The sequence below is a fragment of the Candidatus Endowatersipora endosymbiont of Watersipora subatra genome (genome assembly GCF_964026585.1).
In the GTDB taxonomy this organism is placed as follows: domain Bacteria; phylum Pseudomonadota; class Alphaproteobacteria; order Rhizobiales; family Rhizobiaceae; genus Pseudahrensia.
In genome coordinates this window covers 863411-905990 of sequence record NZ_OZ032160.1, presented here as the reverse complement: position 1 = coordinate 905990, position 42580 = coordinate 863411, and the positions used below count along the sequence as shown (strand labels likewise).

Sequence of the window (42580 nt, the reverse complement as noted above, 5' to 3'; positions counted from 1 at the left end):
AATTCTTAGATCATTTCTCTTTATCAAGAAACTTGAATCTTAAGATTAAAATAAACCAACTTATTATAACTGATAAACTATTTAAGGTCTTTAGATAAGGTGTATAACTACCCTTTTTTATAAAGGAACAATCATGATTTTACTTTATATTCAGAAAAAGTAAAGGGGGGTTAAGAATAGAAATTCGACTTTAAAGGGAGCTCCGAATAAAAAGAGAGAATGGTTAAAAGCCCTTTTTACATCTACAAGAATTGACATATTAACTCAATGCCTTAACTGAATTCAAAGGAAAAAGAATTGAAGGTTCCGCTTGACACTCATGAATAGAATCATTCTTGCATCCCTTAGCCCGTTTCGAGCCCAAATATTGCATGACGCGGGGCTTATATTTACTCAGAACCCAGCACGTTTACATGAAAGAGAGATTGATCTTCCTCTAAAAAAGGCCGGTCTCTTGCCGAAAGATCGTGCTATCATCTTAGCTCAGGCTAAAGCTGTTGAAGTGAGTGAACGTCACGATGATGATTGGGTAATAGGATGCGACCAAATTCTTTCTATCGATAATATTGTTCTTCACAAAGTGAAGTCGTTAGAAGACGCCCGAACCCGTCTTTTTTATTTATCAGGGAAAACTCATATATTGTATTCGGCAGTAGTCATTGCTCGATCGGGTGAAAAGAGATGGCAGTATGTCTCAACTTCTTTTATGACAATGCGTCATCTTTCTCCTCAATTCATAGGGAACTATCTTTCTCTGGTTGGTCCTGAAGTTCTGTCTAGCGTTGGTGTTTATCAAATAGAAGGGCTGGGTCTCCAGTTATTCTCAGATATCAGAGGTGATATGTTTTCGATTATTGGCCTTCCATTGCTTCCATTGTTAGAGAAGCTGAAAAGCTTGAACCTTATTGATGATGAAGTTCATTAACGATTCTATTGACACGAAAAGCATTCGTTATCAGTTAGTGATCAGGTATCGATCAGAGCAATACTCGTTGGAAGCTCATGTCTAGCAATCTCTTTTCTTCTTTTCTTCATAAGGTGATAACAGTATCAGTGGTTGAAAAATGGTAACAAAACAATATGACACTTTTCATCGGTCTCACTGGTTCCATTGGAATGGGAAAATCGACAACTGCATCATTCTTTCGGGATGCTGGGATCTTAGTTTATGATGCCGATGCTGAAGTGCATGATATTTACCGAGAGGAAGCAGGAAATCTTCTTGAGAGTACTTTTCCTGATATAAGTAATGATCAAGGTATAGATCGATCCAAATTATCAAGACACGTCATTGGCAATAAAGAAGCAATGAAGAAACTTGAAGCGATTGTTCACCCTCTTGTTCAAAAAAGAAAACAAGAGTTTTATAACATCGCGAAAGAACAAAATGTTTTTCTTGCGGTATTGGATATTCCCTTACTTTTTGAGACCGCTAGTGATCAGGATGTTGATGGTATTGTAGTTGTTACTGCTCCTGCAGACATCCAGCGCAATCGTGTTCTTGCCCGTCAGGAGATGAGTGAAAAGAAATTTGAAAAGCTACTCAGTCTCCAAGAACCAGACTCTCTCAAACAACAAAAAGCTGACTTCATTATCGACACATCGAAAGGGATTGAATGTGCGCGTCAGCAAGTTTTAATGATTATAACAGACATTACATCAGGATGTTGGCAGCCCCAATCTAAGAGGTTCAAAAATTAATATGTCGGATAATTGGCAAGATAATAGAGAAGTGATCTTCGATACCGAAACCACTGGATTGAGTGCAAAGAATGGTGACCGTATTATTGAAATCGGTGCAGTTGAGATGATTAACAGAGTTCCGACAGGAAGAACTTTTCATGAATATTTTCATCCTGGAGAGAAAGAAGTTAGTCCTGAGGCTGAAGCTATTCATGGTATTTCAACGGCTCAACTTCTTGATAAGCCCACCTTTACTGATCTCCTACCGAAATTTGAAGACTTCTTTGGTAGGGGAACATTGATTGCTCATAATGCAACATTTGACATCGGTTTTCTTAATGCTGAACTCAAACGTGCAGGCCAACCAGCCATCGAAGCCGCTAGGGTTATCGATTCTCTCAAAATTGCGAGAAGGAAGTTTCCTACTCTCTCTAATTCCCTTGATGCTTTGTGTAAGCGTTTTGGAATTAAAAACACTGACCGCACCCTTCACGGGGCTTTTCTTGACTCTCAACTTCTGACTTATGTCTATATCGAATTGACAGGTGGTCTACAACTTCGTTTTGATCTTGATCATGATTCTCATGATCTTGATCATTTGAGTACTCTTGATATAGGAACCCGTTTACAACAAAAACAGCGTCCTAATCCTCTTGATTCCCGTTTGACACCGAAAGAAGCAGAAGCTCACGCTGACATGGTGATGATGATGGGACATAAAGCAATTTGGAATAAATGGAAATAGCTCTCTAGAGGGGGATGTTGATCTCATTACTTATCGGTGGCAACGACTTTCCAATTCGGATTATTCGATTTTACTGAGCGTGTAAATGTCCATATATCCGTTACTTCTATAATCTCCTCTAAACTACCTTCTATAATCTCCTCTCTTTCATTGAGAGTAGCCGAAATTATTTGACTAACAAATTCAAGACTGATCTGAGCTTCATCTTTCAGTAATTCAGCCGCTGTAATACGGGCACTCTCAATACGAACAAAGCTCGATTGAACCCTTTCTCCCCGGGAAGCTCGATCATTGATAACCGTTTCAAAATTTTCAAAAACTTCACTTGATAATAAGCCTTCAAGTTTTTTTTTGTTACCATTTGCAAAGCTCATTACGATCAACTCATATGCTTTTTTTGCCCCCTCAACAAACTGATCAATATCAAAATTTCTATCATGAAGAGTGATTGCCTTGAGACCTTGTTCCAGATTTCTATCTTGACCAGAAACCTCCTGAATGCGCACTTCTGTTAATGATTGAATCTGTTCATGCGTCAACCGATGACGACGAATCCCAATAAATTTTCTTGAATTATCATTGATTCTAGACCGTTCCAAATCAGAATCATTTTTGACTGAAGAGTGGGGATCATAAGGAAGGTGCTCATTCCTATTACGGGAACCAAGAACGCTACGTAGTTTCCAGAAAACAAAAATGGCAACGGCCAAAGGGAAAATAGTAAAAGGGTCAAGTTCCATGACATTTCCGATAATTTTTCATATGATCCACAAAAAAGCTAAAATTTACAAGGGCTCATTTCAACGTTCAACACTGTCTTTCTATAAGATTTTTTAAAAATAAACACTCAAATAATTGCTAGAACTTCTGATTATCCAAGATAATTAGATGAGAATAATGAATGTCTTTACTTATTTTCTTTCTTTCCTGTCGTTGTAAAGGACTGTTTTTAGCCTTATGAGCTTGGCATCACATAGTTATTTTGTGATTAAATTGCTCTTTTTCCTAAGCTAAGACTCAGATGGCAAGATTTGAAAAGTGATCCAGCTAATCTTAAATATACAAGATATTTGGGGTTTTGGTAAGAGCGCAATAATCTCATGGGCTTGACCTTCTGTTTCTATCACTTCACCTGGTTCATGGTTAGCAGCCTTCCTCGGAGGAGAATTGGTTGGTTCAGAACGAGTCTGAGTTTTGCTTTCTTGTGACTAAACCATTAGCGTCATTAATGAACTGATCTGAGTTTTTTCTCAGTCTATATAGATCGGAAATTGATATGAACCCAAACTCAAGCATAAAAGAACTAAATCAAGAATACAGACAACCCCAAACTCAAGCGACAGTTAAAAAGCCTTGGCTCAATATCTTATCGCAATATACTAAGCGCTTGTCTTTCGACAATTCTTATTCACCATATGTTCCACATACCCGCCAAAATCAGCCTGAAATCAACATTAATATTAATGTAACCGCTAATCCTTTTTCAAAAACTGACTTCGAAGTGGAATTAAAGATCCATGCTACTGCCAGTAAGGAGAGCAATATTCTGTTTACCGTTGAACTGAGATATGCTGGTTGTTTTCGACTATTCAACATCCCTCACCATGAGGTCGAGCGGACTATATTGATCGAATGTCCACGCTTTCTTTTCCCCTTTGCTCGTCAAATTGTGGCAGAAGTAACTCGTAATGGTGGTATTCCTCCCTTGATGATGGCTCCAGTTGATTTTGATGCCTTGTTCGAACTTCGTCAAGTGAAGACGAAATAACTTAGAAATAAGAACAGAGGCTTCTTTTCGTTCCGGGCCTCATTTAAGAAAATGGGGCAGAAATAAGATAATCATTAGAGATTTTAGAGATATTATGTACCGCAAAAAGTATACTTGACTTTATCTTCTTCCAAAGGAGGTGAGCTAAATATATCGTTTTCATTTAACCGGCTATAAGGATTTTGAAGGGCCTTATTCATAAGGTAAAATTCTTTAAATGAACCAGACTCTAAAACCTGATGAATAACACGGTCAATATGATGATTTCTCGGAATAATAGCAGGATTTCTCATCCTCATTATCTCTTTGGCAAAGCAAAGAGATTCATCAGTTTCTCCAATTTGAGTTCTCCATTTTTTAAACCATCTCCGGGCTTCTGTGCTATGATTGAACAAAACGAGAAAGGCATTATCTTCTCCTTCGGCATCATGGACTTCAGATAAGGTGTAAAACGTATGCGTAAAGTCACAATGATGCGATTCCATAAGCACCAATAAATCGAAAATCAGCTTATTGTTGTCCTCTGTTGGACAGGGTAGTCCTATTTTTTCACCAAAAATCTTATTATAAGATTTTTGGTATTGATTTGAAAAATGGTCAACAGTTTGTTGAGCAAGCGAAAGGGCCTTTCTCTCGTTCTCATCAAGTAGTGGTAAAAGACACTTAGCCAAGCATACTAGATTCCAATGCGCTGCGCGATTTTGTTTTCTGTAAGCATAGTATCCCCTTTTATCGATAGAACTAAAAACCTTATCAGGATGGTAATCATCCATGAAAGCACAAGGGCCATAATCAATAGTTTCACCCGATATCGCCATATTATCAGTGTTCATGACGCCGTGGATAAAACCAACTGACATCCAGTGAGCGATCAGTTTCGCCTGAATAGATACCACTACCTCCAGAAAGGAAAGATAAGGCCTTCGTTTTTTCATAATCTCAGGGTAGAGTCTTTGGATGGTATAATCTGCAAGGATACGCAGTCCTTCAATATCACCACGAGCAGCAAAATACTGAAAAGTCCCAACTCGAATATGTGAACTAGCGACACGGGTTATAATCCCCCCAGGGAAAGCTTTTTCACGAAGAACCATTTCACCTGTAGTCACTACAGCCAATGCTCTGGTTGTTAAAATACCTAAAGCATTCATGGCCTCGGATACTATATACTCCCGCATAATAGGCCCGATCCATGCCCTCCCATCACCGGTTCTGGAGAACAAAGTTTGACCAGATCCTTTTAGTTGGATATCATAGCGCTTATTATCGGTTGCGATCATTTCACCTAACAAAACAGCGCGGCCATCACCTAAACAGGATATCCAATGACCAAATTGATGACCCGCATAAGCCATGGATAAAGGCTCTGTACCGTCAGGGAGGCTATTGCCAGAAAACATGTTAACACAAGAAGAAGATTTTAACCAACTGCTTTCAAATCCTAAATAATTTGCTAAAGGCTCATTGAGGATAATCAATTCTGGGCTATCAACAGGAACTGGCAAGTTTTTCGCATAAAATCGATTAGGTAAAGTCGAATAGGAATTATCAAATTTTGGTAAAAGTACATTTTTTTCTTCTACATCAGGCATAAGGTCAACCTGCTTTTATTTAATTTCTGAATTAAGGTGATTCGAACCTTGCTAATAATCAAGTAGTTTGACAGAAAAAGTGGAAGAAAACAGTACTTCGTAATTCGAAATTCATAATTCGAACGATTGTCATGTACGAATATTCGAGTAAACTAAGGTTTCATTTATTGACAATGCTGGTTCCTAGTCTCGTGAACTTTGACACGTTTTTTAACCAACAACTCAACCGTTTACGTAAAAACGGGAATTATCGTATTTTTGCCGATCTCGAAAGGTGTAATGGATCCTTCCCTAAGGCGGCTCGCCACACAGAAGGTAATACACAGGAAGTCACGGTCTGGTGCTCTAATGATTATCTGGGCATGGGCCAACACCCTAAAACGCAGGCAGCCATGCATGATGCAATTGAAAAATGCGGTGCTGGTGCGGGGGGAACTCGTAATATTTCTGGCACTAACCACTTTCATGTTTTACTAGAAAAAGAACTGGCCGGGTTGCATGGAAAAGAGGCAGCTACGCTATTTACATCTGGTTATGTCTCCAATTGGTCCGCTCTTGGCACATTGGGTGCTCGCCTTCCTGGTTGCCATATCTTTTCAGACAGCCAAAATCACGCCTCAATCATTGAAGGTATTCGTCATTCTCGCGCTGTCAACCATATTTGGAAACATAATGATGTTAAGGGTCTTGAATACCAGCTTCGTGAAACAGACCCTGACGTACCTAAAATTATTGCCTTTGAATCAGTCTATTCAATGGATGGAGATATTGCACCTATTGCTGATATCTGTGATATGGCAGATCAATACGGAGCGATGACATATCTAGACGAAGTTCATGCTGTTGGTCTTTATGGTCCTCATGGTGGCGGCATCTCAGAACGAGATAATCTTGCTCACAGATTAACGGTTATCCAAGGAACACTCGGCAAAGCCTTTGGTGTTATGGGAGGGTATATTACTGCTTCTGCTACTCTCTGCGATTTCATTCGTAGCTTCTCTTCTGGATTCATCTTTACGACCGCTATACCCCCTGCTTTAGCAGCTGGTGCTATGGCATCCATTCAACATCTTAAAAAAAGTGATCTTGAGCGCCAACGCCAACGTAATAATGTAAAAACATTGCGAGATCGGCTCGATTCTATCGGAATTCCATATATCAAAAACGATAGTCATATTGTTCCTGTAATGGTGGGAGATGCTAAAAAATGTAAATACATTTCGGACTTGCTTCTAGAAAATTATGGTATCTATGTTCAACCAATTAATTATCCAACCGTTCCGGAAGGAACTGAGCGTCTGAGATTTACACCAACTCCACTGCACACTCCAGAGGATATCGATCGTTTGATTACTGCATTGTCTGAGCTCTGGTCACAATGTGCTCTATCACGAGCTTGTCGACTAGATGCCTATGGCAGAGGCGTCTATAAGACGTTTTGCACCTAGATGAATCAATTCCAGACCAGCCTCACGACCAAGTTCTCTTGGAGATTGAGCCGCACCCTCTGCTTTATATTGCAGGAATTGTCTACCATCCAGTGACATCACGGCGCAACGTAATGTCATTGTATCACCTTCAATGGTAGCGTGGGCAGCTATCGGTGAATTGCAATGGCCGTTTAACACCCATAATACTTCACGTTCTGCATCTGCCAACGTGCGAGATTCGGCGTTGTCAATCACAGATAACATTTCACGAATCCTCCAATTTTTATCAACACATTCAACAACTACAATCCCCTGTCCAACAGCAGGAATTATATCATGGGTAGAAAATTTATGGGAAATACGATCTTCCAAACCAAGACGAATAAGGCCGGCTGTTGAAAGAAGAAGAGCATCAACGGGAGAGGTTTCACTCCCATCGGGTAACTTTTGAGGTATACCCTCATCCATTTTTCGAATTCTAGTATCAACTGCACCGCGAAAATGGATTGTTTCTACTTTTCGATAAAGATGACGGATAAAAGCAGCTCTTCGGACAGAATTTGTTCCAATGCGAATGCCATCCCCTTCATTTCTCTCTAGATCGATTTTTGTTAGACCAGACCTTAAGACCAAGGCGTCTGTCGGATCATCACGCATCAGAAAAGCTGCAAATATCAAGCCAGGCATTTCTTGATTACCAGGTACATCCTTAAGAGAGTGCATAGCGCATTCAGTATTCCCAAGTAATAATTCTTCTCTGATCTCAGAAACAAAGGCTCCCCCTTTGCCACCATGACGATCCAAGCGGTTGATCTCATCTTTATCGCCGTGCGCGTTCAGCTCAGATAGATGTATCTCCAGAACAGGATTATGAGAACGTAATTGCATGCAAACAGACTCAGTCTGAGCTAGAGCCATTTTGCTTCGACGTGTCGCTATACGGATCATATACTGAGTAGACTTCGAAAACTATCCGTTCTATGATAATAAATGATTTTTTCAATACGCATTATGAATTTAGACTCTCTATTTTGATCATGTTTAACAATACTAATCTAATATGCCAGATCCGATTCATTCTAAAATAAATAGAATTTTCCTTTTTTGAAGAAGAATTCACGGATTGAAAGAAAGTAACCTTTTTAAAAGCAGGAATTGCTCTTTTTGAATTTCTCGTTATGTTTTATCATTGGACTGAATCATTCCTTTACGGCACTGATTACCGATAAAAATAAAAATTTTAGAGAATCCAAAGAGGACCACAGCAGCAACGACAATGGATGGTCCTGAAGGGGTATCCCACTTCAGGGATCCCATGAGTCCTATAGTCACTGAAGTAATGCCTATCATGATCGTGGCAATAATCATGGATTCTGGACCTCGAGCTAACCCACGGACTGCAGCTACAGGTATAATCAAAAGTGCGGTGATTAGCAGTGCCCCGACTAATTTGATAGCTAAAGCTATAACAGCTGAAAGAAGTAACGTGAATATAGAGCTAATGAGACGAATGTTTATACCTTCAGCTTCAGCCAATTCGATATCTACTGTTATCGCAAATAGTTTACGCCATATCAAGCCAAGACCCAGAAGAGCAACACTACCTACACAATATATTGCAGCAACATCAAATCTGGACGCCGATAAAATATCTCCAAACAACAAACTCATCAGGTCAATCCGAACGGTTTCTAGCAATGAAATAATCAACAAACCAAAAGCTAGGGAACCGTGGGATAAAAAAACCAGTATAGCATCTTCAGGCAATTCCTGACGTTCTTGAAACCCAATCAAACTGAGTGCAACTAATCCACAAACCAAAAAGACGGAAGCTGTAATGCTAATATGGAATAGATAGGCAAGAGCAAGACCTAACAAACTAGAATGTGAGAGTGCATCACCAAAATAAGACAACCGTCGCCATACAATGAAACAGCCAAATGGACCAGCAATGATTGCAAGACCAATACCAACCAATAGTGCGCGTGTGAAAAAATCATCGAGCGCGGTGATCAACAAAACTCAGAAGCCTCTTTGTTGATTTTCCTATCTGATAAGGAGAAATCACGAAAATGAGGTGTTATCGAGCCATCTTTGTGCTTAACTCGACCATCTGATAAATGCACGTGATCATGTTCGTGTTCGTAAACTGAAAGCAGATCCGGCCTGTATGTCCCAAATAATTTTTGATATTCTTCATTCTCCACAACAGCCGTAGGGGGACCCTGACAGCACACATGCCCGTTGAGACAAATAACCTGATCGGTCGCTGACATCACTAAGTGAAGATCATGAGAGATAATAAGCACTGCGCAGTTCAGCTCGTTTCGAATTTTAGTGACTAATTGATAGAGTGATAGCGCACCGGTGAGATCTAAACCTCTTGCAGGTTCATCTAACATCAGAAAATCAGGTTTTAGCGCAATCGCCCTGGCGATCAATACTCTTTGCAATTCACCACCTGAAAGGGATTTCACATCTGAATTCAAGAGTGTAAACATCCCTGTCAATCGAAGTGCAGTTATCATCGAAGATTTATCGAGTTGAGATGTCAAAGTCATTAATCGGTGAACCGGTAGCGGTAATGTACTATCTATAGATAATTTTTGTGGAACATAACCTATCTTAAGATTTTTTTTTCGGTGAACAGTTCCACTATTAGGCTTAACTATACCAAGAGCCATCTTGGCTGTTGTTGACTTACCCGAACCATTAGGACCAATGATCGTAACAATTTCACCACGACGTACATCAAAAGATACATCACGCACAAGCCAACGTAGACCAGAAACAACACCAGCATCACAAAGAGAAACCAGTACATCATGGTTCTCGTTTTTTACCAAAGAATTCAAGACGAAATCCTTTTGTTGCTCTAAGTCTGTTTTTTTTAATGCAAGCAAATTAGGAAGTAAATATTATAATTATATGAGTATCTGAAACCTTGTTGCCTTTTCTTTCAAACGTTGCCAGCTTGATATGGTTTATATTATTTTGGGGGACGATTTCTGGCTTAGCAAACTTTGCATCTGCAGGAGCTGAAGCTGAACCTCGTGTGGTCGTTTCTCTTAAACCTCTCCACTCTCTTGTTGCCAACATCATGGACGATATCGCTGTTCCTGATCTTCTGATCACTCGATCAAGATCACCCCATGAGAGCGCATTAAAGCCATCCCAGGCTCAAAAATTACAGAAAGCGGATATGGTTATTTGGATAGGCCCTGAGCTAGAATCGTTTTTAGCATCTCCTGTTCAGTCTATATCCAGAACAGCAGTAAATTTCCAAATTGGACGGCTGTTCACATCCAATCTACATCATGATGTCCCCAAAATTGACACTATCTCTAGCTATGCGAAAAATCGTGATTCTCACGTATGGTTATCTCCCCAAAAAGCAAAGATCATTGCTTCTAAAATAGCCGAAAAACTATCCAAAATTGATCCCCAAAATGGGGATTTATATCGAAAAAATGCAAAAAAGATTATTGTGAAAATAACTCTCTTGGAAAGAGATCTCACAAAAAAAATGTCAAAGTTTAAAGATCATAATTTTCTTGTTTTCCACGATGCTTACTCCCATTTTACACGATACTTTGGCTTGACAGATCCAATTGTAGCAACCATCCATCCAATGGTAAGACCAGGAGCTTCAAAGATACGATCTCTTCAAAAAGCAATACAGGAAAAAAAAATTCGTTGTGCCTTCACGGAACCTCAGGTTGAGTATCACCTTCTTGATACGATCATAGACAGTTTGCCTGTTCATATAACAGAATTGGATCCTATCGGAACCAAGGTTCCTCCTGGCCCTGAAGCCTATTTTCAAATTCTAAATAATTTGGCCGTTTCATTCTCTCACTGTTTAGACAGGAATAGTCTAAATTAAAATCGATAAACTAGCCATAAGTCTTTTTAAGAAAGCGTCTCTGCGTGACAGGGAGTTTAAATCTTATATTTTACTGATTCCAGTTCTATGCTGAATGAAATATAATGATAACTAAGAGAGCATTTTTGGTTTTATTCTTCATTACAAGAATGCTATCTAGGCGTTTAGTCGTTCAATAGAATGGTAAAACTGTGGGGAATTTCTTCAGAGAAGAATCTTCATACTGGCTTTCTGGCTTTATTCTACATATTATTAAGATATATCTATTTCCTGGATTTCCCGCTCAATTATGCCCATTCAGCAATTAAGCAAAAACATAATCAATCAGATTGCAGCAGGAGAGGTCATTGAGAGACCGAGCAGTGTGGTGCGAGAATTGCTTGATAATGCGATCGACGCATATGCCAATAAGATTGCTATCATCATAGCATCAGGTGGTAAAACCCTGATACAAATCCGTGACAATGGTAAGGGGATGAACAAAAGAGACTTATCTCTTGCTATTCAGCGTCACTGTACATCAAAGCTGATGAATGATCTAACAAATATCCAAACTCTCGGATTTCGAGGAGAAGCGCTCCCCTCCATTGCCTCCGTTAGCAAACTAATGATCAAAAGTAAAAGGGCTTTCGATGAAAATGGCTGGGAAATATCGGTTGATCAAGGAGAAATTTCTCATATACGGCCTGTCGCAATGAATCAGGGTACACTCGTAGAAGTTCGTGATCTTTTCTACTCAACGCCTGCACGCTTAAAGTTTTTGAAGACTGACCGTGCTGAAACAATTTCGATGACTGAGATAGTGAAAAGGTCTGTGCTAGGATATCGTAACATCGGATTTACCCTATCAGTCAATGATCGTAATCACACAGAATACGAAGCTGAAAAGGGAGAGAAGAGCTTAAGACGTCGATTAAACATGGTGTTAGGAGATGAGTTTTCTCATAATATGATGGTGATTCAGGAAGAAAGAGAAGGTGTTTTACTAACAGGATACGCTGCATTGCCTACATATAACCGAGGTACCTCGCTTCATCAGTTTATCTATGTAAATGGAAGATCCATACGCGACAAAGAGCTAAAAGGTGCCATCAAGAGCGCCTATTTGGATTGTTTGCCTCGATATAGACACTCAGTTGTCTTACTTTATATCAAGATTGCACCATCCGAAATTGATGTCAACGTTCACCCAGCAAAGTTGGAAGTTCGTTTTAGAGATCCTTGTCTGATTCGTCGCTTGATTACCGGAGCGCTTAAAAAGGCAATATCCAAATCAAAACACCTCGCTTCCACAGAAGGAGGGAATCGTTTATTTTCTATTCTTTCTAAATCAGGATTAGAAACACCTCATTCTTCTCAAATAAGGAGGCCCTCAACAGCTTCACTGAACCAACCATCTTCTTTTCAAAGATCCAAGAACGATGTCAATGAATCTCTATTGTCTCAAAAGGGAGAGTTACATTCGTCTAATATGACAACAATTGATCAAGTAGGACTAACTGAAAAGGATTTACCGCTTGGTAGAGCCTGTGCTCAACTCCACAAGAGATATATTATTTCACAGACGGAAGATGGCATGGTGATTATTGATCAACATGCTGCTCATGAACGCTTAGTTTATGAAAAATTAAAACAGCAAATTGCCATTAATGGGGTTGCGGTGCAGATGCTGCTTATTCCTGAGATTGTGGAAATTCCAGAAGAAGATATGAGTCGGTTATTGGCTCACACCGACTCCCTCTCTCCCTTTGGACTTTCTATCAAACCAGTTGGTCCTCGAGCCATTGCTATTCATGAAACCCCTGCCATTCTAGGAACCATTGATTCAACAGCACTGATAAAAGATCTTGTTGATGAAATTTATGAATGGAATATCAGTACACTGATGTCCAATAAGATCCATCAAGTTGCATCAACCATGGCCTGCCATGCTTCGATTCGCTCTGGAAGACGACTTTTTCTCGAAGAAATGAATCAATTATTACGTGATATGGAGTCTACACCCCGTTCAGGCCAATGTAGTCATGGCCGTCCTACCTATGTTGAATTGAAACTGACCGATTTTGAGAAATTATTCGGCATATGCTAACTTAATTCACAGTATTGGAGTTTAATTGATGTTAAAACGAATGCAGAGGGACAGTGGAACCGAGGCTCAAATTCAATATCTTGAATCTGACTTTCGTGTGTTAGTGCCTGGAAGTTACGTTATCTGTGCGATCTCAGGAGAACTCATCCCACTCAATGAATTAAGATATTGGAGCTTTGAACGACAGGAAGCTTATATAGATGCACATGCATCTATGAAAGCAGATCTTAAAGCGAGGTTCGAATGAGCTTGGTAGAGTTTCGCTCTTTCTCTATTCTTTCTATTTCAAGAGACCTGTTAACATTCATCGGACTGAAATATTATACTCGTAATTCTCCACCAGTTGATATTGATACATTACTTATAACACTTTTTATGATACTTTCTATTTCTTCATCTGTAAAACTTTTATTGATCGGTTGTAGTGTTACTTCAATGGCGATAGACTTTTTATTGGTTTGAAGAGGTGCCCCTTCAAAAACATCAAAGACATTCACATAGCTAACGAATTGTTTATTGGCTTCTCTGGCTGCATGTACAATAATCGAACTTTTGACTCGCTTATCTACTATGAAAGCAAGATCACGTTTCACAACTTGTAAATTGGATAGATTCAAAGCCTCTTTTCTACGAATTTCTTGGCATTTGGTTTGAGGGATAGCATCAAGATTGATCTCAAATCCACAAAGACGATCAGATAGATTCAATAACTCTACCACTATAGGATGGAATTCCCCGAAAGCACCTATACTTGTATTCGGATAGAGCTTTATTATTCCGCTCCGACCTGGATGAAACCAATCAGGACCACATGACTGAATATGTATTTCTCTTGAATCTATGCCACAAGCCATCAATACAGAAAATAAATCTTCTTTTGCGTCAAATACACTGACTTGAGTACTGACAGAAGACCAATGGCGTCCACTTGATTCCAGTCTCGCTGTTCCCCGACGGACACCAGCAGCAGATAGAGTTTGATTTTCTGAGATTACATCATGATAAACATGGCTTACCTCAAAAATAGCAATATCAGAAATCCCCCGTTCAACATTGCGACGAGTGGCGGATAGAAGGCCAGGTAAAAGACTAGGACGCATATCAGACATGTTAGCAGAAAACGGATTCGATAAAGCTAGCTTTGGGTTACCACCACCGAATGCCTGTGCATGCGATTGGGGTATAAACGAGTAACAAATGGTCTCATTCATTCCGCGTGAAGCTAGGATTTGTCGCGTGTTACGCATTTTTCTCTGACTGGCTGTCAAAACACGTTTTCCTAACCGAAATGAACGGGTAAGTGGAAGTGGGGCAGGCTTTATCTTGTCAACACCATATATACGCATAATTTCTTCAACAAGATCGGCCTTATTCTTGATATCAGGACGATGACATGGAACCGTAACTGTCAGCATTTCTCCTTTTTCATGGACACCAAACCCTAGTTTACGTAAGATAGTAGCAGAAGTATTTTTAGAAATTTCAAGAGCTGTCAGACGTTGAGTTTCGCTCAACGGGAACTCTATAATCTTTTGGGAATCAGGTATAGAACCAGCATAGAAGGCATTTGAAGCTTCTCCACCACACAGTTCCATAACAAATTTTGTACAAAGGTTAAGACCATCTCTCATGAATTGAGGATCAACACCTCGTTCAAATCGGTAGCGAGCCTCCGTGATAATATTAAGATCACGTCCAGTGCGGGCTACCATATTGGGATTCCATAATGCTGATTCAATAAGCACATTGGTTGTCTGATCTGTACAACTAGATTTTTTTCCACCGATGATACCTGCCAAAGACTGAGGTCTTTTATCATCGGTAATGAAAAAATGATCTGATGAAGGTTTGTAAATTTTACCATCTATTGCGCAAAAGTCTTCATGACCAGTGGCTCGGCGTATGACAAGGTTTCCATTTATCTTGTCTGCATCAAAAAGATGCAATGGTCTCCCTCGATCCAATGTGATATAATTGGTAATATCTACCAATGCAGAAATCGGAGAGAAGCCTATCGCTTTCAACCGTTGTTGCATCCATTTTGGAGATGGCTTATTTTGCACATTGCGTACAAAAATCAAGCCAAAGGCCAAGCAAAATTCAGAAGCTCCTGATTCACTGAGATCCACTTCAAAAGGACAATCATATGTCCCTTGAACGGGAATCATTGTTGATGAATTCAAGGTCCCTAACCCTGCTGCTGCAAGATCTCTTGCAATGCCTAAAACACTGAGGGCATCGGGTCGGTTAGGTGTGATATCAATTTCGATGACAGGATCATTTAGACCTTCATAATCAGAAAATGCCATGCCAACCGGGGCATCTTTAGGAAGATCAATCAGAAGATCATCCTCGTGGGAGAGTCCTAAATCTTTCTTGGAACACATCATACCGTGCGAAATTACTCCGCTAATATTGCTGACCTTTGATGTTAAATTCATACTGGGAACATGGGTACCTGGTGATGCGAAAACGCCTATTAGTCCAGAGTGGACATTGGGAGCACTAGAAACAACCTCTAGTGGCTCACCTTTTCCTAGATCAATTGATAGAATTTTCAAATTGTTAGCACAAGGATGCGGCGTAACAGTAAGTACGCGAGAGATAGTGAAAGGTAAAAGAGCTGCACGATCATCAACATTGCTGACTTGAAGACCAATCATTGTCAGCATCTCAGCTATTTCATCAAGTGTTGCCTTTGTTGCTAAATGATCTTTAAGCCAGAAGAGAGTGAACTTCATATTTTATTCCATTTCAAATCGTTCTAAGGATCTTGAGCAAAAAGAAGATTATCCATGATGGCTACTCATTGTCTTGTTTCTAGGATTTCATTCTTTAGAGAATAGGAATATGAAGTGGCTTAAATCCATAATGGTTGATCCAACGCTGATCACCTTCAAAAAAAGAACGAAGATCGGGCATACCGTATTTTAACATTGTAATACGATCGATGCCGAGACCCCAGGCAAATCCTTGATAAATATCAGGATCAAGCCCGCCAGAACATAAAACGTTCGGATGAACCATACCACAGCCGATAATTTCCATCCAGTCACCTCCTTCTCCAACCTTTACTTCCGAATCAGAATGATCACACTGAATATCCACCTCAAGGCTGGGTTCAGTAAAGGGAAAGAAAGAGGGACGAAAGCGCATGTTCAACTCGGAACCATCAAAAAACGATCTACAAAACTCCTGTAAAACCCATTTCAGGTGAGCGATATTAGTGTTTTTTTCAATGACCAAGCCTTCTAGTTGATGAAACATTGGAGAATGAGTTGTATCTAAATCTTGACGATAAGTTTTCCCAGGTATAACAACACGGATCGGAATCTTTTTTGTTTCCATTGCCCTTATCAACATTGGTGATGTATGTGTACGGAGCAATTTTCGTTCACCATTCTCATCCTCACTGAAGAAAAACGTATCATGCATTTCACGTGCTGGATGGTCGTGAGGAAAATTGAGAGCCGTGAAATTATAATAATCCGTTTCGATTTCTGGACCTTCGAGAACAGCAAAATCCATATCAGAAAAGATCGAAATAATCTCATCTGTGACCTGAGTCACAGGATGGAGATGGCCCCTATCAAAGGGATCAGGGCGAACAGGCAAAGTAACGTCAACAACTTCTCTTGGCAATCGAACTTTGATGGATGACCGTTTCAACGTTTCTTTTCGGTCCAAGATAGCATGAGATATACAAGATTTCAATCGGTTTAAGGCTGGCCCTATAACCTGGCGTTCTTTCATCGTGATCTGCCCCAGAATTTTCATCAGATGAGAGACAGATCCTTTTCTTCCTAAAGTAGCGACCCTGATAGATTCAAGTGTATGCTCATCCTCAGCAGCAGTAATACTGGCTATTGTTTCTAATTCCAGCTTCTTCAACTCATCAATCGAAAATTTTAAAGACAAACGAATCGTCCTTATTACTCTCGGCTAATGACAGTCCCGATCCTGGCAAGGGACTGCAATGATTTTTTGGCATGAGTCACGATGACAGCAAAGGATTCAGGTTGATTGATTGCCATATCAGAAAGATTCTTACGGTCAATCCTTATCCCTGACTTTATCAAACCATCAACAAATCGAGAATAGGTCAGACTGTGTTGACGTACTGCAGCATTAATACGCTGCGTCCAAAGGGTACGGAAACTCCGCTTACGTGCTTTACGGTCACGATAGGAGTACTGTTGTGCCTTTTCAACAGCCTGTTTGGCCGAGCGAATCTGAGTTCGACGGGCGCCATAGTATCCTTTAGCTTTTTTCAGAACTTTTTTGTGTCTTGCATGGGCATTAACCCCACGTTTTACACGTGCCATAACTTCATTCCTGAAATTGAGTGATTAAATTTAAGATTTTGGAGGATCCTAATGGATGAATTTCTTAACTATGCGAGAATCTGAATCACTAAGTATCATCATACCCCTAGCATTGCGTAAAAACCTTTTTGAACGTTTGATCATCATATGACGCTTCCCAGCAGCTGCTACTTTTACTTTTCCAGTGGCGGTGAGCTTGAAGCGCTTTTTCACACTTGCCTTAGTCTTCATTTTAGGCATGTTTGACTCCTTGAACCCATCAACTCACTCAACCAATTCTATAAGATAATGAGATTGAATGGATTTCGATCGTAGCGAATGAAAGGAACAAAAACAACCCCTACTTTCCGTACATTGAAGTATAGAATGACATCATCGATGGATGATGTCATCACTAATTTTATCGATATTTTTATTGTTTTATGATAAAATATTGTTCAATAATTTTTGGTTGTTGATATCTAACTCATTTAAGATTCAATAGGATAAATAGTGGATAGAAAGTGTAATTCATTCGTTGATTGGGCTCCTTTGAGCGCTCCTCTTGACCGTAGAAAAACAGTTTGCGTTGATGTAGGTGGGATTAAAGTTGGGGGTCAATCCCCCATTATTGTTCAGTCGATGACCAATACAGATACTGCAGATGTCGATTCTACCGTTGCGCAAATTGCGGAACTTCATCGTGCAGGATCCGAAATTGTTAGAATTACGGTTGACCGAAACGAGTCGGCTGCTGCCGTTCCACGAATTAAGGAAAAACTCGATCGTCTCGGTATAGATGTACCAATCGTTGGTGATTTCCATTATATAGGCCATCAGCTATTAGCAAAGCATCCTGCCTGTGCTGAGGTTTTAGCCAAATATAGGATCAATCCTGGTAATGTGGGGTTTAAAGAAAAGAAAGATAAGCAGTTCGAGGCGATTATCAAAACAGCTCTTCGATACAATAAACCAGTACGCATTGGTGTAAACTGGGGGTCTCTAGATCAGGTTTTGCTGACACGCTTGATGGATAAAAATGCGTTAGAGAAGAAACCGAAACCAGCACATTCTGTAATGCGTGAGGCCATTATACAGTCAGCAATTTTATCTGCACAAGATGCTGAACGGATTGGTTTGAGACACGAAAAAATAATATTATCAGCAAAGGTGAGCGAAGTTCAAGAATTAATCGCTGTTTATACAGAGCTATCACGAAGGGTGGACTATGCCTTACATCTCGGGTTAACAGAAGCAGGCATGGGTTCTAAGGGTATCGTAGCCTCTGCAGCCGCTTTAAGCATCCTCTTACAACAAGGAATCGGCGATACCATTCGTATTTCATTGACTCCTCAGCTGGGCGACGATCGCACCTGTGAAGTAAAAGTGGCACAAGAACTTCTTCAGGTTATGGGGTTTCAGACATTTTTTCCTATTGTTGCCGCCTGTCCTGGGTGTGGGAGAACAACCTCAACATTTTTTCAAACATTGGCAACAAGCATTCAAAATAGACTGCGAGAGTCAATGCCTGTTTGGAAAAAACAATATCCTGGTGTTGCTAACCTAAAGGTTGCTGTTATGGGATGCATTGTAAACGGGCCAGGTGAAAGTCAACACGCAGATATAGGCATTTCATTGCCAGGGAGAGGTGAAAATCCCAAAGCTCCTGTTTTTATTGATGGGAAAAAAAAGCTGATTCTGCATGGTAATTTCATTGCAGAAGAATTCCAAATACTAGTCCATCAGTATATAGAAACACGGTTTGGAAGCGCTTCAAAGATTCTAGAAGACCCTTTTAAAGGCTAATAATGATAATCAAAAAGAGAATTTTTCTATTTTTGATTGGATTGAAATTTTATTTTTAAACGGATTAAGGTTGTGTTGCCAAAGAGATGATAATCTACACTAGATAGAAAATATATGTGAATATGTGAATAAGGGGCTCCTAATTCTGATAGGACTCAAAATTAATGTTTGATTCTTATTTATATTGGTTAGAATCTAGTCGAGATCAAAATCTAGACAGATGATCTCGGAAGAGCTTTATAGATGAAAAAATGAAAAAAGACGTTGCAGTATTAATGGGTAGTCAATCTGATTGGGATATTATGCGCTGTTCAGTCAGCATTTTAGATGAACTTGATGTTTCTTTTTCAGAACATATTATTTCAGCACATCGTACTCCGGATCGGATGGTTGCTTTTGCAAAAAGTGCTGAAACATCCGGCTATAAGGTGATTATTGCAGGGGCAGGAGGTTCTGCTCATTTGCCTGGTATGATTGCATCTATGACTGTGCTTCCTGTTCTCGGAGTACCTCTAGTTTCTTCAACATTGAGTGGGATCGATAGTCTTCATTCTATTGTACAGATGCCATCAGGTATACCAGTTGGTACTTTGGCAATCGGTAAAGCGGGTGCTGAAAATGCAGGGCTTTTTGCTGCATCGATTTTAGCGTTAAGCGATGTTTTTCTTGCCAATCGATTAAAGCAATGGCGTCAAGATCAGACTGATAGTATTGCTTATCTACCCATAGATGGATGATTTCATGTTATTTCCTCTTAGACCTAACAGCACAATCGGTATTATTGGTGGTGGCCAATTAGGAAGAATGTTAGCAGAAAGTGCTGCAAAAATGGGTTTTCGTACACTTATCCTTGAACCAAAGGCTGATTCGCCAGCCTTTCAGCTTTCTAATCAAAACATTCAAGCTGCTTATGATGATATTACAGCACTCTCAGAACTGGCTAAAAAATGTGATGTTGTAACATACGAATTTGAAAATCTATCATTGGAATCCGCTCAATTTTTGGAACGTCTTGTACCACTTTTTCCTCCGTCAGTAGCTTTGGAAAAAGCTCAAGATCGGTTGTTAGAGAAGCAGTTTCTTGAAGAGAAGGGTGCTTTAGTTGCAGCTTATCATGCTATTTCAAGTGTAGATGATTTGATGGCTGCACTGGCTGATTGTGGTGATGGTATTTTGAAAACTCGACGATTGGGTTATGATGGGAAAGGGCAAAAGATTGTTTTGAATCACATTAGTACTGATGAAGCCCAATCCTCATTATCTGATATCGGAAGAGGGCCTTATATCTTTGAAAAGCTGATTAATTTTGATCTAGAATTTTCATTAATTGCAACAAGAAGCTATGCAGGAGATGTTGTCTTTTTTGATCCAGCGATCAATTATCACGAAAATGGAATTTTACGTCGTTCGGTTGTTCCAGGTAATATTCATCATATCTCTAAAAATAACGCTCAGGAGTTAGCTAATAATATATTAAGATCTCTCAACTATGTGGGAACTATAGGTATTGAATTTTTTGCAATTGAAGACAACATTATGGTTAATGAATTTTCTCCTAGAGTTCACAATTCAGGTCACTGGACGCGTGAGGCTTGTAATGTTTCACAATTTGATCAACATATACGGGCTATTGTAGGCTTGGCTTTAGGCGATGGAAGACGACACCACGATTGCGAAATGGTTAACCTCATCGGTGATGAAGGAAAAGATGTTGCCAATTATTTTGAGAAGCCTAATAGTTTTGTGACACTGTATGGGAAAACAGAATCTCGTAAAGGACGAAAAATGGGCCATGTCACATATCTAATATGAATTTATCGGTTATCGGATCTTTATCTTCTGAAATTACGGAATCCTTTTAGAAAAACATAGAAGTCAAAGTCTTTCGGTTAGAGCTAGGTCTATTAAAGAAGAAATTGATCACCGAGATAAAGACGTCTAACATCAGCATTGTTGACAACATCCTGTGGCTTTCCGTAAGTCAAGACTTGACCTGATGTAATGATGTAAACTTGGTCTGTCAATCCTAGAGTTTCACGAACATTGTGGTCCGTGATGAGAACGCCTATACCGCGGCCTGTTAAATAACGAACCAAGTCTTGAATATCTCTGATAGCAATAGGATCAATACCAGCAAAAGGTTCATCCAGCAATATGAATGCAGGACGAGAAGCAAGTGCCCGAGCAATTTCCAATCGTCTCCTTTCTCCCCCCGATAAAGCAATGCTTGGTAACTTTCTAAGATGATCTATTTTGAATTCGTTCAGTAACGAATCCAGTTGCTCTCTTCTTCTCTCCGTTTTTTTTTCTACAACTTCTAAAACAGCCTTTATGTTGTCTTCAACAGATAATCCACGAAATATAGAGGCTTCTTGAGGCAAAAAGCCGATTCCCAAACGAGCTCTCTGATACATGGGAAGGAATGTTAAATTATATCCATCAAGCATGATCGAACCTGAATCAGGGGAGACCAAGCCTATCATCATGTAAAAACAGGTCGTCTTACCCGCTCCGTTGGGACCTAGTAATCCAACGGACTCACCGCATTTAACGCTTAAACTGACACCATTGACAACAGTACGCTTCTTATACGCTTTTATCAAATTATTTGCAATTAATACACCTCGAGGATGTTGTTTTACCTTTTGATTTCTTATTTTCGATTGAATCATTGATTGAACTTCGTTTTTTGGGGGGGGGGATGCAAGGAAACTGTCACACGGCTTCCACAGTTATCGAGTTTTCCAATTTTTTTATTAAGATTTGCTATTAGTTTACATCCCTTAGCAACATTCTTTCCCTGACTCAGAATAACATTCCCTTCTAAAAATAAATCTTTTGAATTAAACCAGTATTTACCGCTTTCTCCGGAAACTATGTTCCTATCCGAATTCAATATGAAGCCATTGCTAAATTCTAATCGCTCTATATCAGCTTGTCTTTCTTTTGAATTGGGTAGATAAATAACAATCATCTCACCTGTAGACATTTGATTGGAACCTTGTTTTATTTTAACGTTACCCCTGAATATTGCCTTATTATCTTGATCTATGAATTCTAGTTCATTTGATTCTATTTGAATAGGATCTTCATGACTCTCAAAAAGATTAGTATAATTTTTCGCATTTGCTGATACTGGACAAACCATAGTCTCTAGAAAACATAAAGATAGAATAGAAATTGTGCGAATGGAGCCGAGAATTTTTTGCTTTAAGATCTTTAAGATGGATGTCATGTTTCTTGAGTTATCTGATTGTCATCTTAATGTTCTTTTTAAATAGAATACGATTTCCATTCTCTTCAATTTGAACTGAATCAGCGTTTAATTGAGTTTTTTTTGCCAAAACTTGTAAGGGATCGTTGCTAGTCAAACTTCCTTTTTTGATGTCAAGTAATGCTGATTTTAGAGTAATATACATCCCCTCTACACTTTTTATAACAATTTTTTTTTGGAGTCTCAAAACTTTATTCTGAGCTTCATAGATTCCCTCAATAGCTTCAATATCTACGAAGGATCTGCTGTCCAGCGGCACTGTTGCGTCAATATCTTCCAACGTGATGAGTTCTGGATTGTCTAAATCTTGGACTGCACGTTTGGCAACTAGATCGAATCGACGGTTATTGGAATTGAATAACGATAATTGGGGTCCATCCATGACCAATTGTCTTTCTTTAAACACTGATAATTCAAGTAACTCTTTCCTCAAAAAGCCTATTGATATTCCTATTGTTCCAATAAAAAAACCAGTTATTCCTATTGCTAAAATAGGAAGAATATAAATCAAGATTCGCACCCGAATCGAGTGGTGATTCGCCATTTGGAAGGCTTGATGAGAGCAGTTATCAACTATCAACATCAAAAAAAAACTTCATGAGAAGGTTAGAGATATAAGTCTTTGATAAGCAGAATTGAGAGGGTATCAGGGTCATCTCGCCTTTGTTTTGGAAAGAACAGAAAAAAATTACGAGAATCACTCTACCGTACTGAATGAGAAAAAATGTCCTCTTTTTCCCATCCTGCTAAATCCAAAAGACAACGCTGGCTTAAGAATTGGAAACACGACTGCGCTAGTTCAATTCGTCCTTCTTGCTTTAAACGCTTATCCAGTTCTTCTTTAAGCTGATGTAGATATATAACGTCTGTTGCGGCATATTTTTTTTGAGCCTCGCTTAATGTCTCAGCAGCCCAGTTCGATAACTGTTGTTGTTTAGAAAGATCAACACCAATTATTTCTTTTGTTAGATCTCTTAACCCATGCTGATCCGTATAGGTACGTATCAATCTGCTCGCGATTTTTGTACAATAATTGTTGACAGATAATATGCCAAACGCACTAAAAAGAACAGAGATATCAAACCGTCCAAAATGATAAATTTTTTTAACCTTGGATTCTAAAAGTAATTTTTCAATATTAGGGGCACGTGATTGACCCGCTTCGATTTGAACAATATCTGCAGAACCGTCTCCAGGAGAAAGCTGAACGACACATAATCGATCGCGCTTAATATTTAAGCCTAAAGTTTCCGTATCGATTGCAACACTGTCTTTGTAGTTGAATATATTTTCTAAATCACCTTTATGTAATCGAATCAACACAATCTCGCTCGTTTCCTAATAGATTGTCATTACCCTTCTCCCACTTTATGCTCAATGCACCCTTCTATCAAGGGTAAGATTCACTACTTTGATCATTTTAATATTTGCAAGACTTTGGGATTATCCAACCCCAAACCACCAAGCTGACAACCCTAAAAAAGCTAAAAATCCTACTATATCTGTAACAGTGGTGACAAAAATAGAAGATGCAATCGCTGGATCAAACCCAACCTTGTTCATGATAAGAGGTATAATAATACCCGATGCTGCGGCAACTATCATATTAATGATCATTGCTATGCCGATAATGAACCCCAGTGACAGAAGACCAAAACAAAAAATAGTTATCACACCGATAATAAATGCGAAGGAGATCCCGTTAATGAGTCCGACCAATAGTTCTTTCTTGATGATCCTCTTTGTATTATAAGTATCTAGATCACCAATTGCTATTGCCCTGACTGCTACAGTCATAGTTTGCGTTCCTGCATTTCCTCCCATAGAGGCAACAATTGGCATCATAATAGCTAAAGCAACCATTTGCTCTAATGATCGATTGAACAATCCAATAACTACTGATGCTAATATTGCGGTGCATAAATTGATAAAAAGCCAACCAATCCTTGAACGAAAAATTTCATGTACTCTGTCTGATAATTCCTCGTCACCGACACCTGCAAGCCTGCGGATATCTTCAGTAACTTCCTCTTGAATAACATCAACAACATTATCAATGGTCAAAACACCAACGAGCCTTTGGGTATTATCTACAACTGGAGCCGAAAGAAGATCGTATTGCTCGAAGATCTGAGCAGCCGCCTCCTGGTCATCAGTGGCTAAAATCGGGTGAGCATTTGTATCGTGAATCTCATCGATGATTTCTTCCTGTCCAGCACGTAAGAGAGTATCGAGTCGCAAGATACCAGAAAGTTTGAAGGTTGGTTCTATTGTAAAAATTTCCGAAAAGCGATTCGGTAGATTCTCACTGGCACGAATATAATCAATGGCCTGACCTACGGTCCAAAAAGGGGGCACAGCAATAAATTCGGTTTGCATTCTTCGACCTGCACTGTCTTGGGGATAATCTAATGAACGTCTGAGACGAATGCGTTCCTGAACCGGAATTTGGGCAAGAATATCTTCCTGATCATTTGGCTTCAGATCTTCAAGAATATAAACGGCATCATCTGAATCCAAATCGCAAACTGCTCGGGCAATTTTCTGATTAGGGAGCTGATCAACGATATCTAGTCGGATCGCATCATCAACTTCGGTAAGCGCTGCAAAGTCAAAATCAGGACCAGCCATTTCAACAAACAGTATTCGATGTTCCTCACTAAGAGTTGCAAGAATATCTCCAACTTCTGATTCGTGGAGGCAACGAATGGCTTCCCGCAAACCTGTAACATCTGACTGTTGAATTGCATGCAAAAGATAGTTTATGAAAGATTCGAGGACAACACCGTTCTCAGAGTAAACCTCGGAAACCTCCATTAACTCTGATGGATCACAAATAGTTTTCTTTTCTTTCATGCAGGGTTACCTGTCTAAGACTATCGCCATAGAGCCCTCCAAACCTCGCACAATTCCGCTTCGAAAACTAGTTCCAGTTTGTCATGAGCGTTGAACGCATACCCTGTTATTCATTGCAGAGAACTTGAATTGAGGAAAAGCATCCAGCGGGATGATCTGATTTTGCAATTCTTTCGGAGCAGAAATCTTTTATTTTAGCTACTGTTTAGATGGCTCTTAGTATCAATTTTCGATTCTGATCTATATCAGAAAAGCGGCCTCCACCATCATTTACTGACTTTAAAGGTCAATATCCCTTTCAATGAAAGAAGAATTCTTCTGATCTCTACCTTCTCTTTTTAAACCAATAAACAAGCAATGACAAAGGCTTTTAATATTTAAAGCCCGCGCATGACTATATTTAAAGAGTTTAAAAGAGTTAATAAGTAACCATATTCAATTTCGAAAACCTCTTCAATGCCTATTCAAAAGTAGTTTTTACCTTTTCAGCTGTTGAGTCATTAAGATGTTCTGCAATCTTACGTGCTATATTAACATAACATTGGGCATGTACTCCGTTTGGTTTTGATTCAACTACAGGATTTCCAGCATCTGAATAAGTTCTTATATCTATATGAAGAGGCACTTCGCCGAGGAAGGCGACACCGAGTCTCTCCGATGCCGCGCGCGCGCCTCCCTGCCCGAAAATCTCTGATGGCTCTCCGCATTTTGGACAAATGAAGCTACTCATATTCTCAACGATCCCTAAAATCGGGATCTTAACTTTTTTGAACATGTTAAGACTTTTTAGAGCATCAATTAAAGCAATGTCTTGGGGGGTAGAAACTATAATAGCACCTTCTAAAGAAACTTGTTGCGCCATCGTCAATTGAACATCGCCTGTGCCTGGTGGCATATCAACAACTAGAACATCTAATTTACCCCAGGCAACTTCACTTAACATTTGCTTGAGTGCAGAGGTAACCATCGGAGCTCGCCAGATTATTGGTTTTTCTTCTTGAATCAGAAACCCGATTGACATAACGGTTAGACCGTGGGATAGTATTGGGTTTAAAATTCTTCCTTCTGCTGTTGGTTTTTGAGTGATCCCCAGTAGATGTGGCAACGAGGGGCCATGAATGTCAGCGTCAAGAATGCCAACTCTTAGACCCGTTTTTTTAAGACCCAAAGCTAAGTTGACTGATATGGTTGATTTCCCAACACCACCTTTTCCTGAGGCAACCGCTATGATCGAGTCTATGCCAGAAATCCGCTTTTTTTCAATTTCAGCGCGACGCATTGCCGGTTTAGAGGGGAGGAGGGGGGTGAAAGGGTCAGTTTTTCGTTCCTCGGTCAGAACAGCAAGTGCAGAATTAACACCTTCGATTTCCATTAAAAAGCTCTGTGCTACTACTCTGAGTTCCTCAAGCTCTTCTGCCCGTTGAGCCGGAACAGCAATTGAAACAATAACTTTATCTCCTTCGATGTGGATACCATTCACTAGTCCTAGGGAAACGATGTCACTATCAAAATAAGGAACTTTTATCTTTTTCAGTTGATCCAAAACTTGTTTTTGACTGGCCATCTTTGACAACGTATTAGAGAATACAAGGCCGGTCTTTAAATTCCGGTCTTTAAAATTAAAGGCATAAGTTTAATGAATTCTCAATTCTTGATTTCACATAATATACTAATCGATGATAAAATCGTTATCACCATGCTCGATTAAGGATAAGAATGATAGAATATAGAAGATTCGCTATTGATCAATAGGGTTTCTGGAAATGTATATTTATAATGATTTTTGTATGACATTTTAATCTAGGCTTAAAGAGAGATTGACTGTTGCATCACCTTTATGAGAAGCGTAAAAAATAACATCATAGGCTCTATGAAGCTTTCAGGAATTCATCGTCGGCAGGTTACAGGTTAGATAGCTTTTGAAAATATGGATGAACTTTTTGATAAGTCTTGCTGGAAGATTACACTTTGGTCCGTCATTAGTGTGTTAGCAATTGTATTTGTTTTAACTGCCTTATTTGATGTCGATAAATCTATTATCGACTTGGTTGGAACAAATAATAACAATTAACTAGCATGAATTCTCTTCGGTTAGTCCAGATTTTCGGGATATTCCACTTGCGAACTTACGAAGTTCAAGCTTCATTTTTTATATCCTATCAGTAAAAACACTACATAAGAATGTTTCAGAAATGTGATTTTTCAATAAAACAGAGTCAAAACAAGAATAGGTTAGAAGGCATTCGTTTTTATATGAAGTGCGAAAAGCTTGATGTGTTGATCATTCCTCACACCGATGAGCATAGAAATGAGTATCTGCCTGCTCACCACGAACGGCTCGCTTGGATTTCTGACTTTACCGGATCAGAAGGAATGGCAATAATTACCTTAAAACAGGCTCTCCTTTTTGTTGATGGTCGATATACGATACAAGCATCCAAGCAAATGGACCTTGATAATTGGGTGATTGAAAATCTGATCACCAAGCCGCCATCAGAGTGGTTAAGAACTCATACTATACCCCATTGGACAGTTGGGATTGATCCTTGGTTACATAGTCATAATGAAGTCAAAATTTTGAGGCGTGCCGTCCAATCAGCTCAGGCTTCTTTAAAATATCTCCCATGCAATCCGATCGATGTGCTCTGGAACAATAAACCCTTTCAGGCTGCTGAACCGATTTCTATTCACCCCCCTCGATTCTCCGGGAGATCAATCGTCGAAAAACTAGAAAACCTATCGGCATATCTTAATCACCAAAAGACAGAATTATGCATATTAACGGATCCCAATTCATTCTCCTGGCTCTTTAATATAAGAGGTAGAGATATTGTGCATACACCAGTTGTATTGGGTCGTGCTATTTTAAGGGCTGATCACTTCCCTCTCCTCTTTATAGATAAAATCAAACTCAATACTAGGACCTATGAATTTTTGAATCGGGTGAGTCATATCTATGGGGCGAACGAATTTAGTGACCAGTTAAAGCTCATGGTCAAAAACAAGAAAATTTTGATGGATCCAGATCTTGTTCCAGAAGCATTATGGGAGATGGTAGAAAATGCTACAGGGACTGCTGTCACAGTCAAAGATCCGATCAGCATTCTCAGAGCTCAAAAAAATAAAAAGGAGCTTGAGGGAGCACGTCATGCAAACCTTCGAGATGGTGCCGCTATTAGCAGTTTTCTTGCATGGCTTGATGAACAGCCTCCTGGAAGCATCACAGAAATTGATGCTGTACAAAAATTAGAGACAATCCGTTGGAATATGGAAGGAAATATGCCCATGCGTGATCTTGCCTTTAATATAATATCAGGATCCGGACCCAACGGAGCGATTATACATTACGATGTTACCAAGGAAAGTAACAGAGTCCTAGGAAATTCAGAGTTATACCTTTGTGATTCCGGTGCTCAATACCTTGATGGGACAACAGACATCACGAGAACAATTGCCATCGGCGTACCCACTTCAGAGCAATGCAAGGCATTTACACTTGTTTTAAAAGGCCATATCAATCTGGCCTTAGCTTGCTTTCCAACTGGAACGAGAGGGATGGATTTAGATATATTAGCTCGTCTACCCCTATGGAAAAAGGGGATGGATTATGCTCATGGTACTGGCCATGGCGTAGGTTCATATCTGAGTGTTCACGAAGGTTCTCATAGTATTTCTAAGCATGGCAATCAAGAATTACTACCGGGTATGATTATATCTAATGAGCCTGGTTATTACCGTGAGGGAGAGTTTGGCATTCGTATCGAAAACCTGATGATAGTAAAAGAAGCCGCTGATATTCCTGGTGGAGATCAAAGTATGCTGAGTTTTGAACTCATCAGCTTTGCACCTATCGATTGTAAACTCATTGATCCCACCTTAATGACTGATATAGAAATCGACTGGTTGAATACTTATCATGCTCTTGTCCAAAAAAATATTCTTCCTTTAGTCGACAGGAGTGTTGCACAGTGGATCATCCAGTCAACCTATCCAATAATGAGAAGTTAACTTTTTCATCGAAAAACTTGAGAAGTCATTCATCACTAGTAGAGAAGAATTTTGAATTGTACGAGATTGTTGAGCTGATTCTTGATTAAAATGCTCATTCTTGTCCCAAAAGTTGGAACCATTTTCTTTCATCGATAATGTCAATGGCAAGCTTTTTTGCTTTCTTAAGCTTCGATCCAGCTCGGAAGCCAGCAACAACTAAATCAGTTTTGAGAGAAACCGATTCTGATACGGTTCCACCGACCTTCTCAGCCATCGCTTTCGCTTCATGGCGAGTCATCTTCTTGAAGGAACCTGTAAATACAAGAGTTTTTCCCAAAAGAGATGCAGTATCCTTGTTATCAAACGTTTCGACTGGATGAATATCAATCGCATGAACAAGACGCTCAATCAACTGGCTATTATACAGTTCATTGAAAAACTGAACTAAGGTGAAAGCGGCTATTTCTCCCAAACCGTCAATGCTTAATAATGTTTCCCACGCGTCCCCATGAAAGGTTGAAGCATCGCGGACTGTCTCCAAAAGAGCTTCTAGAGTCCGATATTGCTGCGCCAATAATTTCGCATTGCGATCCCCAATATAGCGAATACCAAGAGCAAATATGAATCGATGAAGATTGATTTTTTTTGCACTTCTGATTGAAGAGAAAAGGTTAGAGACGCTTAAATCTCCAAATCCTTCTCGGTTTTTTAAAGGCGTCAGAGAAACTTTATCTTTCTCCTCAAGAGTGAAAAGATCAGCTGAGTTTTCGATCAGTTGCCATTTAAATAACGCTTCAACCTGCCTATCGCCGAACCCATCGATATTAAATGCATTACGAGAAACGAAATGTTTGATTTTTCCAATGGCCTGTGCAGGACAAATGAGACCTCCAGTACAACGCCTTATAGAATTGAGTTTCCCTGTCTTAGCATTGATTTCACGCACAGCAGGACTCCCACAAGCTGGACAGGTATTAGGGAAATTGTAAACAAGAGAGTCTTGACTTCTTTTAGATAAATCAACGTCCATAATTTTCGGAATGACATCACCGGCCCTATAGATAGTAACACTATCACCAATCCGAAGATCACGTCCTCCCCGTATCCGCTCCCCGTCGGAATCAATGCCAGAAATATAATCCTCATTATGAAGCGTTGCATTAGAAACAACAACACCACCCACGGTAATCGGCATCAGACGAGCGATTGGGGATAGAGCTCCAGTACGACTGACTTGAATTTCAATATCAGTTAGCGTGGTGATTGCTCTTTCAGCTGAAAATTTATGAGCAATTGCCCAACGAGGACTACGAGAGGCGAATCCTAGCCTATTCTGAAGCCAGAGATCATCGACTTTGTAGACAATACCGTCAATATCATAGTCAATCTTCGCACGTTTCTTCGCAAGATATCTATAGTGTTCAATCAAATCTTCAGCTGTGTAACATAATTTCAAGAAAGGACTGATTTTAAACCCCCAATCAGAAAATAAGTGTACCATTTCATACTGACTCATCTTTGGTAGACTAGTGTGTACACCCCACGCATAAGCAAAAAACTTTAATGGACGTCTTGCGGTAATTGACCAGTCTAATTGTCGTAGTGATCCGGATGCTGTATTACGTGGATTCACATAACCAGGCTTTCCTTCTTCTCCCATGAGTTCATTAAGCTTTTTGAAATCTGCTTTTCCGATATACACCTCTCCTCGAACTTCAAAGATATCAGGCACATTATTTCCTTCTAAATGTTCAGGGATATCAGAAATGGTTCTCGCATTCATTGTTACATCTTCGCCAATGATTCCATCACCTCTCGTTGCTGCAGACACCAGATTCCCTTTCTCATATCGCAGAGCCAAAGATAAACCATCAATCTTGGGTTCCGCAACAATTACTAACTGCTTGGATTCTGAAAAACTGAGAAACCGCTTCATCCGTGCTAAAAAATTAAACACATTATCGTCATTAAAAGCGTTATCCAATGACAACATTGGTATTTCGTGAACGATTTTTTTAAATGTATCTTGAATCGTTACTCCAACCCTCTGGCTAGGGGAATGAGGGAGAACAAGATGAGGGAAGCGGGCTCCAATGGCTAAATCAAGCTGTCTTAATCTATCGTATTCAGCATCTGTTACCTGTGGGGCATTGTCTCTATAGTAAAGAACATCATGTTTCTTTATCTCTTTTGCAAGACGAGCTAGCTCAATGATAGCTGACTCTTCGGATAACTTAGAGACATCCCAACTGTGATTGACAGAAAACACTAAAATATTCCTGACTCTGACCTTAACTTAAAATTTAAAAGATAGATTTTTTGACTCACCATCTTAATAAGATTGTACTTTATATAGTTCCTCTTTTTAAGAAGTGCTCTAAAGATCTAGTTAAAAAAGGATAATGTGTTTTATGGCAATTTATTTGATTCTTTTAGAGAAATTATGATTCAGAAAAGAAAAGCTAAATCAATTATGATTCAAGGTACTGGATCGGATGTAGGTAAAACGGTCCTTGTTGCTGGTTTATGCCGACTAGCAACCCGAAAAGGACTGTCTGTGCTCCCTTTTAAACCTCAAAATATGTCTAATAACGCAGCTGTTGCTGACATTCCTTTAGATGATGGCGGTGGTGGAGAAGTCGCTCGTGCTCAGTGGTTACAGGCATTAGCATGTCATAGATTATCGCATGTGGATATGAACCCTGTCCTTCTCAAACCTCAATCGGATCTAGGGAGTCAGATTATTGTGCATGGTAAGTTATGGAAGACGGCTAATGGGAGAGATTATCAGAGTCTCAAGCCTCATCTTATGAATGCTGTGATGGAAAGCTATAGACGTTTGTGTGAACAGGCAGATCTAGTCATTGTTGAAGGTGCTGGATCTCCCGCTGAACTAAACCTAAGAGTAGGTGATATTGCCAACATGGGATTTGCAACTAAAGCAAATGTACCGGTTATTTTAGTCGGTGATATTGATAGAGGAGGAGTCATTGCATCTCTGGTTGGGACTCATACAATTTTGTCTAACATGGATCGAAAGATGGTGTGCGGATATCTAATCAATAAATTTCGTGGAGATCTCAGCGTTTTTGATAAGGGAATTGATCACATTTCAGAATTGACAGGATGGCCGTGTTTTGGAATTATTCCTTGGTTTTCTGGTGCCAACAACCTACCAGCTGAAGATTCTTTTGCTTTGGAACGAGCTTCAAGTAATCAAAATGGCACGGTGATAGTGATTGTGCCGGTACTTTCAAGAATCTCCAACTTTGATGATTTGGATCCTTTAAAACTAGAACCTCATCTCCGCTTGGTATTTGTGAGACCAGGTGATTTATGGCCTAAAGGGGCAAGGTTGGTCATTTTATTAGGTTCAAAATCAACGATTTCTGATCTTGAACAATTCAAGGCACTCGGTTGGGAGAGGAACCTGCATAATCACGTACGCCAAGGTGGCTATGTTTTGGGTCTTTGCGGGGGTTACCAGATGATGGGAAGAAGTGTAAAAGATCCTTATAGAATAGAGGGAGTTCAGAAGGAAGCAAAGGGGTTGGGACTTTTAGATGTTGACACAGTTCTAATACCTAACAAAGTTGTCTTGAACACTAAAGCTATTGATGTGACAACAAAAAAAAGTATCGAAGGATATGAAATCCACATGGGATCGACCAGAGGACCGGACAGAAAGCGACCGATGATTCTTATTGGGAATAAGACTGATGGTGCTATCTCACAAAATGGGCTATGTAGAGGATGTTATTTGCATGGGCTTTTTTCTTCTGATGATTGGCGTCGATCATACCTGTTAAGTCTTGGTATTGAAAGTAAAGGTCAAAGCTATCGTAACAGTTTAAATTCTACTCTTGATGAGCTAGCTGATTTTCTAGAGTTGTGGATTGATGCAAAGATCTGGGAGATGAACGAAATTCTTCCCGTTTGATTAATTTGATATCCGTCAATGAGTTTATTTATTGATGCCCATTAAATATGCGAAGGTATACGAGTGATTTTTCGGTTTACTGTTTAAAGCAGCATAGATATGATCTTCCTTTTAACTCTCAGCGAGTTGTTAGTGAATGAAACAATCATTTTATTATTCAAAATCTTACCCTATTGCCAGTGTCTGATCAGATTCCATTTCCTTTCTTACCGGGTATTATTCTCGTCTTGGGAGGGACTCGATCTGGAAAGAGCTCTTTCGCTCAAAATCTAGCTAAAATCAGTGGTCGCCAGAAAGTTTATCTTGCTACTGGTTATTCTCTTGATGATGAGATGGCGAATCGAATTGCTCTGCATCAGGTTCATCGCGGTCCAGATTGGCAATTAGTTGAGGAAAGGCTTGATCTTCCAACTATCATCTCCCAAATGGCTAATAAAGAGCACTGTATTGTAGTGGATTGTCTTACATTTTGGCTCACTAATCTAGTGATGGCAGGAAAAAATGTAATCGAGAGTTGTCAGCTTTTGTTAGATTATTTGTTGGTGCTTTCGGCCGAATTTTCGGTTATTTTGGTTAGCAATGAAGTTGGACAAGGGATCGTGCCAGAGACAAAAATGGCCCGAGATTTTAGGGATCATGCAGGACAACTGAATCAAGATATTGCCGCTATCGCAAACCATGTTTGGTTTTTAACTGCTGGCCTACCACAAAAATTGAAATAAATGATTTCTAAAAGGAGTCGATCTTAATGGATGCTCAAAAAATTCCTGCAACTGTGATTACAGGGTTCCTAGGGGCAGGAAAAACAACGCTAATCCGTAGAATATTGGCGACTGCCAACGGAAAACGCCTTGCTCTTATCATCAACGAATTTGGTGATCTGGGGATTGATGGTGAGATTTTGGCTGATTGTGGTGATAAGACGTGTCAGAAAGATGAGATTGTTGAGTTAACCAATGGATGCATCTGCTGTACCGTTGCAGAAGACTTTGTCCCCACAATAACAAAGCTAATGGAAAGAGATCCACTGCCTGATCATATTGTTATTGAAACATCTGGCCTTTCTTTGCCTCAGCCCTTAGTGAATGCTTTCAATTGGCCACAGATTAGGGAGCAGTTGATACTGGATGGTGTTGTGACAGTGGTCGATTCTGAAGCTATAGCTGAAGGAAGTTTTTCCAATAATCGTCAGAAAAAAACTGAAATTATAGATCATAGTAGCTCCCTTGAAGAGTTGTTTAAAGACCAGATCATAAGCGCTGACCTCATTATTCTTAACAAAATGGACCTTATTGGTCGTGAACATGTAGTTGCTGTCGAAACTGCGGTTCGTGATGCAACCCTCTCCCCTGTAAAATTTATCCATGCGGGAAAGGATAGTGTTCCGGGAGCTGATGTTTTGCTTGGTTTGGACATAGTAACTAATATCGTTCATCACCAAGATGTTCATGAACATGATCACGATCATTTTAAAAATCTGGTTATTTCCGGTGGAACAGTTCTCGATATTGAGATCTTGAAGACAGGGTTAGCATTCATTATTGCTCGTCATGATATTTTACGGGTAAAGGGGTTTGTAGCAGTTGTCGGAAAACCGATGCGATTGGTTGTTCAGGCTGTTGGTCAGCGTATTGATACCTATTTTGACCGAAACTGGGGTCTTATGGAACGGCAAGAATCCTCCTTGGTTATAATTGGCTATAGTGACATGGATGTAGAAAAGATCACAGAAGGAATTAAGGGGGTTTTAGGTGAGATTTAATGCATCTTCTTTTCTCTCAAAAAGATTGCCTATCAGATACCGATGGCGCCATTGATCTTAAACAAGAACCTGCAGATGTTGTTTTCATATCTTCTGCCGATAGCGATCTAGCTTGCATAACAGCGGCTCATGATGTGCTAGATGATAGTGATCATCTCAGTTTACGGGTGGCGAATATGATGGTCCTTTCTCACCCTCTTTCTATTGATATTTATTGTGAGCAAACGATTGTACAATCGTCTTGTGTGATTATTCGTTGTTTAGGTGGGGAAAGCTATTGGCAGTATGGGCTTGAGAAAATACAATCAGCCTGCTGTTCTAATAATATTAAATTGATTGTTTTGCCAGGCGATGATAAACCTGATTTATCGCTTGAACCTTATGGGACAGTCAACGTTGAAATTCGTAGAGCACTTTGGTCTTACTGGATTCATGGTGGTATCATTAACGCTCGTCTGGCACTTCTTTATGTCAAAGCATTAATCTGTGATGAGACATTGCCGCTTCCTATCGTGCAGCCGTTGCTGAAAGCAGGATTATGGTTGGCAGATATCAATGCACCGTTACTTTCTGATATTCAAAAAGATTGGAGTTCCGGTAGTCCAGTAGTTGCTATTATATTTTATCGGGCACTAGTTCAAGCTGGAAATACAGAACCAATTGATGCTTTATGCTCTGCTCTCACAAAGAAAAAGATGAACCCACTTCCTGTTTTTGTTTCATCACTTAAAGATGAAGTATCGCAGGCGACGGTTAGATTTTTTTTTGAAAAAGTATCTCCTTCTGTTGTGATCAACCTAACTGGGTTTTGTGTCTCTCAATCTGTTGGCTCTCACCAAAAAACTGTTTTAGAAGAAGGGGGGGCAATTATTTTACAGGCTGTTTTGTCTGGTAGTAGCCAGAACGTTTGGGAAGGTTCAAATCAAGGCCTATCTCCCCGTGACCTTGCTATGAATGTAGCAATGCCAGAGTTAGATGGGCGCGTGTTGTCACGTGCTATAGCCTTTAAAAATTCAGACCATTACGCTTTATCCGTCCAAGCGAATATTGTTCGCCATGTACCTCTTCAAAATCGGGTGGATTTTGTGGCTGATCTCGCTAAAAATTGGTGTTTGTTAGCTCAAAGCACCCCTCATGAGCGTCGATTTTCTCTGATATTAGCTAATTATCCCAACAAAGATGGCCGACTGGCGAACGGGGTAGGACTTGATACTCCTGCAGGAACAGTAGAACTTGTAAAAGTATTGCGGCGACAGGGATATCAAATAGGAACTTTTCCTGATACTGGTCAGGAACTTGTTGAATATCTTCAAGCCGGTCCTACCAATGCTGAAGTGAGAGGGAGGGAAATTCGTGAGTGTCTTTCTATTCTTGATTACAAGAAATTCTTTGCGCAACTTTCCCCTAAAATTCAAGATGAAGTAAAACAGCAATGGGGAGAACCTGAGTCTGATCCTGCCTATCTGGATGATCAAGAATCTATTGCTCTGACTCTTGCTCGTTTTGATAACCTTGTAGTGGGTCTTCAGCCTACACGGGGCTATAATATAGACCCCGTTTCGACATACCATTCACCAGATCTCGTCCCACCTCACAGTTATTTTGCTTTTTATTTTTATCTACGCTACAGCTTTGGCAATCATGCTGTTGTTCATATGGGGAAACACGGAACTATGGAGTGGTTGCCTGGGAAGGCATTGGCTTTAGATAATCAATGCTATCCAGAGGCAGTATTGGGGGCAACTCCTCATCTTTATCCGTTCATTGTTAATGATCCAGGAGAAGGAACACAAGCTAAAAGACGTTCTTCAGCGGTGATTATTGATCATTTGACACCACCTCTGACACGTGCAGAAAGCTATGGTCCACTGAAAGAGTTAGAAGCTCTGGTTGATGAATATTATGAATCAAAGCATCTTGATCCTCGTCGTCTCATGTATTTACGTACCGAAATTCTTAATTTGATGAGTAATACCGGATTAGATTATGATTCAGGCGTATCTAAAACTGATGATGAAATCCAGGCACTCGAGAAACTGGATGCTTACCTTTGCGAACTTAAAGAAATGCAGATCCGTGATGGATTACATATCTTTGGCAAGGCACCAGAAGGGCGTTTATTAACTGACTTGACAGTTGCTCTGGCAAGATTACCAAGAGATAATGGAGAAAGAGGTAACAATAGCCTTCATCGTGCTTTGGCTTTAGATTGTCGATTGAATTTTGATCCCCTCGATTGTCAAATGGAAAAAGCTTGGGATGGACCTCGACCTCAAATACTTCAGGATATCTGTGAGGATTTATGGAGGAGTTACGGTGATACCGTTGAAAGGCTTGAATTATTGGCAGCTCTTTTAGTGGATGGCAAGATTAGTCCTTCTTCTACTTGGTATCACACTTGTGATGTTTTAGATGAAATCCGTAGAAAGATCAAGCCTTCGATAGAGGCCTGTGGTGTATCTGAGATAACTCAGTTTTCACGTGCTTTATCTGGTCACTTTGTTCCTCCAGGTCCCTCTGGAGCCCCGACTCGAGGAAAAATAGATGTTTTACCTACCGGACGTAATTTTTATTCTGTTGATAGTCGTTCCATACCGACACCTGCTGCTTGGCACCTTGGTCAAAAATCGGCAGATCTTTTGATTCGGCGTTATTGTCAAGATTATGGTGAATGGCCAAAGTCTATCGGGTTATCTGCATGGGGCACTTCCAATATGCGAACGGGCGGTGATGATATTGCACAGGCATTAGCATTGATTGGTGCACGTCCCTTATGGGATCATGCCTCTCGTCGTGTGACTGGCTTTGAAGTTATCACGTTAGCGGAATTAGGACGTTCTCGGGTTGATGTAACCTTGCGGATTTCTGGTTTTTTCCGAGATGCTTTTCCTACTCAGATCGAACTTTTTGATAGGGCTGTTCGGGCCATTGCGGAGCTAGAAGAAGAAGTTTCTGATAACCCGATTGCCGCAGCAGTAAAAAATGAGGCACAGAAACTTGAGTATAATGGTTGTGATCCTGAACAGGCAATCTTACAAGCCGGATACAGGGTTTATGGATCAAAGCCAGGTGCTTATGGTGTTGGATTGCAGGCTTTAATCGATCACAAGTGTTGGGAGAATCGTAGTGATCTTGCCAAGGCTTATCTTGCTTGGGGAGGTTATGCTTATGGACTCAGGTCTGATGGGAAATTGCATCGTGAGCAATTCGGTATCCGATTAACTTCTATTCAGGCTGTTATACAGAACCAGGATAACCGCGAGCATGATCTTCTTGATTCTGACGATTATTATCAATTTGAGGGAGGAATGACGGCTGCTGTCGAGCATATTTCAGGTTATAGACCAATTGTCTATCACAATGACCATTCCTATCCACAAAGGCCTAAAATTCGAACATTGGAAGAAGAAATAAGCCGGGTGGTACGGGCGCGAGTCGTTAATCCCAAATGGATCAATGGAGTTATGCGCCATGGTTACAAAGGTGCATTTGAAATCGCTGCTACTTTTGATTATATGTTCGCGTTTTCTGCAACCACCGGTGCAGTTCGCGATTATCATTTTGATGCTGTGTATCAGGCATTTATTGCTGATGAGACAGTAAGAGAATTTTTGGCAGATAAGAATCCCCATGCCCTTCAGGAGATCGCCGAACGATTTCTTGAAGCCATGGATCGCAGATTATGGACAGCGAGATCTAATTCTGCCAGACATGATCTTGAGAAACTGACCTTGAACCATAATAAATCTTCTCAACAGTCAGGAGTGGAATGTGAATGAGAACATGTCAAAGAAGTCTAAATCTCTTGCTTCGATGAACGAAGTGGAATTCAATCAGCGTCATACGAAAAAGATGAAACGGAAAAAGGCTATTCACGATCAAATTATTGCAACTAAGACTCGTAAAAAGGGACTTGTGATTGTTCATACTGGTAAAGGTAAAGGAAAATCGACAGCAGCATTTGGCATGGTTTTTCGAGCGCTTGGAAATGGTATGAAGGTAGGTATTGTTCAATTCATTAAAGGTAAATGGAATAGTGGTGAGCGACTGATTCTTGAAAATTGGGGAGGGCAAGTTACCATGGCAGCCATGGGAGAAGGCTTTACCTGGGAAACTCAGGACAGAATTCGTGATATTACATCTGCTTGTCAAAGCTGGGAACAGGCTAAGGCAATGATTATGGATGAAGATATTGATCTGGTTTTGTGCGATGAATTGAACATTGTATTGCGCTATGATTATGTTCAGGTTGATGAGGTTATTGAATTTCTTAAATCCAAGCCTGAGATGAAACATGTTATTATCACAGGACGGAACGCTAAGGATCAACTCATTGAATTTGCGGATCTTGTAACAGAGATGACGATGGTGAAACATCCGTTCAGGGATGGTGTAAAGGCGCAGATAGGAATCGAGTTTTGAGGACTCAATATTCAATATAAGCCTTTGACGGTTTTATTTCTTGATGATTTTTAGGATAGAGTGCAGTGACTGTGATGAAATCATTCAAAGAGATTTGGAAAGATTGAGGGTTAAAAGATATGAGTAAAACGCAATCAGATACCAAAAAAACGGGCGTCATTATTTGTGGTCATGGGAGCCGGAATCAAAATGCAATGAAGGAATTCACTAGGATTATAAAGATTTTAAAAGGTCGTTTTGATCATATGCCGGTTGAATATGGTTATCTTGAATTTGCTCATCCGCTTATTCATCAGGGGCTTGATCAATTACGAGAACAAGGCTGTATCAACATTGTTGCTGTCCCAGGGATGTTGTTTGCAGCTGGTCACACTAAAAATGATATTCCAAGCGTTCTTAATACCTATCAAATAAACCATCCTGATGTGACCATTAAGTATGGGCGTGAATTGGGTCTTGATCTAAAAATGATCCGTGCCGCAGGAGAACGAATTGAAGAGACTTTAGTGTCTTCTAATAATCGGATTAACCGCTACGAAACTCTGCTGATGGTGGTTGGTCGTGGCACATCGGACCCTGATGCAAATTCTAACGTATCAAAAATGATGCGTATGTTGTGGGAAGGAATGGGATTTGGCTGGGGTGAAGTTTGTTATTCTGGTGTTACCTTTCCTCTAGTAGAGCCAGCTCTTGAAAAGGCAGTAAAGCTTGGATACAAGCGCATTATTATTTTTCCTTACTTTCTTTTTACTGGTGTCTTGGTAAAGCGCATTTTTTCTTACACTGATATGGTCGCTGAGATTAATCCTCATATTGAATTCTTAAAAGCAAACTATCTCAGTGATCATCCGCTTATTATAGATACATTTGTGGACCGTGTAAATGAAGTTGAATATGGCTACAATGTGATGAATTGCCAAATGTGTAAATATCGTGAGCCTGTTCTTGGTTTTGAAGATGACGTAGGGTTGGTTCAGAAAAGTTACCATTGCCATGTTGAAGGCATGGGGAGAAGTCTACATAATTGTCCTTGCAAAGGTGACTGTGATGCTTCCTGTCATGAAAAAAAATTTTGTCAACAGAATGATTTGCCCTGGACACCATCGCATAAGCATAATCATATATATCGCTATGCGGATCATCCGTTAGGACCGCATTCTATGAAAAACGATGCCTAATTTAGAATATCAAATCGCTCGATATGATTATATTCGAGACCCTGATGAGATTTATCGAAGATCGGTTGAAATTGTTTGTGGTGAGGCAAAGTTGTCAGCGTTTCCAAAATTAATGCAGGCCCTTGCGATTCGTTTGATCCATTCTTGTGGAATGATTGATATTGTTGATGATCTGGACTATTCACCCAATGCAGCAGAGCAAGGTATTGAAGCTCTAAGAGATGGAGCTTCAATATTTTGCGATGTGGAGATGGTTCGTGCGGGTATTATTGAAAGTTCTTTACCAGCTGCAAATCAGGTGATCTGTACCCTTAATGATCCCCAAGTTTCTAATTGCGTTGATATCATTGGTAAGACGCGCTCAGCATCAGCTGTTGATTTATGGAGAGAAAAATTGTCTCGTTCTTTAGTTGTTGTAGGGAACGCACCCACGGCACTCTTTCGGTTGCTCGAGCTCATAGAAAAGGGTGCGTCAATGCCAGCTCTTATTATAGGTGTTCCTGTAGGATTTGTTGGTGCTGTCCAGTCAAAACAGCTTCTTAGTCGTTTTTCTTCAGATCTTCCTTTTATAACGGTTCATGGTCGTCGTGGCGGATCGGCAATGGCCTCGGCTTTGGTGAATGCGCTCGCACTCTCGCAAGAAAGGGAGATTATAAATGACGTCTCCTTGGCTTAATATTATTGGTATTGGTGAGGATGGTCTCGCGGGGTTGTCGTATGAGGCGATCAGAAAGATGAAAGAAGCTGATATTATTGTTGGTGGGAAGCGTCATCATTTTTTGACAAAAGCCTTTGTTAAGGCGCAACGGATATGTTGGTCATTACCATTGGAAGCTATGATTAGAGAAATTTTGTTACATCGAGGAAAATCTCTGGTTATTTTGGTCACTGGTGATCCTCTTTGGTATTCAATTGGTGTTCAAATTGCTCAAGCGATTACGTCAGAGGAAATAAGATTTTATCCGCAACTTTCTGCTTTTCAGTTGGCTGCTTGCCGATTGGGTTGGAGTCTTTCTGATTGTGATACCTTGACTATTCACGGTCGCTCGGACAGACAAATTGTTCCCTATCTTGCCCCCCGTGCCCGGTTGCTTATTTTAACAGAAAACGGTCAAAGCCCTTCTCGAATCTGTGATATTTTAACTCATTATGGATTTGGAGGTTCGAAAATAACCGTTCTAGCAGCTTTAGGAGGAGAGAAGGAAGAACGATTTGAAGGAGTAGCTGAGACGTGGAATAGAAATGTTCCTGATCTTAACACAATGGCTGTTGAATGTCATGTCAGCGATAGAAGCATCTGGTATCCGAGAATTGTTGGGTTACCCGATGATGCTTTTGTACATGATGGGCAATTAACTAAGCAACTGGTGAGGACGGCAACATTGACAGCGTTGGCACCTCATCCTAACGCTATTTTGTGGGATATCGGTGCCGGTTGTGGTTCAGTAGGAATTGAATGGATTCGTGCGTCAAGCAATGCACACGTCTATGCGATTGAATATAAAGAGAAGCGATTGCAAATGATATCAGAAAATTGCGTTGCTTTGGGCACAGAAAAGATTTGCATTGTTTCAGGAAAAGCGCCATCCGTATTGACTGATCTGCCTACTCCTGATTCTGTTTTTATTGGGGGAGGATTAACCAGTGAAGGTGTGTTTGAGAAGGCTTGGAGTTCTTTGCGACCTGGTGGGCGTCTCGTTGCGAATACGGTTACTTTAGACAGTGAAAAAAAATTGATAGCACTATATCATGATTTTGGTGGAGAGTTGCGTCGGATTAATATTCAAAAGGCCGAACCTATTGGTTCTTCCAGTAGTTGGCGTTCTTCGATGCCCATGACCCAATGGATTGTGAT

36 protein-coding genes (1 of these 36 only partly in view) are annotated in these 42580 nt (G+C 40.0%); 20 read left to right on the top strand and 16 right to left on the bottom strand.

Annotated features, from left to right (window positions below; all coding sequences use genetic code 11):
• Positions 1-319 precede the first annotated feature (319 nt).
• The 3 genes from AAGD37_RS04115 to dnaQ all read left to right on the top strand — a co-directional run bounded on the left by AAGD37_RS04115 (position 320) and on the right by dnaQ (position 2428).
• Positions 320-925 (top strand): Maf family protein, encoded by a 606-nt coding sequence (locus AAGD37_RS04115; protein ID WP_341760264.1) that lies wholly within the window; start codon positions 320-322, stop codon positions 923-925.
• 155 nt (positions 926-1080) lie between these two features.
• Complete coding sequence (gene coaE, locus AAGD37_RS04110; RefSeq protein WP_341760263.1) at positions 1081-1701, top strand: dephospho-CoA kinase; 621 nt, start codon at positions 1081-1083, stop codon at positions 1699-1701.
• A 1-nt stretch (position 1702) separates the two neighbouring features.
• Positions 1703-2428, top strand: a complete 726-nt coding sequence (gene dnaQ / locus AAGD37_RS04105; RefSeq protein ID WP_341760262.1) for a DNA polymerase III subunit epsilon — start codon at positions 1703-1705, stop codon at positions 2426-2428.
• Between the two features lie 26 nt (positions 2429-2454).
• On the opposite strand, the gene AAGD37_RS04100 is transcribed toward dnaQ, so the two are convergent.
• Positions 2455-3168 (bottom strand): Tim44/TimA family putative adaptor protein, encoded by a 714-nt coding sequence (locus AAGD37_RS04100; protein WP_341760261.1) that lies wholly within the window; start codon positions 3166-3168, stop codon positions 2455-2457.
• A gap of 536 nt (positions 3169-3704) precedes the next feature.
• Here AAGD37_RS04100 and secB point away from each other — a divergent pair.
• Positions 3705-4196, top strand: a complete 492-nt coding sequence (gene secB, locus AAGD37_RS04095) for a protein-export chaperone SecB (protein WP_341760260.1) — start codon at positions 3705-3707, stop codon at positions 4194-4196.
• Positions 4197-4288: 92 nt separating this feature from the next.
• On the opposite strand, the gene AAGD37_RS04090 is transcribed toward secB, so the two are convergent.
• On the bottom strand, positions 4289-5788 hold the full coding sequence (locus AAGD37_RS04090; protein ID WP_341760259.1) for a protein adenylyltransferase SelO: 1500 nt from the start codon (positions 5786-5788) through the stop codon (positions 4289-4291).
• A gap of 191 nt (positions 5789-5979) precedes the next feature.
• Between AAGD37_RS04090 and hemA the strand changes: the two genes are divergently transcribed.
• A complete protein-coding gene (hemA, locus tag AAGD37_RS04085; protein WP_341760691.1) occupies positions 5980-7236 on the top strand; it encodes a 5-aminolevulinate synthase in 1257 nt (418 codons plus the stop codon).
• Here hemA and hemC read toward each other — a convergent pair.
• The 3 genes from hemC to AAGD37_RS04070 all read right to left on the bottom strand — a co-directional run bounded on the left by hemC (position 7192) and on the right by AAGD37_RS04070 (position 10073).
• Positions 7192-8166, bottom strand: a complete 975-nt coding sequence (hemC, locus tag AAGD37_RS04080; protein WP_341760258.1) for a hydroxymethylbilane synthase — start codon at positions 8164-8166, stop codon at positions 7192-7194. The two genes, hemA and hemC, sit on opposite strands and share 45 nt — an antisense overlap.
• Before the next feature lie 228 nt (positions 8167-8394).
• Positions 8395-9234: a metal ABC transporter permease gene (locus tag AAGD37_RS04075; protein ID WP_424945463.1), complete on the bottom strand. Its 840-nt coding sequence runs from the start codon at positions 9232-9234 to the stop codon at positions 8395-8397.
• Positions 9231-10073, bottom strand: coding sequence for a metal ABC transporter ATP-binding protein (locus tag AAGD37_RS04070; protein ID WP_341760256.1), 843 nt, complete (start codon positions 10071-10073; stop codon positions 9231-9233). Before AAGD37_RS04070 ends, AAGD37_RS04075 begins: the two co-directional genes overlap by 4 nt.
• An 89-nt stretch (positions 10074-10162) precedes the next feature.
• Between AAGD37_RS04070 and AAGD37_RS04065 the strand changes: the two genes are divergently transcribed.
• The 3 genes from AAGD37_RS04065 to AAGD37_RS04055 all read left to right on the top strand — a co-directional run bounded on the left by AAGD37_RS04065 (position 10163) and on the right by AAGD37_RS04055 (position 13440).
• Entirely contained in the window at positions 10163-11104 is a 942-nt protein-coding gene (locus AAGD37_RS04065) for a zinc ABC transporter substrate-binding protein (protein ID WP_341760255.1), read from the top strand.
• Positions 11105-11393: 289 nt separating this feature from the next.
• A complete protein-coding gene (mutL, locus tag AAGD37_RS04060) occupies positions 11394-13193 on the top strand; it encodes a DNA mismatch repair endonuclease MutL (RefSeq protein WP_341760254.1) in 1800 nt (599 codons plus the stop codon).
• 28 nt (positions 13194-13221) lie between these two features.
• Positions 13222-13440: a DUF2093 domain-containing protein gene (locus tag AAGD37_RS04055; protein WP_341760253.1), complete on the top strand. Its 219-nt coding sequence runs from the start codon at positions 13222-13224 to the stop codon at positions 13438-13440.
• A 73-nt stretch (positions 13441-13513) separates the two neighbouring features.
• Here AAGD37_RS04055 and pheT read toward each other — a convergent pair whose 3' ends face one another.
• The 4 genes from pheT to rpmI all read right to left on the bottom strand — a co-directional run bounded on the left by pheT (position 13514) and on the right by rpmI (position 17758).
• Positions 13514-15934, bottom strand: a complete 2421-nt coding sequence (gene pheT / locus AAGD37_RS04050; protein ID WP_341760252.1) for a phenylalanine--tRNA ligase subunit beta — start codon at positions 15932-15934, stop codon at positions 13514-13516.
• 94 nt (positions 15935-16028) lie between these two features.
• A complete protein-coding gene (pheS, locus tag AAGD37_RS04045) occupies positions 16029-17093 on the bottom strand; it encodes a phenylalanine--tRNA ligase subunit alpha (RefSeq protein ID WP_341760690.1) in 1065 nt (354 codons plus the stop codon).
• A 32-nt stretch (positions 17094-17125) separates the two neighbouring features.
• Positions 17126-17518 carry a 50S ribosomal protein L20 gene (gene rplT / locus AAGD37_RS04040; RefSeq protein WP_341760251.1) on the bottom strand — a complete coding sequence of 131 codons (393 nt, stop codon included), beginning with the start codon at positions 17516-17518 and terminating at the stop codon, positions 17126-17128.
• A 48-nt stretch (positions 17519-17566) separates the two neighbouring features.
• Positions 17567-17758: a 50S ribosomal protein L35 gene (gene rpmI / locus AAGD37_RS04035; protein ID WP_341760250.1), complete on the bottom strand. Its 192-nt coding sequence runs from the start codon at positions 17756-17758 to the stop codon at positions 17567-17569.
• Between the two features lie 291 nt (positions 17759-18049).
• On the opposite strand from rpmI, the gene ispG reads away from it, so the two are divergent.
• From ispG to AAGD37_RS04020, 3 genes are all read left to right on the top strand, one after another.
• Entirely contained in the window at positions 18050-19303 is a 1254-nt protein-coding gene (ispG, locus tag AAGD37_RS04030; protein WP_341760689.1) for a flavodoxin-dependent (E)-4-hydroxy-3-methylbut-2-enyl-diphosphate synthase, read from the top strand.
• Positions 19304-19554: 251 nt separating this feature from the next.
• Complete coding sequence (gene purE, locus AAGD37_RS04025) at positions 19555-20040, top strand: 5-(carboxyamino)imidazole ribonucleotide mutase (RefSeq protein ID WP_341760249.1); 486 nt, start codon at positions 19555-19557, stop codon at positions 20038-20040.
• Between the two features lie 4 nt (positions 20041-20044).
• Positions 20045-21115 carry a 5-(carboxyamino)imidazole ribonucleotide synthase gene (locus tag AAGD37_RS04020; protein ID WP_341760248.1) on the top strand — a complete coding sequence of 357 codons (1071 nt, stop codon included), beginning with the start codon at positions 20045-20047 and terminating at the stop codon, positions 21113-21115.
• Between the two features lie 92 nt (positions 21116-21207).
• On the opposite strand, the gene lptB is transcribed toward AAGD37_RS04020, so the two are convergent.
• From lptB to AAGD37_RS03990, 6 genes are all read right to left on the bottom strand, one after another.
• The gene (gene lptB, locus AAGD37_RS04015; protein WP_341760247.1) at positions 21208-21975 is read right to left on the bottom strand and encodes an LPS export ABC transporter ATP-binding protein; all 768 of its coding nucleotides are present in this window, start codon (positions 21973-21975) and stop codon (positions 21208-21210) included.
• Positions 21972-22451, bottom strand: coding sequence for an LptA/OstA family protein (locus tag AAGD37_RS04010; RefSeq protein ID WP_341760246.1), 480 nt, complete (start codon positions 22449-22451; stop codon positions 21972-21974). Before AAGD37_RS04010 ends, lptB begins: the two co-directional genes overlap by 4 nt.
• A 97-nt stretch (positions 22452-22548) precedes the next feature.
• Positions 22549-23160 carry an LPS export ABC transporter periplasmic protein LptC gene (gene lptC / locus AAGD37_RS04005; protein ID WP_341760245.1) on the bottom strand — a complete coding sequence of 204 codons (612 nt, stop codon included), beginning with the start codon at positions 23158-23160 and terminating at the stop codon, positions 22549-22551.
• Positions 23161-23279: 119 nt separating this feature from the next.
• Positions 23280-23900: a ribonuclease D gene (locus tag AAGD37_RS04000; protein WP_341760244.1), complete on the bottom strand. Its 621-nt coding sequence runs from the start codon at positions 23898-23900 to the stop codon at positions 23280-23282.
• 120 nt (positions 23901-24020) lie between these two features.
• On the bottom strand, positions 24021-25433 hold the full coding sequence (gene mgtE / locus AAGD37_RS03995; RefSeq protein WP_341760243.1) for a magnesium transporter: 1413 nt from the start codon (positions 25431-25433) through the stop codon (positions 24021-24023).
• A 460-nt stretch (positions 25434-25893) separates the two neighbouring features.
• Complete coding sequence (locus AAGD37_RS03990) at positions 25894-26997, bottom strand: Mrp/NBP35 family ATP-binding protein (RefSeq protein WP_341760242.1); 1104 nt, start codon at positions 26995-26997, stop codon at positions 25894-25896.
• Between the two features lie 617 nt (positions 26998-27614).
• On the opposite strand from AAGD37_RS03990, the gene AAGD37_RS03985 reads away from it, so the two are divergent.
• A complete protein-coding gene (locus AAGD37_RS03985; protein ID WP_341760241.1) occupies positions 27615-29441 on the top strand; it encodes an aminopeptidase P family protein in 1827 nt (608 codons plus the stop codon).
• A gap of 94 nt (positions 29442-29535) precedes the next feature.
• Here AAGD37_RS03985 and ligA read toward each other — a convergent pair whose 3' ends face one another.
• On the bottom strand, positions 29536-31692 hold the full coding sequence (gene ligA / locus AAGD37_RS03980) for an NAD-dependent DNA ligase LigA (protein WP_341760240.1): 2157 nt from the start codon (positions 31690-31692) through the stop codon (positions 29536-29538).
• A gap of 174 nt (positions 31693-31866) precedes the next feature.
• On the opposite strand from ligA, the gene AAGD37_RS03975 reads away from it, so the two are divergent.
• The 8 genes from AAGD37_RS03975 to cbiE all read left to right on the top strand — a co-directional run.
• Positions 31867-33363 (top strand): cobyric acid synthase, encoded by a 1497-nt coding sequence (locus AAGD37_RS03975; protein WP_341760239.1) that lies wholly within the window; start codon positions 31867-31869, stop codon positions 33361-33363.
• 179 nt (positions 33364-33542) lie between these two features.
• Positions 33543-34085, top strand: coding sequence for a bifunctional adenosylcobinamide kinase/adenosylcobinamide-phosphate guanylyltransferase (gene cobU, locus AAGD37_RS03970; protein ID WP_341760238.1), 543 nt, complete (start codon positions 33543-33545; stop codon positions 34083-34085).
• A 26-nt stretch (positions 34086-34111) separates the two neighbouring features.
• The gene (cobW, locus tag AAGD37_RS03965) at positions 34112-35125 is read left to right on the top strand and encodes a cobalamin biosynthesis protein CobW (protein ID WP_341760237.1); all 1014 of its coding nucleotides are present in this window, start codon (positions 34112-34114) and stop codon (positions 35123-35125) included.
• Positions 35125-38904 (top strand): cobaltochelatase subunit CobN, encoded by a 3780-nt coding sequence (gene cobN / locus AAGD37_RS03960; protein ID WP_341760236.1) that lies wholly within the window; start codon positions 35125-35127, stop codon positions 38902-38904. Before cobW ends, cobN begins: the two co-directional genes overlap by 1 nt.
• 4 nt (positions 38905-38908) lie before the next feature.
• Positions 38909-39547, top strand: coding sequence for a cob(I)yrinic acid a,c-diamide adenosyltransferase (cobO, locus tag AAGD37_RS03955; protein ID WP_341760235.1), 639 nt, complete (start codon positions 38909-38911; stop codon positions 39545-39547).
• Between the two features lie 119 nt (positions 39548-39666).
• Positions 39667-40725, top strand: coding sequence for a sirohydrochlorin chelatase (locus AAGD37_RS03950; RefSeq protein WP_341760234.1), 1059 nt, complete (start codon positions 39667-39669; stop codon positions 40723-40725).
• Positions 40718-41401, top strand: a complete 684-nt coding sequence (locus AAGD37_RS03945; protein WP_341760233.1) for a precorrin-8X methylmutase — start codon at positions 40718-40720, stop codon at positions 41399-41401. Before AAGD37_RS03950 ends, AAGD37_RS03945 begins: the two co-directional genes overlap by 8 nt.
• On the top strand, positions 41382-42580 hold the 5' portion of the coding sequence (gene cbiE, locus AAGD37_RS03940) for a precorrin-6y C5,15-methyltransferase (decarboxylating) subunit CbiE (protein WP_341760232.1). It continues 22 nt past the right edge of the window; 1199 of the gene's 1221 nt are visible here — the first part of the coding sequence; the start codon lies at positions 41382-41384; its stop codon lies off the right edge, out of view. The genes AAGD37_RS03945 and cbiE overlap by 20 nt, the downstream gene beginning before the upstream one ends.

Coding starts and splice junctions, on each gene's coding strand:
- rpmI (WP_341760250.1), bottom strand. CDS start 17,758: ATGCCTAAAATGAAGACTAAGGCAAGTGTGAAAAAGCGCTTCAAGCTC.
- AAGD37_RS03945 (WP_341760233.1), top strand. CDS start 40,718: ATGCCTAATTTAGAATATCAAATCGCTCGATATGATTATATTCGAGAC.
- lptB (WP_341760247.1), bottom strand. CDS start 21,975: ATGATTCAATCGAAAATAAGAAATCAAAAGGTAAAACAACATCCTCGA.
- cobO (WP_341760235.1), top strand. CDS start 38,909: ATGTCAAAGAAGTCTAAATCTCTTGCTTCGATGAACGAAGTGGAATTC.
- AAGD37_RS04055 (WP_341760253.1), top strand. CDS start 13,222: ATGTTAAAACGAATGCAGAGGGACAGTGGAACCGAGGCTCAAATTCAA.
- purE (WP_341760249.1), top strand. CDS start 19,555: ATGAAAAAAGACGTTGCAGTATTAATGGGTAGTCAATCTGATTGGGAT.
- AAGD37_RS04020 (WP_341760248.1), top strand. CDS start 20,045: ATGTTATTTCCTCTTAGACCTAACAGCACAATCGGTATTATTGGTGGT.
- AAGD37_RS03985 (WP_341760241.1), top strand. CDS start 27,615: ATGTTTCAGAAATGTGATTTTTCAATAAAACAGAGTCAAAACAAGAAT.
- AAGD37_RS04010 (WP_341760246.1), bottom strand. CDS start 22,451: ATGGTTTGTCCAGTATCAGCAAATGCGAAAAATTATACTAATCTTTTT.
- cobW (WP_341760237.1), top strand. CDS start 34,112: ATGGATGCTCAAAAAATTCCTGCAACTGTGATTACAGGGTTCCTAGGG.
- dnaQ (WP_341760262.1), top strand. CDS start 1,703: ATGTCGGATAATTGGCAAGATAATAGAGAAGTGATCTTCGATACCGAA.
- coaE (WP_341760263.1), top strand. CDS start 1,081: ATGACACTTTTCATCGGTCTCACTGGTTCCATTGGAATGGGAAAATCG.
- AAGD37_RS04115 (WP_341760264.1), top strand. CDS start 320: ATGAATAGAATCATTCTTGCATCCCTTAGCCCGTTTCGAGCCCAAATA.
- AAGD37_RS03990 (WP_341760242.1), bottom strand. CDS start 26,997: ATGGCCAGTCAAAAACAAGTTTTGGATCAACTGAAAAAGATAAAAGTT.
- mgtE (WP_341760243.1), bottom strand. CDS start 25,433: ATGAAAGAAAAGAAAACTATTTGTGATCCATCAGAGTTAATGGAGGTT.
- cobN (WP_341760236.1), top strand. CDS start 35,125: ATGCATCTTCTTTTCTCTCAAAAAGATTGCCTATCAGATACCGATGGC.
- AAGD37_RS04100 (WP_341760261.1), bottom strand. CDS start 3,168: ATGGAACTTGACCCTTTTACTATTTTCCCTTTGGCCGTTGCCATTTTT.
- AAGD37_RS04090 (WP_341760259.1), bottom strand. CDS start 5,788: ATGCCTGATGTAGAAGAAAAAAATGTACTTTTACCAAAATTTGATAAT.
- AAGD37_RS03975 (WP_341760239.1), top strand. CDS start 31,867: ATGATTCAGAAAAGAAAAGCTAAATCAATTATGATTCAAGGTACTGGA.
- AAGD37_RS03950 (WP_341760234.1), top strand. CDS start 39,667: ATGAGTAAAACGCAATCAGATACCAAAAAAACGGGCGTCATTATTTGT.
- secB (WP_341760260.1), top strand. CDS start 3,705: ATGAACCCAAACTCAAGCATAAAAGAACTAAATCAAGAATACAGACAA.
- pheT (WP_341760252.1), bottom strand. CDS start 15,934: ATGAAGTTCACTCTCTTCTGGCTTAAAGATCATTTAGCAACAAAGGCA.
- lptC (WP_341760245.1), bottom strand. CDS start 23,160: ATGTTGATAGTTGATAACTGCTCTCATCAAGCCTTCCAAATGGCGAAT.
- rplT (WP_341760251.1), bottom strand. CDS start 17,518: ATGGCACGTGTAAAACGTGGGGTTAATGCCCATGCAAGACACAAAAAA.
- hemC (WP_341760258.1), bottom strand. CDS start 8,166: ATGATCCGTATAGCGACACGTCGAAGCAAAATGGCTCTAGCTCAGACT.
- mutL (WP_341760254.1), top strand. CDS start 11,394: ATGCCCATTCAGCAATTAAGCAAAAACATAATCAATCAGATTGCAGCA.